Below are 56,130 nucleotides of genomic sequence, written 5' to 3'. Positions count from 1 at the left end.
ACAACCGGCGATGGTGCCGATCTTCGACGACTTGAAGACGTCGCGGATCTCCGCCTTGCCGAGCTCGACCTCTTCGTACTCCGGCTTGAGCATGCCCTTCAGGGCCTGCTCGATCTCCTCGATCGCCTGGTAGATGACCGTGTAGTACCGGACGTCGACGCCTTCGCGGGTGGCCCGCTCGGTCGCCTTGCCCTGCGCACGGACGTTGAAGCCCAGGACGATCGCGTCGGACGCGGTCGCCAGGTCGATGTCGGACTCGGTGACGCCACCGACACCGCGGTGGACGACGTTGAGTTCGACGTCGTCGCCGACCTCGAGCTGCACCAGCGAGGCTTCCAGCGCCTCGACGGTACCGGAGTTGTCACCCTTGATGATCAGGTTGAGGCTGTTCGTCTCCTTCAAGGCGGAGTCGAGGTCCTCGAGGCTGACCCGCTTGCGGCGCGACGCGTTGAGGGCGTTGCGCGTCCGGGCGGAACGGCGCTCGGCGATCTGCCGGGCGACGCGGTCCTCGTCGACCACCAGGAAGGTGTCGCCCGCGCCCGGCACCGAGGTGAACCCGATGACCTGGACGGGACGCGAAGGCAGCGCCTCGGTGACGTCGACGTTGTGCTCGTCGACCATCCGGCGGACGCGGCCGTAGGCGTCACCCGCCACGACCGAGTCGCCGACCCGCAGCGTGCCTCGCTGGACCAGCACCGTGGCCACCGGACCGCGGCCGCGGTCGAGGTGGGCCTCGATCGCGACACCCTGGGCCTCCATGTCCGGGTTGGCCCGGAGGTCCAGCGCGGCGTCGGCGGTCAGCAGGATCGCTTCGAGCAGGCCGTCGATGTTGATGTTCTGCCGCGCGGAGATCTCGACGAACATCGTGTCGCCGCCGTACTCCTCGGCGACCAGGCCGTACTCGGTCAGCTGCTGCCGGATCTTGTCCGGGTTCGAGCCTTCCTTGTCGATCTTGTTGATCGCGACCACGATCGGGGCCTTCGCGGCCTGCGCGTGGTTGATCGCCTCGACCGTCTGCGGCATCACACCGTCGTCGGCCGCCACCACGATCACCGCGATGTCGGTCGAGTTGGCACCACGGGCACGCATGGCGGTGAACGCCTCGTGACCCGGGGTGTCGATGAAGGTGATCAGACGCGGGTTGCCTTCGAGCTCGGTCTCGATCTGGTAGGCGCCGATGTGCTGGGTGATGCCACCGGCTTCACCTTCGCGCACCTTCGTCTTGCGGATCGTGTCGAGCAGGCGGGTCTTACCGTGGTCGACGTGACCCATGATGGTCACGACCGGCGGCCGGATCTGCAGATCCTCTTCCTCACCCGCGTCTTCGCCGTAGGTGATGTCGAAGGTCTCCAGCAGCTCCCGGTCCTCTTCCTCGGGACTGACGACCTGAACGTTGTAGTTCATTTCGCCGCCGAGCAGTTCCAGGATGTCGTCGGACACCGACTGCGTCGCCGTGACCATCTCACCGAGGTGGAAGAGCACCTGCACCAGCGAAGCCGGGTTGGCGTCGATCTTCTCGGCGAAGTCGGTCAGCGAGGCACCGCGCGGCAGCCGGATCGTCTCGCCCTGGCCCTTGGGCAGGCGGACGCCGCCGACGCTGGGCGCCTGCATGTTGTCCATGTACTCCTGGCGCTTCTGCCGCTTCGACTTGCGACCCTTGCGCGAGGGGCCACCGGGACGCCCGAAGGCACCCGCGGTACCGCCACGGCCACCGGGGCCGCCACGACCGCCGCCGCCACGGAAACCGCCGCCACCGGCCGGGGCACCGCCGCCGCCACCGGGGCCACCGCCACCGGGACGGAAACCGCCGCCACCGCCACCACCGGGACGGAAACCGCCACCGCCGCCACCGCCACCGGGACCGCCGCGGAAACCTCCGCCGCCGCCACCGGGACCGCCACGGGCGCCGCCACCGGGCCCACCACGGGCACCGCCGCCAGGACCACCACGGCCGCCACCGGGACCACCGGCCGGACGGGCCGGGCGGCCCGGCATCATGCCGGGGTTCGGGCGCGGGGGCATGTTGCCCGGGCTCGGGCGGTTACCGCCGGGAGCGCCGCCACCGGGACGCGGGGCCGGACGGTCGCCGCCCTGCCCGCCACCGGGACGCGGCGGACGGTTGTCGCCACCCTGCTGGTTTCCCCCGCCGGGACGGGGACCCGACGGACGCGGGGCCGGCGAACCGGAACCCACACCGAACGGGTTGTTGCCGACGCGCGGGGTGCGCGGGCCGGGCTTCGGGCCACCGGGCTTGGGGCCCTGCGGCTTCGGCGGGACGACCGAACCCTGCGACGGCGTCGAGGACGCCGGCGGGGTGGCCGGTGCTGCCGGGGTTTCCTTGGTTTCGGACTGCTTCGGCTCGGCCGGAGCGGCCTTCGCCGCCGGAGCCACCTCTTCCTTGGGCGCCGGCGGCTTGGGGCCGGGGCGCGGACCCGGGCGGACACCCGGGGTGGAGGGGCGGGGCTGCTGCGGAGCCGGGGCCGACGCGGCCGGAGCGGACGCGGCGGGAGCCTGGGTCTGAGCCGCGGGCGCGGGCTGGGCCTGCTTCGCGGCCGGAGCCGGGGCGGCGGGCTTCGCGGGAGGCGCGGGCGAAGGGCGCGGGCCGGGAACCGGCTTCTTCTTGCCGTCCTTGGACGGGTACGCGTCACGGAGACGACGGGCGACGGGCGCCTCGACGGTGGACGACGCGGACTTCACGAACTCGCCCTGTTCCTTCAACTTGGCGAGAACTTCCTTGCTGGTGATGCCGAGCTCTTTCGCGAGCTCATGTACTCGGGCCTTGCCTGGCACAGCTCTCCTCATCTGGGGAGGCCGGCGGCAGACCCGCAGACCTCGTCCTATTGTCGCGCGTTCATTGATTCAGCTTCACGGCTGACTCATGACGGGTCGACCTGCTTCCTGATTCCATCCGGCACCGGGGATGTCCCGGCGCCCTTTAGCCTTCGGCGAGAAGCTCCAGGCGTTCGTGGACACCCTGGGCGTCGAGCGACCCCGGAACACGAAGTGCTCGGGGAAATGCCCTGCGCCGCTCGGCCTTGGCCAGACAGTCCGGCGCGGGGGGCAACCAAGCACCCCGGCCCGGCAACCGCCGACGTTCGTCGACGATCAGCCGCCCATCCGCCGCGACCACTCGCAGCAACTCGCCGATCAAGGCCCGCCTACGGCAACCGACACAGGTGCGAACCGGAGTTTTCCGGTCATGCTGGAGGTCGGTTCCCGGCCGCGGGCTCTGAACCACTCGTAAGTCTAGCGCTTCGACCCTCACTCAGCCGAACCGGTTGCCGCGGCGGGCCGCTGCTGCCCGGCGTGGGCTTCGTCACCCTGCTCAGGGGCGGCGTCGCTGCGGATGTCGATCCGCCATCCGGTGAGCCGCGCGGCGAGGCGGGCGTTCTGCCCTTCCTTGCCGATCGCGAGCGAAAGCTGGAAGTCCGGGACGACGACGCGAGCGGTCTTGGCCCGCTCGTCGACGACCCGAACGGATACAACCTTCGCGGGCGACAGCGCATTCCCGACGAACTTGGCCGGGTCTTCGGAGAAGTCGATGATGTCGATCTTCTCACCCGCGAGTTCGCTCATCACGTTGCGCACGCGCGCGCCGACCGGGCCGATGCAGGCGCCCTTGGCGTTGACGCCGGGCACCGTCGAGCGGACGGCGATCTTCGTCCGGTGCCCGGGTTCGCGCGCGATGGCGGAGATCTCGACCGTGCCGTCGGCGATTTCGGGGACCTCGAGGGCGAAGAGCTTGCGCACCAGGTTCGGATGCGAACGCGACAGCGTGATCTGCGGGCCGCGGTTACCGCGCGAGACGGTGACGACGTAGGCCTTGATCCGGCTGCCGTGCTCGTAGGACTCGCCGGGCACCTGCTCGACCGACGGCAGCACGCCTTCGATGTCGCCCACCTGGATGACGACCATGCCGCGGGCGTTGGCGCGCGCGTCGCGCTGCACCACACCGGCGACGATCTCGCCCTCCTTGGCGGAGAATTCGCCGAAGGTCTTCTCGTGCTCGGCGTCGCGCAGGCGCTGCAGGATGACCTGCCGCGCGGTGGTCGCGGCGATCCGCCCGAAGCCTTCGGGGGTGTCGTCCCACTCCTCGTCGGTCTGGCCGTCCGGGGTGAGGGTGTGCGCGAGCACGCGGACCAGGCCGCTCTTGTGATCGATGTCGATCCGGGCGTGGGGCTGGTGGCCCTCGGTGTGTTTGTACGCGGTGAGCAGCGCTGTCTCGATCGCTTCGATCACCGTCTCGAAGGGGATGTCCTTGTCCCGTTCGATCGCGCGCAGCGCGGCGATGTCGACGTTCACTTCGGCTCCTCCTTCGGTTCGGTAGCGGCGGCGGACTGGGTGCCGCCGGTCAGGGCCGCGGCATCGTTTTCCAACAGTTTCAGGTCCTCGGCAGGTGGTTGCTTGAACTCGATCTCGATGACCGCCTTGGCCACCGAGGCGTATCCGACGTCCCGGATCTCGCCGTCGACGAGTACCCGCGCCGCCTTCTCCCCCGCGTGCCCGACGCGGCCGATGAACGCGGCCCCTTCGGCCGGGGTGACCTTGACCAGGCGGAACTTCGCGCGCCGCCAGTGCCTCCGCTGGGTCAGCGGCCGGTCCAGGCCCGGTGAGGTCACTTCGAGGGTGTAGGCGCTGGCGAGCACGTGCTCGTTCTCGTCGAGCGCGGCGGAGACGGCGCGGCTGACGCTCGCCACCTCGTCCAGCCCGACGCCGTCGTCCCCGTCGACCACGACCTTCACCAGCTGACGGCGGCCTGCTTGCTGGACCTCGAAGGAATCGAGGTCGAAACCCGCGGCCTGGACGGCTTCGGCCACGATGGGCTCCAGCCTGCTGGCGAGGTCGTTGGGCACGGTGGAGCGCTCCTGTTCGGCTGTGGGCGACCCGGCGGCGTGGATCCGGGTTCGGTAGTGGACCAGCTTATCTGGTGACCCCCGCGTGACGCGCGAGCGGCGGCCCCGCACGGGGTACTGGCAGGATGGGGCGGCGTGACCGGAAGATCGACCGAGCCCACCTTGCCGAGCCGTCGCGCTTTCCTGCGCGTGGGAGCGCTGGCCGCGCTGGCCGTGCCGCTGGCGGCCGCCTGCGGCCCCGGGTACGAGGAAAGCCCCGACCCGCTGGCCCCGCTGCTGCGCGCGGCGGAGACCGACGCCGCGGGCGCGAAGGCGCTGGGCGGCGCGGACGCCGAGCCGGTCGCCGCCGCGCGGGCCGCGCACGCCGCCGCGCTCAAGACCGAGGTCGACCGGCTGAACCGGCCGAAACCGGCGGAGTCCGGCCCGGGCGAGACCCCGCCGTCGTCCCTGGAGGGCCTCAAGGAACGGCTCGCCCAGGCCCGCAAGCAGGCCGAGGGCCTCGTGCCGTCGCTGCCCCGCTATCGGGCCGGGATGGTCGCCTCCATCGCGGCGGGCTGCGCGGCGCTGCAGCAGAGTTCGGACAAACTCGGCCGGGGCGACGACGCCGGGGCCGTCACAGTGCCCGCCGGGGCGCCGCTGAACCAGGAGGCGACGGAGGCCGTGCAGCAGGCGCTGGCCGCCGAGCACGCGGCGATCTGGGTGTACGGGCTGGTGAGCGCCTACCTGCCCGCCGCCTTCACCGGCGCGGTGGCGCGGGGCTCGGCCGAACACGTCAAACGGCGGGACGTCTGCGAACGGATGCTGTCCGGGGCGGGCCAGGCGCCCGCAGGCCCGGAGGCCGCCTACGTGCCGCCGAAGCCGGTGACCGAGGCGAACTCGGCGATGGAGCTGGTGGCGACGGCCGAGGCGGACGCGACGGCGGCCTGGCTCGGCGTGATCCACCGGACCGACGACGCGGCGCTGCGGACGACGGCGTTGAACGCGCTGATCGGCTCGGCGCGACGGGGCACCGCCTGGCGGGCGGAGTTCGGCGCCAAGCCGGTCGCGATCGCCATGCCGGGCCAGTCGGCGTAGGCCGCTTCGCGCGGCTTCGGGCTTACCACGCGTGCAAGGAAAGGTCCTTTCCTCGCAAATTTTGCAAGGAAAGGACCTTTCATAGCGTCTTTTCCGACCTGGTTGTGGCTCGGGGCTGAAGGGCGCTTTCCCCGCATCGCATGGGGAGAAAGCGCCCTTCGCCGCGTGAGATGAGGGGAAGGGCCCCTTCAGCCCCTCGCGCCGCACGCCAGGTCGCGAGGGAGCGGGGTCGGCCTGGTCGTGAGTGGTAATGACGGTTCTAACGAACTCTCTTGGTTACCTACTCGTGGCCTGCGGTTTTGCCACGTACTGAGGAAGGTGTGAAGGTCGAGTTTCCTCGGCTGAGCCGAGGGAAGGGGGCCTTCACGCGCTATCGCTGTGACTGGTGGTGTCACTGAGCCTGGTGGTGATGGTCCGAGCCGGGTGAGGGGAACTTTGAGGGACTCTGGGTCCCTTAAGGAGTCCTTCACGGCCAGCCGCTAACGAACCCACCCCGGTAGGAACCTAAAACACGGTTGCCTCTAACCGTCATTACCACTCACGAGGCGCAGCAGCCTCAGCGGCGCAGGTCCCCGGAAAGCCGCAGGGCGTCGGTCGCGATCCGCTCCAGTAGCGGCTTGTCCTTGTGCTTGTTGTAGAAACCGGCCAGCACGATGGCGACCTCCGGCCCGGTGACGTGGGAGTCGTAGGCCGCGTCCTGCCCCGAGATCTTGGGCGCGCCCTGCCCCTTGAAGGTGCCGTCGCGCACGAGGTCGGACACGTTGCCGGTGCCGTCCTTGTCGGTGAGCGCCTTGAGCTGGGTCGCGGTGACCTCGCCGGGCATGGTGACCAGGACGACCGACACGAGCGCCTTCTGGCCGCCGGTCTCGGTCGTGTACAGCGCCCGCGACAGCCGTGTGCACGGCGTCTGCGTGAAGAAGTCCTTGGTGTCGCCGTAGGACTTGCTCGCGCAGTCGGTGGTGACCTGCGGGCCTTCGATCAGCGTGTACTGGAACTGGCCGCTCTGCGCCGGGGTGTCCGCGACCGGGGCCTTCTCCGGTTCGTGCCGGATCAGCCACCAGAGCAGGGCCGACACGACGGCGATCGCGACCAGCGCGCCGCCTTTCAGCGCCAGGGTCTTGGTGTCCCTCGGCGGTTTCGGCGCGGGCGGCGGCCCACCCTGCCCGCCCGGCCCTGCCGGTCGCACCGGCTGAAGCCGGGCCGTTTCCGTCGCTCCCGGGGTAAATTGCGCACCAACCACGGGGTCATACGGTAGTTCACCACGATCCGGCGGTTCACCTGAACGTGCTTATCACCCGTTCGACGTCGTCAGCCGTGTTGTAGAGGTGGAAGCCGAAGCGCTGCCGTCCGGCCCGGGTACCGGCCACGATGCCCGCTTCCCTCACCCGCTCGGCGTCGAGGTCGAGCGAGACGATCGCACTCCCCTGAGCGGGTGACCCGCACGCTTCGAGGAGCGAGTCGGCGAGACCCACGCAGTGCGCGCGGACGGCTTCGAGGTCCAGGGAACCGAGGTACTCCAGCGAGACGGCGGCGCCGACGAACGAGAACCAGGCCGGGGACAGGTCGAGTGACCGGGTGCCGTCGGCGAGCCTCAGCGGGAGACCGTAGACGGCCTGCCAGCGGTCTTCCCCCGCGTACCAGTTCGCGGCGACCGGCACCGCCCGCTCCAGCGCCCGCGGATGCGCGGCCAGCCAGGCCGCCCCGCGCGGCGCGAGCAGCCATTTGTACCCGGCGGCGACCACCCAGTCGGCCCAGCCGAGGTCGAGTGGCCGCCAGCCGGCCGCCTGGGTGGCGTCGAGCAGGACCGCCGCGTCCGCCGCTTCGGCCGCGGCACGGAGCCCGTCGAGGTCGACCTGGGCGCCGTCCGCCGACTGGACGACGCTGACCGCGACGAGGTCATGCCCTTCGACGCGCTCGGTCAGCTCGGCCAACGGGACTTCGGTGACCTTCACCCCGCGATGCGCCTGGGCCGCGAACGGGAAGCTGACGCTGGTGAAGTCGTTCTCGGCGACCAGCACACTGGCGCCGTCGGGCAACCCGGCCGCCACGTTCGCGATCAGCTGCGAGACCGACGCCCCGATCGCGACCCGGTCCGCCGGGACCCCGATCAGCGCGCCGAACCCGGCCCGGGTCCGTGCGACGGGCTCGTCGAAGTCCGACGGCCGGGCCTCGCCACGCCGCCACCGCTCGACCGCTTCCGCCACCGCGTCGGCCACCGGCGCGGGCGGGACGCCGATGCTGGGCGTGTTCAGATATCCGGGCGGGGCGGCGAATTCGGCTCCGAAGCTCTGCATACCTTCGAGATTAGTGAAAATCCGGGAGCAGCCTCACGACCTCGTCGTAGGACGGCGGGGTCAGCGGGAGTTCGCCGCCGTCGCGGACGGCCTCCACGGTGCGCAGCGTGGCGGCCAGCGCCATCCGGTACGGCAGGGACCCGAGGCTGATCCGCGCGACGCCGAGTCCGGCAAGCCCCGCGACGGTGACCCGGCCGGGGAGGAACAGCAGGTTCACCGGTACCCCGGCGGCCTCGACCAGCCGCTCGACGTCCGCGGGGGCGGCGAGACCGGGCACGAACACGCCGTCGGCCCCAGCGTCCACATAGGACTGGCAGCGGCCGATCGCGGCCTCGATGTCGGGCTCCCCCAGCCAATGCGTGTCGGTACGCGCGTTGACGAACAGCCCGGGCGCACGTTCTTTCGCCGCCGCGATCTTGGCCGCGTGCCGGACGGGGTCACCCAGGGCGTCTTCGAGGTTGATGCCCGCGACGCCCGCTTCGGCGAGTTCCGCGGCGAGCGCGCCCACCTCACCGGGGTCGTCGCTGAAGCCGTCGGCGAGGTCGACGCTGATCAGCGCGTCCAGCCCGGTCAAGCGGGCGGCCAGCCGGACGGTGGCGTCCCGGGAGGACGGGGCGCCGTCCGGCTCACCCTCCGCGGCCGAGACCCCGAGGCTCGTCGTGCCGAGGGCGGGGAAGCCTTGCGCGGCCAGGAAGGCGGCCGCGCCGAACTCCCAGACGTTCGGCAGGAGCAGCGGGGAACCGGGGACGTGCAACGCGGCGAATGCGGTCATGCCCCCGACGGTAGGCGGCGGACGTTTCGGCGGCGGCCGAAACGTCAGGCCCGCTCCAGGAACGGCGTCAGCAGCTCCGGCACCGATTCCTCGGCGAACAGCAGGCCCTGCTCCTCCCCCGCGTCGTACACCGAGTACGCCCCCGCGCCGGCGGCCGTGGTCGCGACGACGGTCAGCAATCCCTTGCGCCGCTGGAAGATCGACTGCTTCACCGTCCAGCCGATCACGCCGTCCCGCTCCAGGGCGAAGGTGCTGCGCCGCACGGTCCCGTGCCGTCCGACGAGGTAGCGGCCGGTGATCCCGTGCCCGAGGTTGCGGTAGGCGTCCAGTGCCAGCAGCACCGACACCGGCAGCAGCACGACGCCGAGCGCGGCGCCGATCACCAGCAGGACGCCGGTCAGCAGGAAGCCGAGGATCGCGAAGACCGCCAGCAGCAGCACCACCGAACCGATCCACCAGCGCAGCAGCCGTCCCCGCGCGGCACGCGGATGGCCGGTGAGCCGGACGGCTTCGGTCGGCGAGACCGGCTCACGCAGCACGGCCGCGGCGATCCGGTTGGCCGTCGCGACCGGGGCGGCGGGCAGGAGCGTGTGGTAGTCGGTCTTGTCGTCGTCGTCGCTCTGCCGCATACCGGTGGCGATCGCGTCGACGCGCGCCGCGCCGGCGATCCGGTTCCCGAGCGGTTCGACGAGGTCGATGCCGCGCAGGCGGCGTTCCTCGATCGAGATGGAGCGGGTGGTGAACAGTCCGCGGCGCACCCGCAGCGTGCCGCCGGGTTCGCGGTCGAGCCGGTAGTTCCACCACATCTCGACCCACAGGCCCAGCGCGCCGACCAGGCCGGCGACCATCGCGATCGCCAGCAGGATCAGGATCACCAGCACCAGCGGGATCCCGAGGAACAGGTCGAGCACCCAGTCGATCAGGCCCTTCTGGAACCCAGCCCAGTCGGAGAGCTGCATGAGCCCGCCGCCCGCGGCGAGCCCCAGCGTCGGGGTCAGGAACGACATCGGCGCGTAGCGGATCCAGCCCGGGTCCAGCGCGGCGAGCGGCGCGTGCTCGTCGGTCTCCGCGATCTCGGTGCGGCGCAGGAGTTCCGCGCGCAGCCGTTCGGCCTCGGCGCGCGAGACGGGGTTGAGTTTGAGCCTGCCCTGTCCGCCCGATTCGTGCGAGCCGGTCCCGATGGACACCACCGCGACACCGAACAGCCGCTGCAGTGGGTTGGCCGTCAGGTCGACGTTGCGGATCCGTTCGCGCTGCAGGGATTTCCGCGAGCGGAAGACCAGGGTGAACGCCATCTCCAGCCGGTCGGAGGTGACCCGGTACCGCACCGCCTTCCAGTGGAACAGGTCCATCAGCACGCCACCGCCGACGAGCACCACCCCGCCGGCCACCACCCAGGCGAGCGCGACGCCGAACCTCGCGCCGCTGCCGACGAACGCGGCCACGGCCGGGATCGCGGCGCCGACGGCCGCGCCCGCGAGGGTCAGGGCCGTGACGGCGAGCGTCCGCTTGTCGAGCGTGTTCCAGCCTTCGAATTCGGCCGGCGTCATGTCGCGTCCCCCGGCGTCGCCTGTGTCGTCTCGGTGAGCTGCTCGGCCAGGCTCGCGGCCAGTTCGTGGTCGAGCCCCCGGATCTTGACCGCCCCCCGCGCTGACGCCGTCGTGACCGTGACGGTCGCGAGCTTGAACACCTGCTGCAGCGGGCCGCGCACGGTGTCCACGGTCTGGATCCGCGACATCGGCGCGACGCGCCACTCCTGCCAGAAGAACCCCGAACGCGTGTACACCGCTGTCTCGGTGACCTCCCAGCGGTGGACCTTGAACCACCACACCGGCATCGCGACCACCCAGACCACGCCCAGCACCGCGAACACCACCGCCGGCGTCAGCAGCCAGGTGCGCGCGGGCGTGATGAGCAGTCCGAGCAGCACCAGGACCAGCACCGGCGCGCCCCAGAACAGCGTGCCTTGCAGCCGCCACCAGCCCAGGACCCGCCGGTCCAGCGCGTTCCGTGGCGGCCTCAGGCGCACCTTCCCCCGATCGGCTTCCACCGAGTTCACCCCCGACGATCGTTTACAATGCGATCGCATTGCAATAGTTTTGGAGATTAGTGGCAATGCGATCGCATTGCAAACGGCGGAACGGACGGTGCAGGTTGCCGAAGCAGGTGGATCACGCCGCACGGCGCGCGGAGATCGCCGAGGCACTCACGCGGCTGACGGCCACGCGTGGCCTCGAAGGGGTCAGTCTCCGGCACGTCGCCGCCGAAGCGGGCATGTCGATGGGCTTGGTACAGCACTATTTCAAGACCAAGGACGAGATGCTGCTGTTCGCCGTCGAACGCCGTTCCCAGGTGTACGAAGAGCGCCTCAAGGCCCGGCTGGAAGCGGGCGAACTGCCCCCGACCCCCAAGGCCATCTTCCGCGCCATCATGGCCGAGATCCTGCCGATGGACGAGCGCCGCCGCGGCGACTGGCTGATGGGTGTCGCGTTCCTCATCCGCGCGATCTCCGATCCCTTGTTCGCGGCCGCCTACACCGAAGGCGTTCCGCAGCTGTTCGAACTGTTCGCCCTCCTGATCCGGCAAGGACAGGAGGCGGGCGATGTCGACAAGTCGGCCGACCCGGAGCACGAAGCGGCGATCCTCTGGGCGCTCGCCGATTCCCAGGGCACCAACATCGTGATGAAGCACCGGACGCCGGACGAGGCGATGTCCACTGTGGACTATTACCTCGACCGGCTGTTCGGCTCAGCTCCCGCCGGATGAGGCCGCGGCCGACGCACGCACCGCGCGCAGCTCCCGGAACAGCTTCCGCAGCGCGGGAACGGCGCCCCCGCCGCGCTCGGTCAACCCCTCGATCCGTTCCTTGTGGTGCCGCCTGTCCCGGCCGGAAACGACGTCGCGGAGTTCGACGGCGGCCACCAGCGCGGTGAGGGCGGCGTCGCCCGCGTCCACATCGGACACCGGCGATGGACCGCGCAACGCCTGGTCGACAGCGGCGCGCAACCGGTCGACGAGGGCGGGGTCCCGCACGATCGGACGGCGCGAGGGGAACAGGCCGAGTACCCGTCCGGTCTTCAGCTCGATCACGCCCGCCGCGTCGAGCTGGGACTCCACCGACTCCAGCGTGCCCCGCGTGTCCTTGCGCACCCACCATTTCCACTTGCGGGGGCTCTCCCCCGCGATCTCGGTGAGCAGTTCGTCGAGGACGAGGTCCCCGGTCGGCCCCGTGCCGGAAGCCACGGCCCGGCCGTCGGCGTCGGCCACGCGTCCGCGCACGACGAGGTCGGTCAGCGCGGCACCGCGGATCAGCAGGCCCACACGGTGCCTGTCCCGCAGCTTTCCCTTGGCGACGTCGCAAGCGAGCAGATACGCCTTGGCGGGTATGGAAAGTCCGGTCATCGTCAGTGCCTCTCCAAATGCGGCCAGATCTCGTCCCACGAACCGCGCCTGCCGTCGTAGCGCCACAGCAGTCCTTCCACCACCGGCGTCACCTCGGCGAAGTACGGCTTGAGCAGTTCCGGATCGAACCCGGCGAACAGCACGCTGTCCGCGGTCTCCGGCGGCCGGTCGAAGTACCAATAACCGCGATGACCACTGTAGACATGCTCGATGCCGTACCGCCTGCCGTAGAACTCCGTCGCGGCGGCGAACGGGTAGATCTCCGCGTAGACGGCGGTGCGCGCCTTCTTCTCCGGCGGCAGGGCAGCGTAGGTCTCGCCGATCACCTTGACCAGTTCTTGTTGCGGCAGCTCACCGCCGGCGAAGGAACTGCCCAGCGCGATCGGGCCGAAGGACGTCCGCGTCATGTTCGCCGGATAGATCGGCAGGCCCGCGACCGTGACCACCGCCGAAAGCGCCAGCACCGGCCACGCCACCCACCGCCACCGGGGAACGTGCCGCGTGAATCCCGTCGCGGCGGCGGCGAACGGCAGCGCGAAAACGCTCATCAGGTAGTAGGAACGCCCGTGCAGCAGCAAGAACGCGACGATGAGCGCGGCTATCGCTACCCCCAGGAAGCGATAGCCGCGAAGGCCCCGTGCCGAGAGCAGCCGGACGAGGCCGTAAACGAACGCGAGCACGCCCGCGCCGACGCCGGCCATCAGGAAGCCGTCACGGAGGAAGACCCAGGTGCCGGGGAATTCCGCGGCCACGACGTCGTTCATCTTCAGGTACGGCCAGCCGTTCGCCGCCTGCCAGAGCAGGGTCGGAACGGTCGCGGCGACGGCGATTCCCGCGCCCAGCCACAGTTTCGGGCGCCGCACGAGGTCCCTCGGCCCGAAGACGAGCGCGCCGAGCAGGGCGAGCACCCAGAAGGCGGGGATGAGGAACTTGGTCTGCAGCGAGATCGCGGTCACCACGCCCGCCCAGAGCAGCAGCCCGTCACGGCGGGTGCGCACCCAGCGCACCACGAGCCAGACGATCACCGTCCACAGGAACGGATCGAGGACGTAGGTGCCGATCCAGTGGCTGACGATGATCACCCCGGACGTCGCGTAGAACCCCGCCGCGAGCACCTGCGCGCCGCGGCCGCCGCCCAGCTCCCTGGCGATCAGCGCGGTGACCAGCACCCCGCCCGCCGCCGCCAGCGCCATCGGCAGGCGCAGCGCCACCAGCGACCCGGGGAACAGCGAGTCCATCGCCCCGGCCAGTGCCGGGATCAGCGGTGGCTGGTCGAAGTATCCCCACGCCAGGTGGTCACGGCCCGCCATCAGGAAGTACAGCTCGTCGAAGCCGTGCGCGTACCGGCCGCTCGTGGCCAGCAGCACGGCTCCGGCCAGCGCGGCGATGACGAGCACCGGACGGCGGGCGAAGGCCGTCTCCCGCTCCTGTCCTGTTCGGACTGTCAGGGTCGCGTCACTCATGATCTCCACTCCACCCGAGACGGCACCGTCCCCGAAACCGGGGAAGGAGGGTCGCCGGATAGACGAAAGTTGCGGTTCCCCCCGCCCTTGGTCGCCGATGCCGGGCGGCCCCGCTCCGGGCTGGCTACCGTGATCCGGTGGAGAAAAGCAGGCCGTTCCGGCCCGGTCCGGGCGACACCTGGTGGCTCACGCTGGCGGCGCTCGCGTTCATCGGCCTGGACATCGCCCTGTACGTGTTCGGGGAACCGACGACCGGCTGGGCGGGGCCCGCCGCGGGGGTCACCCTGCAGGTACTGCTCGATCTCTCGCTGCTCCTCTTGTTCCGGTTCCCCCGGCTGGTCGCCGGCCTGGTCCTGGCCGGCGCGCTGCTGATGCTCGCCTCCGACCTGCTTTCCCCCGGACTGCTGGTGCCGGAGCGGCAGTTGACGTTGATGACCGTCCCGACGATCACCCCGGTCGTGCTGAGCCAGCTGGCACGCCTGATGGACCGGCGGACGCTGCTGTGGCTGACCGCGATCCTGGTCCTCTGCGCGTCGAGGCCGTGGGACGCGCACTGGAACACCACCCCGTTCGGCCTGCTGGGCACGGCGCTGCCCACCACGATCTCGCTGTACTTCGAGGCGCGGCGCCAGTTGCTGCGGTCGCTGCGGGACCGGGCCGAACGCGCCGAACGCGAGCAGCATCTGCTCGCCGAACGCGCCCGCGCCGAGGAGCGGCGGAAACTCGCCGAGGAGATGCACGACGTCGTCACCCACCGGCTGAGCCTGATGGTGCTGCACGCCGGGGCGCTCGGCGTCGTCTCGGCCGACGAGGCGGTGCGGACCTCCGCCGAGGACATCCGGCGTGAAGGCGCGCTGGCGCTGGACGAACTGCGCGACCTCGTCGGGGTGCTGCGCGACGGCGCGAACGCCGGGCCGCGCACCCTCACCGACGGTACGGCGGGCGATCCGGCGACGCTGGTCGCGGAATCGAGCTCGGTGGGCATCCCCACCGAGCTGACCGTCCACGGTGATCCCGGGCGGATCTCCCCCACCATCGCGCGCACGGCGTACCGCGTCGTGCAGGAGGCGCTGACGAACATCCGCAAGCACGCGCCGGGTTCGACGGCGACCGTCGGGCTCCGCTATCACGCGGACGGCCTGGACATCGCCGTGGAGAACACGCGGGCGGGGGCACCGGCCGATCCCGCGCTGGCTGGCAGCGGATCCGGCGCCGGTCTGGCCGGGCTGCGGCAACGCGTGGAGCTGATCGGCGGCCGGTTCGGCGCGGGTCCGATCGCGGGCGGCGGGTACCGCGTCGATGCGATACTGCCCGCCTACGTCCCGACGGCGGAAGGAGATGCGTGATCCGGGTGGTCGTCGTCGACGACGAGCCGATGGTCTGTGCGCATCTGCGGACGATCCTCGGTTCCGCGGCCGACATCGAGGTGGTGGCGCAGGCCCAGGACGGCGCCGAGGCCGTCGAAGCCGTCGTCCGGCACCGGCCGCGGGTGGTGCTGATGGACCTGCGGATGCCCGGCGTCGACGGGCTGACCGCCATCGAGCGGATCGCGAAACTCCCGGAGCCGCCCGCCGTCGTCGCGCTGACGACGTTCGACGCGGACACCTACGTCCTCCGCGCGCTGCGGGCGGGCGCGGCCGGGTTCCTGGTGAAGTCGACGCCGCCGGAGGACCTCATCGGGCTGGTCCGCGTCGCCGCCGACGGGCACACCGTGCTGTCTCCCGTGGCCGCGCGGCGGCTGGTGGCGATGTCCGCCGACGGACGGCGTCGCGGCGACGACGCGCGCCGGAAGACCGAGGGGCTGACCGAGCGGGAAACGGACGTCCTCGCCTGCCTCGGCGAGGGACTGTCCAATGCGGACATCGCGGCGCGGCTGCACCTGGCCGAGGCGACGGTGAAGAGTTACGTGTCGCGGATGCTGGTCAAACTGGACTGCGCGAACCGGACCCAGGCGGGGCTGCTGGCGCACGAGGCCGGGCTCGTCAAGCGCTGAGCTGCCCGTCGTGGTTCTTGCGGGCGTCGAGGACCTCGCCCATGTGCACGCGGGCCCATTTGTCGAGCATGTCGAGCGGCTCGGCCAGATTGCGGCCGAGTGCGGTCAGCTCGTACTCGACGTGCGGCGGGATCTCCGGGTACGCGGTGCGGGTGAGGATGCCGTCACGGACGAGGCTGCGCAGGGTCTGGGTGAGCACCTTCTGCGAGATGCCGCGCACGCGTTTGCCGATTTCGGTGAACCGGAGCGGGCCGTCGCCGAGCACGCCGACGATCAGCACGGTCCACTGGTCGCCGATGCGGTCGAGCAGCGCACGGGTGGGGCAGTCGGGGTCGTACGGGTTTCCGAGCACGTGACCTCCTCACTCTCCCGGGGAGAGTAACATGCCTAGCGAGAGGGACTGGGCTGCATGAGCGCCTCGAACAGCAGGATGAGGTGACGGCGGCCGCGTTCCCAGCGCGCCTCGAGTTCGGCCTGGTCCCTGGTCGCCCAGCTGGCGATGAGGATGCCGCGGACGACGTCCATCGCCGTGTACACCGCGTGCAGGAACTCCGGATGCGCCGAATGATCCGGGAGCAGCGCCTTGCCGAACTCGACCAGGCTGCTCGTCGCGATCGGCTCGACCACCGCCATCTGCGCGCGCAGTTCCGGGTCGGTACGCGAGGCCACCCACAGCTCGACGGTCGCCGAGAAGACCGGGCCCTGGTGCATCTCCCACATCAGCTGCAGCGCGTCCCCGACCGGGTCGGCCGACGCCTTGAGCCGGTCGATCTCCGCCATCGCGACCTCGGTGCGTTTCGCGGCGAGATGCCGGATCGCGGAGGTGACGAGGTCGGCCTTGGTCGGGAAGTGGTGCACCTGCGCGCCGCGGGTCACCCCGGCGCGATCCGCGACGCGGGTGGTCGTGGTGCCCGCGTAGCCGTACTCGACGAGGCAGTCGATCGTGGCGTCGAGCAGCCTGACGCGCATCGCGGCGCTGCGTTCCTCCTGCGTGCGTCGTGGGGCTGCCATGCGCCTACTTTATGGGGCACCGCGCGAGGCCCGCGCCACGAGGCTGTCGACCATGCGCCCGAAGAAGCTGCCGAGGAACCGGCGGTAGAGGCCGCCGGTGCCGGGGATCTTGGCGGTGAACGACGCGTGCCAGTGGATGTCGGTGCCGCCGCGCGCGGGCGTGAGATCGACGTACGCCCGGTAGTCCCGCAGCGGCATCCCCTTGCGCAGCGTGTAGCCGAAGCGTTTGCCGGGTTCGAGCGCGATGACCTCTTCGCAGGCGTTGACGCCGTTGGTACTGAAGACGCCGACGGCGCCGAGACCGTTCTGGTCGCCCTTCTCCAGGAGACGGAATTTGCCCAGCGGGGACCAGTCGGGCCAGTGTTCACGGTCCAGGAGGAGGGCGTAGACGGCGTCAGGGCTCGCGCTCGTGTGGCCTTTCGCGGAAATGCGCTGGATCTTCGCCATGCGTTTCGTCCTCTAAACGCGGGGGGTGACGGGCACCGAGAGCGACGTCCCGGCCAGGTCGAAGGTCACCTGGGCGCCGGGCGCGGGCAGTGCCGGGTCGAACATGTCCGCGTCGGTCCCGCCCAGCACGAGCGCCAGCCGGTGCCCGGCCGGGACGACGTGGTCGAGGCTGCTCAGCCGGAACGTCATCGTGTACGCCTTCCCCGGCTCCAGCGGCTCACCCCGCCACAGCGACCGGTGGTGACCGAGGTCCGCCCAGCCGGTCGCCACGATCCGGGTGTCGGTCGTGGTCAGGTCCGCGACTGTGTCGAGGAAACATCCGGTGTCCGCGGCGGTGCCCGCGCCCCAGCAGGACCGGCTCGTCAGGTTCTTGGTGCCCAGCGCGGGGAACCGGGTGTTCCGCACGGTCGCGGGGCCGTAGTCGACCAGCACCGCCCCGAGCCGCGCGCTGGGCTTGTCGGAACGGGCGGTCACCGTCACCGTGGGGGTCCCGGCGACGCGGGTGTCCGCGCGCACGGGCTCGTCCGCGAAGACGACGCGGTCCGGGCTGGGCTCTGCCGGGTTCTCCACCCACCGGGACGCCCCGCGCGCCGGATCTTCGGTCACCGAAACCGTGCCCGGCGAAGGGTGCTTCCCCAGCCCGCCCGCCGCCGAAGGCCACAACGTGCGAGACCGCGAGACAGGCGGCCAGCGGCGTTCGTCGGTCCACCGGTCCGGGGTGTGCTCGATCCGGATCGCGGGTTCGGTCTCGACGCCGTTGCGGACCCCGAGCAGCCACCGGTCGAACCAGCGGTGCAGCGTCCGCACGAACAGCGACCGGTCGAGGTCGAACGGGTCGACGTGCGCCGCCTGGTGCAGCCACGCCTTGCGCGGCACGCCGGCGGAGTTCAGCGCCTCCCACCACGGTCCGAACTGGATCGGGTTGACGTTGAGATCGTGGAAGCCCATCGACGCGAAAACACTCGCGCGGACCTTCCCGGTCTTCGCGACGTAGTCGAGCCCGCGCCAGTATTCGTTGAAGTTCCCGTCCGTGCCCGCACGCCGCGCGTTGTCCTCCTCGAACGGCTCGCACAGCTTCGCGGCACGCTCGTTGTAGAAGCCCGGTCCGCCAGCCCAGCCGAAGTACGCGCCGTTCCCGTTGTGCACCTCGTAGTACGAACTGACCCCGGCGATCGGCACGATGGTCTTCAGGCCGTCGATCCCGGACGCCGCCATCCCGATCGCCGTCGCCCCGTCCTGCGACTTCCCGATCGCGCCGACCGACCCGCTCGCCCAGTCCGCGCGGACCCGCTCCGGCCCGAACGGCGTCCGGAACGCGCTCGCGCGCCCGTTGAGCCAGTTCACGACGGCGTTGCCGGACGCGACGTCGTCGAAACAGCCGGACGACCGGTTGGTGCCCCCGACGTCGACCAGCACGACGGCGTAGCCGCGGGGCACGAAGTAGTTGTCGTAGAAGAGCGGGAACCCCGACGGCGTGCCGTCGGGCAGATAGGTCTTGGGCTGGCGCTCGTTGCCGCGGCCGATCTTCTCGAAGTACGGGCTCACGTCCATGATCACCGGGATCCGCGCGAGGAGTTCCGACGGCCGGATGATGTCGGCGGCGACCCGGTCGGTCAGCCCGTCACGGTCGAGATCCTGGCCGGTCTCCACCCAGGCCGTCTCCCGGATGGCTTTCTCGTAGGAGAACACCGGCTCGCTGACCCCGTCCCGCAGAACGAACGCGGGTGGTGACGCGATGGCCGGTGCGGCGGTGAGCAGCAGCGCCGCCACCACGGTGGCGGTCAAGGTCTTCAGCCCCATCGGCCGAGTATCGCTTACAAAACCCGAACATGACCCCCACATTCCCCGCATCCGCCCGCGCGACGCTGTTCCCATGCTGAAACAGACCATCGCCGCCTGCCTCACCGCGGCAGGCCTCCTCGCCCTCGCCCCGGCTGCCTCGGCCCAGACGAACCCGATCACCCTGAGCCCCGAAGAGTCCCAGCAGCTCTGTACCGAATGGCTGCCCAAGCTCACCGAGCGCACCGCGAAGCTCACCGACCGCATCAACGGCGGCCCCGAGATCCGTGGTTCGGTCGCGAATCTCAAGGCCAGGGCGGAGGACCAGCGCAAGAAGGGGCACAACGACACGGCCGACAGGCTCCAGAAGCGGGCCGACAAGCGCAGCGGGCGGCTGCCCGAACTCGCCGCGGCGAAGCAGAAGCTGGACGCCTTCGCGGGCGCGCACTGCAAGGCGGGCAAGTGAACCGTCTCCTGGCCGCCACGCTGACCGCGCTGGCGCTGTTCGGCGCGGCCGCGTGCACCGACGAGAAACCGGCTTCGAGCCCGGCGCCGGGCGAACTGAGCGACGTCCAGCGCACCCTCGACGCGATCGACCAGGACATGGCCGGCGATCCGGCCCCGTGACAGGATCGGGCGGTGACGACACAACCGGGACGCGGGCTGGTACTGGTCGTCGAGGACGACCCCGCGATCGCCGAACTCGCCTCGCTGTACCTGCGGCGGGACGGGTTCGGCGTCCAGGTCGAGGCGGACGGCGGGGCGGCGCTGGCCACGATCCGGCGGCTTCGCCCGGTCGCGATCGTGCTCGACATCGGACTGTCCGGAATGGACGGTATCGAGATCTGCCGGACGCTGCGCGCGGACGGCGACTGGACGCCGGTGCTGTTCGTGACCGCCCGCGACGACGAACTGGACCGCCTGCTGGGGCTGGAGATCGGCGCGGACGACTACCTGACGAAACCGTTCAGCCCGCGTGAACTCTCCGCCAGGGTCCGGACCGTGCTGCGTCGCGCCGCCGGATCCGCGCCGCCCGCCGAGACGTACGCGGCGGGCGAGGTCCGGGTCGACGTCACCCAGCGCCGGGTCTGGGCGGCCGACACCGAAATAGCGCTGACGTCGACGGAGTTCGACCTGCTCACCCATCTGGTGCGGCGGCCCGGTCAGGTGTTCAGCCGCGAGCAGCTGCTCAGCTCCGTCTGGGGCTACGCGGCGTCGGCGGGCACGCGGACCGTCGACGTCCATATCGCCCAGCTGCGCGGGAAACTGGGCGGCCACAGTCCGATCAGGACGGTCCGCGGCATCGGCTACGCGGCGGACGCCGGATGAGGCGGACCTCGCTCGCGCTGCGGATCACCGTGGTGTGCCTGGCGATCGCCGCGGTCGCGGTGGTGGTGGCCGGGCTGGTCGCGGCCCGGCTGATCCGCACGGCCGGGACCGACGTGCTCCGGCAATCGCTTTCGGCGCAGGCCGACGTGGTCGCGAGCCAGCTCGACGACACCGGCATCGGCAACCGGCTCGGCGTGGGCAAGGTCGCGGAAGTCGTGCGGGGCCAGGGCATCGACGTCGTCGTCCGCCGTCCGAACGGGACACTCGACGGCGCCGGGACGATTGCCGCGAGCGCCGCCGCCAAGGCGGGACTCACGCGCTCGGGGTCGGACACGGTGCTCGTCGACGGACAGCAGTATCTCGTCGAAGTCCGCACGGTCGGCACGAGAGGGGCCGCGTTCGCGCTCGTCCAGTCCGCCAAGACCGGGGAGGCGCAAGGACGGCCGCTGGTGCGGAACATCGTGCTCGCCCTCGGCGCCGGGCTGGCCGTCGCCGCGATCGCGGGCCTCGTGCTGAGCCGGATGCTGTCGCGGCCACTGCGCCGGGCCGCGTCGGTGGCGAACGGGATGCGCTCCGGACGCCGTGACCTGCGCGTTCCGGTGGAAGGGCCGTCCGAGGTCGCGGACGTGGCGAAGTCGGTCAACGAACTGGCCGACGCGCTCCAGTACAGCGAGGCGCGGCAACGCGAGTTCCTGCTTTCGGTGTCGCACGAGCTGCGGACGCCGCTGACCGCCGTCACCGGATTCGCCGAGGCGATCGGCGACGGCGTGGCCGAGGGCGAGGACGCGCGCCGCGCGGGGCAGACCATCCATCGTGAGGCCGCGCGACTGGAACGCCTGGTCAGCGATCTGCTGGAGCTGGCGAGGCTCGGCGCCGACGAGTTCCGGCTCGATCCGACGAGGCTCGATCTCGCCGCGCTGGTCGAGGAATGCGCCGACGTCTGGCGGCTGCGCTGTACCCGGCAGGACGTCACGCTGCTGGTCGAACGGCCGCCGGGAGAGGTCCCGGTCATCGCCGATCCGCGGCGGCTTCGCCAGGTCGTGGACGGGCTGGCCGAGAACGCCCTGCGCGTGACCCCGGCCGGTGCTCCGATCGTGTTCTCCCTGGTCGCCGCCGAAGGCCAGGCGCGGCTGGCGGTCCGCGACGGTGGGCCGGGCCTGGGGCCGGAGGACTATCCGGTCGCGTTCGACCGCGGCGTGCTGAACAAGCGGTACCGCGACCGCCGCCCGGTCGGCTCGGGGATCGGACTCGCGCTGGCCCATGGCCTGGTCACGCGCATGGGCGGGACGCTGACCGCCGGTCCGGCGCCCGAGGGCGGAGCCGCGTTCACCGTCGCTTTCCGGCTAGACCGTGTCCTGTGAGTCTGTTCGATGGGCTTCGAGGTCCAGGTGGTTCCTGGCGGCGCGGGCGGATCGGCCTCGTACCGGGTCGTACTCGGCCGCATCCGCCCGTGCCGTCAGGGACCGCCTGGGCCCGAAGACCGCGAACAAGACTTGCAGGACACGGTCTAGGGTGAGCACGTGGAGATGTTGCACCTGCGGTATTTCGTGGCCGTCGCCGAGGAACTGAACTTCTCCCAGGCGGCCAGAAAGCTGCACATGGCCGCCTCCCCGCTGAGCCAGCGCATCAAGGACCTCGAACACGAACTCGGCCACAAACTGTTCGACCGCAGCACGCATCACGTCACGCTCACCGCGGCGGGCTCCGCGCTGCTGCCGATCGCCCGCGACGTCCTCGAACAGGTCAACGCGATTCCCTGGCGGCTACAGGAAGCGGTGAAACCGCGGCGGAGCACCGTGTTCATCGGGATACCCGGCGGCGTGCACCCGGCCCTGCGTGAACGGGTCAAACAACTCGAAGAGCGCTGCCACGACCGGTTCGAACTCAAACGCTGGCCCGGGACGACGCCCGATCTCGTCGCCGCGGTGCACGAGGGCAAACTCGCGTTGTCGCTGGTCCGGATGCCGGTGACCGATCCCGCGCTGGAGATGATCCCGGTGCAGGTCGAGCGGCTCGGCGCGGTCGTGCCCGCCGGCCGGTTCGCCGGACGGGAAACGGTGGACATCGCCGAACTGAGTGACCTGTCCTACATTCCGTCCGCGTCGGAAAGCATTCCCGCGTATTCCGAGGACATGGACCATAAATTGTCGAACGCGGGAATCAAGAAAAGGCTGAAGGTCGACGGCGCCGAATATTCGGGTATCTCCGAATTGGTGGCGAACGGTTCGTCGTTCTCGATCACGATGCTCGATCCGGCCAGCCCGATGCATCTGTTCCTCGTCGATGGCGCCACCATCCTGCCGTTCGCGGATTTCCGGCCCCAGCTGGAGACCGCCCTGGTGTGGCGCCGGGACCGCGGCGAAGAAGGCGACCTAGCCGACCTCGTCGCCGGGGTCCGCGAGATCTTCGCCGAACCGCTTTCGACATAACCCCTCAATCCGGACAAAAGAATGGTATGACCACTCCGGTCATACCATTCCGCTTTTCTTGATCATTCCCTTTGCCGCTATTCGCGCCTAACTTCGGTTGTAGAGCGAACAACGGCGAAGGGAAGCAAAATGACACAGACCGCTACCGGACCGCTGGACGGCGTTCGCGTGATCGACCTCTCGACGGTGGTCATGGGCCCGTACGCCGCGCAGATCCTCGGCGACCTCGGCGCCGACGTGATCAAGATCGAGTCCCCGGCCGACACCGTGCGGGTCGGCAAGTTCCGGACGACCCCGGGCATGACGGCGCTCAACCTGAACGTGAACCGCAACAAGCGCAGCGTCGCCCTCAACCTGAAGGACGAGGAGCAGCGCGAACAGGCGCTCAAGCTGATCGACACCGCCGACGTGCTGATCACGAACATGCGCCCGGGTGCGCTGAGCAGGCTCGGCATGAACTACGCCGACGTCGCCGCGCGGAACCCCCGCCTCGTCTACGCCCACGCGCAGGGCTTCCGCAGCGACTCCGACCGCGCGGGCAACGCCGCCTACGACGAGACCGTGCAGGCCGCGTCCGGTCTGGTCGACGTCGCGAACCGCGCGCTGGGCAAGCCGGTCTTCCTGCCGACCATCATCGGCGACAAGGTCTCCTCCCTGACCATCGCCTACACCGTCCTCGCGGCACTGGTGCACCGCGACAAGACCGGCGAGGGCCAGCGGGTCGAGATCCCGATGACCGACACGCTGATCGCGTTCAACCTCGTCGAGCACCTGGCCGGGCACTCGTTCGAGCCCGCTGAGGGCTCGACCGGTTTCGGCCCCTCGTTGAACCCCGGGCACAAGGCCGTGCACACCAAGGACGGCATGGCCTGCGTGATCCCCTACAACCCGCAGAACTTCCGCGACTTCTTCCACGCCGCCGGGCGGCCGGAACTGGCCGAGGACCCCCGGGTCAACGGCGACGCGATCGACGGCGCCGACCACGAGGCACTGGCCGAGCTGATCGCCGAGTGCGCCCCGGCGCTGACCACCGAAGAGTGGACCGAGGTCTGCGCGAAGCACAGCATCCCGATGGCCCCGGTGCTGGAACTGGACACCGCGCAGGACGACGAATACGTCCGCGACGGCCACCTGCTCGACGTCGTCGAGCACCCGAGCGAGGGCTCGATCCGCACCATCGGCATCCCGGTGAAGTTCTCCCGGACCCCCGGCTCCGTCCGGCGCCTGGCTCCCCTGCCGGGTCAGGACACCGAAGACGTCCTGCGTGAACTCACCACAGTGAACTGAGGAAAGACCATGAGCACCGACGAAGTAAGGACGGAACGGATCGGCGGCACACTGCTGATCACGATCGACCGGCCACAAGCGCGCAACGCGGTCGACGCCGCCGTCGCGGCCGGGCTCGCCGAGGCACTCGACCTCCTGGAAACCGATCCCACCCTGCGCGCCGGGGTCCTGACCGGCGCGGACGGCTCGTTCAGCGCCGGAATGGACCTCAAGGCGGCGCTGAAGGGCGAATCGCCCGAGATCCCCGGCCGCGGTTTCGGCGGGCTGACCGAGGCCGAGCTGTCGAAGCCGTTGATCGCGGCCGTCGAAGGCTGGGCCATGGGCGGTGGGTTCGAACTGGCGCTGGGCTGCGATCTGATCGTCGCCGCCGAAGACGCGAAGTTCGGATTGCCCGAGGTGAAGCGCGGGCTGATCGCCGCCGGTGGCGGGGTGATCCGGCTGCCGAAGCGGATCCCGCACCACCTGGCGATGGAGTTCCTGCTCACCGGTGAGGCGATCAGCGCGCAGCGCGCCGGACGGCTGGGCCTGGTGAACCGGGTCGTCCCGCCCGGCGAGGCCGCCGCCGTCGCGCTGCAACTGGCCGAACAGGTGGCCGCCAACGCCCCGCTGGCGCTGGCCCTGGTCAAGAAGATCGTCCGCGCCGCCGACGGCGTCCCGGACGCGCAAGCGTTTGCCACCCAGCGCGCGGAGCTGCCGGCGCTGATGAAGTCGGCCGACGTCCGCGAGGGCATGCAGGCCTTCGCCGAGCGCCGCGCTCCACAGTGGACTGGTGAGTGAGATGAAGCAACAAGAACTTCTCCAGCACGTGACGACCCCGCTCACGAATCCGGCGTACGCACCGGTGGTGCCCCGGTTCACCAACCGCGAGTACCTGAACATCGTCTACCGCACCGACGCGGACGCCCTGCGCGCCGTCGTCCCGGAGCCCTTGGAAATCGACGAGCCGCTGGTGCGGTTCGAGGTGATGAAGATGGGCGACGTCAGCGGATACGGGCCCTACACCGAGTCCGGCCAGGCGATCCCGGTGAGCTTCGAGGGCGAGCGTGGCGAGTACCTGCACGCGATGTACCTCGACAACTTCCCGGCCACCGCCTCCGGCCGCGAGATCAGCGCCTACCCGAAGACGATCGGTTCGCCGAAGCTCTTCGCCGAGGACGGCGCGCTCGTCGGGACACTCGACTACGGCAGCCAGCGGGTCGCGACCGCGACCATGGGCTACAAGCACCACCGGCTGGACGTCCGCGAGGCCGAAGCACAGATCACCGTGCCGACGTTCATGCTCAAGATCATCCCGGACTACGACGGTTCGCCGCGGGTCTTCGAACTGGTCCGCACCGAGATCACCGACGTGGTGGTCAAGGACGCGTGGACCGGCCCGGCGCGGTTGCAGCTGTTCCAGCACGTCCTGGCGCCGCTCGCCGATCTCCCGGTGCTGGAGGTCGTTTCGGCGAGCCACATCCTCACCGACCTGACGCTCGCCCCGGTCAAGCCGGTCTTCGACTACTTGAAGGGAGCACGGTCATGACTTTCCGGACAGCCGCGGTGATCGGCGCGGGCACGATCGGCCTTTCGTGGACGGCGTTGTTCGCCGCGCACGACATGGAGGTCTGGGTCTCGGACCCGCGGCCGGACCTCGCCGACGCCGTCGCCGACGCACTGGAGACGTTCGCCCCGCATCTCGGCCGGGACGCCGCGGACCTCGCCCCTCGCGTCCACCTCGCCACCGATGTCGCGGAAGCCGTCCGGCACGCGGACGTCGTGCAGGAGAACGGGCCTGAGAACGTCGAGTTCAAACAGGACCTGTTCGCGACGCTGGTCCGCGAGGCGCCGTCGCACGCGTTGCTGCTCAGCTCGTCGTCGGCGATCCCTTCGACGGCCTTCGCGGCGGACCTCGACGACGCGTCCCGTGTCCTGATCGGGCACCCGTTCAACCCGCCGCACCTGATCCCGCTGGTCGAGGTCGTCCCCGGGGAGCGCACCAGCACCGAGTCGGTGGACCGCGCCGTCGAGTTCTACCGGTTCGTCGGCCGCACCCCGGTGGTGGAGCGCAAGGAGATCCCCGGCTTCGTCGGCAACCGGCTACAGAACGCGCTGAGCCGCGAAGCGATCTACCTGGTGGAACAGGGCGTCGTGTCACCGTCCGAATTGGACACCGTGATGACGAACTCGCTCGGCATCCGCTGGTCGACCGTCGGGCCGTTCCTCGGCTCGCATCTGGGCGGCGGCCCCGGCGGTTACCGGCACATGGCCGAGCACATCGGCAAGTCGATGAAGCAGATGTGGGCGGGCCTCGGCCAGCCCTCGCAGAACCAGGAAGAACAGGAACGGCTCATCGAAGCCGTGGAATCCGCTTACGGCTCCTCCACGTACTCGGAACTCGCCGAGGCGCGCGACCGCAAGCAGCTCGCGGTGCTGTCCGCTTTGGACAGTGCCACCAGGGAGGAGAACTGAGATGGACGACCAGCTGACCGCCGACTTCTACGACTACGAAGCGCTGCTGCCGGACGAGGAGCGCAAGCTGCTGCTCAAGGCCCGCGACTTCATGCGCACCGAGGTCAAGCCGCTCGTGAACGAATACTGGGCCAAGGGCGAGTTCCCGCACGAACTCGTCGGCAAGTTCCGCGAACTCGGCCTCGCCGGGCTGCCGTACGAAGGCTACGGCGAGCACCTGCCCGCCACCAGTCACCTGCTCAGCGGCATGATGGCGATGGAGATGACCCGCACGGATCCTTCCGTGGCCACGTTCTTCGGTGTCCACAACGGACTCGCGATGTACAGCATCTACTCCGGCGGCGACCAGGAGCAGCGCGACCGCTGGCTCCCGTCGATGGCGGCGATGGACAAGATCGGCGCGTTCGCGATGACCGAGCCGCTCGGTGGTTCCGACGTCGCGGGCGGTATGCGGACCACAGCGAAGCGGGACGGCGACACCTGGATCCTGAACGGTGCCAAGAAGTGGATCGGCAACGCGACCTTCGCCGACCTGGTCATCGTGTGGGCCCGCGACGTGGACGACAACCACGTCAAGGGTTTCGTGGTCGAGAAGGACTCCCCCGGGTTCGTCCCGGTCAAGATCGAGAACAAGTTCGCGTTCCGGATCGTGGAGAACGCGGAGATCACGCTGACCGACGTCCGCGTCCCGGAGGCCAACCGGCTGCAGGGCATCAACTCCTTCCGCGACGTCGCGGAGATCCTGCGGGCGACCCGCGGCGGCGTGGCGTGGCAGGCGCTGGGCGTGATGATCGGCGCCTACGAGCTGGCGCTGGACTACGCCAAGAAGCGCGAGCAGTTCGGCCGCCCGATCGCGCGGTTCCAGCTGGTGCAGGACCTGCTGGTGAAGAGCCTCGGCAACATCACCGCGTCGTGGGGCATGCTGGTGCAGCTCGCGAGGCTGCAGGACGCCGGGATCTTCAAGGACGAGCACTCGTCACTGGCGAAGGCGTTCGTGACCTCGCGGATGCGGGAGGTCGTCGCCTGGGGCCGCGAGATCTTCGGCGGCAACGGGATCGTGCTGGACAACGACATCATGCGGTTCTTCACCGACGCCGAGGCGATCTACTCGTTCGAAGGCACGCGGGAGATGAACACGCTGATCGTCGGGAAGGCCATCACCGGCCAAAGCGCCTTCGTGTGACCTGACGCTTTGCGCGTGAAGGCCCCCTTCCCTCGGCTGAGCCGAGGGAAGGGGGCCTTCACGCGCTAGCGGTATTTCTTGCCGCAGGTCTCCTGGTCGCCGGAGGAGAAGCCGTCCCGGAAGGCGGCGACCCTGGCGAAGCCCGCCGGGACCGTCCGGCCCCGGACGTCCGCCGCGATCAGGCTGTTCCGGGTCAGCATCTCGGCGATGGCCTCGTCGAGATCGCCCGGCGCCAACGTCAGCGATCCGCGCCGACCGTCCACAATGGTCGATGCCCAGAACCCGGTGAGGCAAGCCGTGCGCTGCGCGGCCACCGGGCCGTCGAGCCGGAACCCGCCCTCCTGCTGGACGGCGAGGGTGTAGCGCGACGCGACCTCGGCGAACGCGGCGAAGTCGCCGATGCCACCTTGCCGCCCTCGACGCGGCGGAGTGCCGATCCGCACCAGGCCTTCGAGGTCGAGGTTGATCTGGTTGGACTCCGAGCAGTACGACGCGAGCGCGTCCTCCGCCGTCACGCCGCACGCGGCACCGGTGGTGAGCGTCGGCGGGGTGGCCGCGAGTCGGAATGCCTGCCGGAGACTGGTGGTGAGGTCGGCCAGTGCCGCACGGTCGTCGAGGCGGACGTTCTCCGCCGCCGCCCGCTCGTTCGCCGCGGCCGAGCCGAAACCGCCCTGGGTGCTGCGGCCTTCGATCTCCCGCTCGTCGATCTTCGCGCAGCGCGCCGGTCCGTCGGTGAAGCCGAACTGGAACGCCGAGACCCGATCGAACGCGTTGCCGTGCGCGCCGGCGTCGTCGAAGGCGACGCCGGCGGAGTCGCGGATCTGGAACAGCGCGGTGAGCACCTCGTTGAGCCCGCGCCCGGTGGACACCTGGAACATCGGCGACTTCCCCTCGGCGACCCAGCGGAGATACGCCCCGGTGTAGCAGTCCGCCTGCTGTTCCTTGACGATCGACGGGGTGGCGCCCGGAAGGCCGAGCCGGAATTGGACGGCGTGGCCGATCTCGTGCGCGAGCACGGCCATGACCGCCGCCTGGCCGATAGAGTCGTTGAGCATCGGCAGCAGTTCACCGCGGTCCCACGCGACGACGTCGTCGGTGGCGCAGTAGAACGCGTTGACCAGCCCCGCCGTGGGGGCTCCGCAGAGCACGCGGCCGCGACCGGCGGAATCGTAGGAGGCGAGGGTGGCCAGCGGCCGGAACTCGCGGTTGAAGACCGCGGGCAGCTGCTCGCGCCAGTACCGCTGGACGTCGGCGACGGCGTTGGCCGCGAGCTTGTCGATCTCGCCGCCGTCCCCGCCGTCGACCGGCAGGGCGGCGTCGAGCACCCCGGGTTTCAGCCCGCTGGGCCCGTCGGTGATCGCGAGCCCGGCGACCCGGGTGGGATCCACCGGCTGTGCCGCTCCCCGGACGGTCGTGGCGCACCCGGTGAGGCAGAGGGCCAGGCTCACCAGGATCGCCCAGCCGGATCGACGCGTCATCACATCATCGACACGGCCGGCGACGCGACGCGGTTCAGCGCATTTGGTCCTCTGAACGCGACGTCAGTTCACGCAGCCGTCCGGCGGCGTGGAAGCGGAAGACGAACTCGGCGGGGCGGACACCGACGAGGTGGCCGCCACCGGCTTGACCCCGATGCCGCTCGTCGGCTCCCCCACCGCCGCGACGCTCGTCGACGTCAGCGTGGCCTGCACGAACGCCTTAACCTCCGCCGGATCCACCTTCACCGCGTCGCCGTCGGAAGGCGTCGGCAGGGAAAGGCTCTGGACCGGGATCGTCTGGAACTTCAGCGCTCCCGCGCTCATCCCCCGCAGCTGTTGCGCGAAGCTCAGCACGTCCCAGCCGCGGTCGAGGACGACCGAGCCACCGATCGCGCCGACCAAGGCGCTCAGCCGCGTGGGGTCGGTGAACGTCCCGGCGCCCAGGACGGTCTTGGCCATACTCGAAAGGAACGCCTGCTGCCGCGCGATGCGGTCGAGGTCGCTGGGCAACCCGTGCCGCTGCCGCACGAAGGCGAGCGCCTGCGGTCCGGAGAGCGTCTGCTTCCCGGCCGGGAACGAAGCCCCGGAGAACTTGTCCTGCACCGGTTCCTTGAGGCAGACCTCGACCCCGCCGACCGCTTCGCTCAGCGACGAGAACCCGGCGAGGTTGACGGCGGCGTAGTGGTTGATGGACAGACCGGTGAACTGCTCGATCGTCTGGATGGTGAGCTTGGCGCCCGCCTCGTTGGCCTTGACCTCCAGCTGCGGGCCGCTCAGCCCCTGCGCGCGCAGGGAGTTCATCGCGGCGTTCTTGCCGCGGCTGTACGCCGAATTGATCTTGTGCTTGCCGAATCCGCCCGCGATGTCCACATAGGAATCGCGCGGGATGGAGATGGCGGTCGCCGCGGCCCCGCCCGCCGGGATGTGGACCACGATCATGGTGTCGGTGGTGTCGCCGCCGTCGTCCCCGCTTCCGGCGTGCAACGCGTCGAGTACGTTCTGCGGCAATGGGTTCCCGTTGGAGTCGGTCCGCGAGTCGATGCCGACGAGCAGGATGTTCTGCGCCACCCGCAGCGGTTCGCCCGGCGGCCCGTCGGGCACCTGGGCCGAGGGCGCGATCACGTCGGCCGTGACGATCGCGCCGTCCAGACGGCTCAACTGGGTCCACGCGTACCCCGTGACCCCCAGCACGACCGTCGACACCAGGCCCAGTGCGACGCGGCCGCCGATCCGCCGTCCTCGCGACGTGAGCAGCACGACCCTCTCCCCGCTTCCGTGAATGATCCCCCGTGCTCGAGGATCACCGCGTTAGCTGGGAAATACCTGAGAAATGTGTCATGAACGGGTCTTAAAGCCCGTTCGGACCAGCGAAAGTGATCAAGCGGACAGCCGATCGCGACGCCGTGTACCGGATCGACCGCGCTGCGCTAGAACTAGCGCGGCATGCGGCGCCAGATCGCCCGTGGCACCACGCGCATCACCGCGAACACCAGCCTCAGCAGTCCCGGCACCCACACCGTACCCCGGCGTTTGCGGAGCGCGTCGACCGTCGCGTCGGCGACCTGATCGGGAGTGCTCGAGAACGGCGCGGGGGCCATCCCTTCCGTCATCCGGCCGATCACGAAGCCGGGCCGGACGAGCAGGAGGTGCACCCCGGTGCCGTGCAACGCGTCGGCCAGGCCGCTCGCGAAACCGTCGAGGCCCGCCTTGGCCGATCCATAGACGTAGTTCGCCCGGCGGACCCGCACCCCGGCGACCGACGAGAACACCACGAGGCTTCCGCTTCCTTGCGCACGAAGCACAGTGGCCACTTGCGTCAGCACACTCACATGAGCCACATAGTCGGTGTGCACGATCGCGACGGCGTGGGCGGCGTCCGCTTCGGCGCGCGCCTGGTCGCCGAGGATCCCGAAAGCGGTGACGACGACGTCGAGCGGCCCGTGCTCCGCGACGACCTTCTCCAGGAAGGGACCGTGCCCGGCGAGGTCGTCGGCGTCGAACTCGACCGCGTCGACCGTCTCCGCCCCCGCGGCCAGCAGCCGCCCGGACTCCGCCCCGAGGTCCGCGCTCCGCCGCGCGGCCAGCACGATCTTGCGCCCGCCGCCCTTGGCGAGCCGTTCGGCGACCGCGAGGCCGATCTCGCTGCGTCCGCCCAGTACCAGCACCGTTCCGCTCACCCGCCGCAGTCTGCCAGGCGCGGCGCGGCCGTTCGCCAGTGGCACGATTCACAAACTGCAATTTTGCAGTTTCTGCATCTTTAGCCGTATCGTGGTACCCATGCCCGAACCCGTCAAAGGACTCCGCGAGCGCAAGCGGCTGGAAACCCACCGCGCGCTGGCGACCACCGCCGTCCGGCTCGTCGCCGAACGCGGTCTGGACCAGGTGACGGTCGAGGACATCAGCGCGGCGGCGGGGGTCTCACCCCGCACCTTCTTCAACTACTTCGCGTCCAAAGAGGACGCTGTCGTCATCGCGCACGCCGACAGCGCCGAGCGGACGCGGCGCACCATCGAGAAGTTCCTTGCCACGCCGAAGGAAGTCAACACTCCCCGCGCCTTGATCCAAGCGATCATGGAGGACTTCTCCCACGTCGACGAGAACCGCGAAGAGTGGCTCGGCCGGATGAAGGCCATCCAGGAGAACGCCACCCTGCATTCCCGCGCGGTGGCCATGAACCACGACACCATCGCGCCGATGGTCGAGGCGATCGCGCGCCGCACCGGCGTGGATCCCAAAGCCGATCTGTACCCGGCGCTGCTGCTGTCCGCGCTCGGCGGCGCGGTCAACGCCGTACTCATGCTCTGGTACCAGCACGACGGCCGGATCTCCGCCACCGATCTGCTGGACGACGCCGTCGAAATGCTTCTCGCCGGGCTGCCCGAGCCCGGCCGCCGCGCGCGCTGACCCGCCCGGCACCACAGGAACACGAAGGGGGACGACCATGTCCGCAGCCATGACCGAACCAGGGGAACCGGATTCACCACCGGGCTCGATGGACCGCAAGCAGGTCCTCGAAGCGATGTCGGGACTGATGATGGGCATGTTCGTCGCCATCCTCGCCTCGACGGTGGTCGCGAACGCGTTGCCGCGCATCGTTTCCGAACTGGGCGGCTCGCAGTCCTCCTACACCTGGGTGGTCACCACCGAACTGCTCGCGATGACCGCGACGGTCCCGCTCTGGGGCAAGCTTTCCGATCTGTACAACAAGAAGCTGCTGATCCAGCTCTCGCTCGGGTTGTTCGTGGTCGGTTCGCTGGTCGCCGGGTTCGCGGGCAACATCGAGCTCCTGATCGGCAGCCGGGTCGCGCAGGGCGTCGGCGCGGGCGGGCTCACCGCGCTCGCGCAGGTGATCATGGCCGCCATCGTCTCGCCGCGGGAACTCGGCAAGTACTCGGGGATCTTCGGAGCCGTGTTCGCCGTGGGGACCATCGCGGGTCCGCTGATCGGCGGCGTCCTGGTGGACACCTCGTGGCTCGGCTGGCGCTGGTGCTTCTTCCTCGGTGTCCCGTTCGCGATCGCGGCGATCCTGCTGCTGCAGCGCACCCTGAACCTGCCGACCATCCGGCGCGAGGTGAAGGTCGACTACCTCGGCGCGTTCCTGATCATGGCCGGTGTCTCGACGCTGCTTGTCTGGTCCTCGCTGGCCGGGCACCAGTTCGCGTGGGGCTCGTGGTGGACGGTCGGCCTGGTGACCGCCGGCGTGGTCATCCTCGCCCTCGCCGTCTACGTCGAGTCGAAGGTGGCCGAGCCGATCCTGCCGCTGGGGCTGTTCCGCAACCACACGGTCACCCTGACCACCCTCGCGAGCTTCCTCGTCGGCGTCGCGATGTTCGGCGGGACGGTGTTCCTGTCGCAGTACTTCCAGTTGTCGCTCGGCAAGTCGCCGACGGTGGCCGGACTGCTGAGCCTGCCGATGATCTTCGGGCTCCTCGTCTCTTCGACGGTCTCGGGCCAGCTGATCAGCCGGACCGGCAAGTGGAAGAGCCATCTGCTGCTCGGCTCGGTGCTGATGACCGCGGGCCTCGCCCTGCTGGGGACGCTCGACGCGCACACGAACCTCGTCGTGCTCAGCGCGTTCATGGTGGTACTCGGGGTCGGCGTCGGCATGCTGATGCAGAACCTCGTCCTGGTGTCGCAGAACGACGTCGACGCGCACGACCTCGGGACGGCGACCTCCACGCTGTCGTTCTTCCGGAGTCTCGGCGGCTCGATCGGCGTGAGCGCGCTGGGCGCGGTGCTCGCGAACCGGGTCACCGCGCTGATCACGGAGCAGCTCGGGCCCCTGCCCGGCGGCGGGGAAGGCGGCGCGGTGCCGAACATCGCCACGCTGCCCGAGCCGGTCGCGACCGTCGTCCGCGAGGCCTACGGCGAAGCGACCAGCGAGTTGTTCCTGATCAGCGCGCCGATCGCGCTGCTGGTCGTCGTCGCGGTCGCCTTCCTGAAGCACAAGCCGCTGAAGACCCAGTCGGGGAACGAACGGCTGGCCGAGGAGACCGCGGCCGACGCCGTCGTCTGACGTCGCCACGAGAGAGGGGCCCGGTGCACCGCACCGGGCCCCTCTTTTTCGCGCACGAAAGCCCATCGGGAAAATCGGTCGCGCTGTCGACTGGATTCAGGCCGCGCTGCGAACGCGAATCGGGCGACGCCGTTCGCTGTCCGTCAGCCCGCCGAAAACACCATGGGCGAGCCCGTTGTCCAAGGCGAAGGCCAGACAGGCCGAAGTGACCGGGCACCGCGCGCAGACGGCCTTCGCCCTGGCCACCTGCCGTGCGCCAGGACCGGTTTCGGTGACCGGAAAGAACAGTTCGGGATCCTCACCGCGGCAAGCGGCCTCGGTGAGGTCCCCCGCCATCCTCATTTCCATTTTCCTATCACCTCCTTTTCCTTCGATTTTCCCTTCCTCGTCAAACGACTTCCGTCCGAAACCGGGTATCCGCCCGGGTGGGCGGCGCAAACATCACCTTGACCGAATCGTTACACTCAGCGGCCCGCTCAGTGCACCTGTCCTTCGAGGGCATTCGCGTCCGGCGGCTGAGAGCGGTGAGTGCGGGTGATGGGACACGACGAGTTCGACGAGTTCTTCCACGCCGACTTTCCGCTGCTCACCGGCTTCCTGTGCAAGGCGGGGTTCGCACTGGACCCGGCGCGGGACGCGGCGGCGGAAGCGATGCTCAACGCCTACGAGGACTGGCGGACCATCACCCATCCGAAGTCCTGGGTGCGCCGCGTCGGTTACCGGCGGGCGAAGGAGCAGACCGCCGTCCGGGCCGACTGGGCCTTCACCGACGCAGGCCGGGAGGACAAGCTCACCGTCCTCGCCGACGAGGCATCGGCCGTCCTGACCATGCTCGGAAGGCTCCCGAAACGCCAGCAACTCGGCATGGCCTGGGCGCTGGACGGCTTCACGACGAGGGAGATCGCCGGAATGCTCGGTATCGCGGACGAAGCCGTCAGCGCGACACTGCGCCACGCGCGCGGCCGCCTGGAGGAGCACGATCCCGGGTTCGTCACCCGCCTGGACAACGCCAACGTCGCCTTCGTCGACGCGCTGCGGGTCGGCCTCGACGTCGAGGACACCCTGTCCCGGATCAAGAACCGCGCGATGATCCGGGAACTCGCCCTGGTGGAACCGGGCACCCCGGCGGAGGCCGAGCCGGAGCAGGTGACGCCGTCACACTGGTACTCCCTCGACGGGCCGGTCGAGGCCGCGGGCCGGGGCGACCCGCGCGCCCTGGACCAGCTGCTGACCACCGTCCGCCCGCTCGTGATCCGGTACTGCAGGGCGCGGATCGGCAGACAGGAACGGACGTACGCCTCCGCGGACGACGTCGCGCAGGAGGTCTGCGTGGCGATCCTGCGCGCGCTGCCCACCTACCGCGAACGAGGGCGGCCGTTCCTCGCGTTCGTCTACGGCATCGCCCAGCACAAGGTCGCCGACGCCCGCCGTGCCGCCGCCCGCAACCGCTCCGAACCGGTCGCCGAAGTCCCCGACGGCGTCTCGGATTCCGCCGGTCCGGAACAGCACGCCCTGCACAACGAATTGAGCGATCGGATGGGTGAACTGCTGCGGATCCTGCCGGACAAGCAGCGGGAGATCGTCGTCCTGCGCATCGTCGTCGGGTTGTCCGCGGAGGAGACCGCCGGCGTGGTCGGTTCGACCGCGGGCGCTGTGCGCGTGGCTCAGCACCGCGCTTTGACCCGACTTCGGAAGATCCTCACCGAAGACTCGTGAGTGCCGCTTCTCGCCTTTAGTCGACTAAGTGCGATGGCCTTTGCGACTTCTTCGGCCGCCTCTGTAGTCTGAATATGCTATAGCACAGGTGTTCGAACGTGAGTAGCCTTGGGGTCGTGGCCAGCGATAACAGACTCGAGACGGTGCGCTCCGAGTGGTGGCGTGTCGATACTGCGACGCTGCATGCCCGTAAGCAGGAATTGGAAGTGTTGAAGCGCCGGTTGGATGCGGAGCAGAATGCGATTCTGGCGGAAATCAATAACCGGGGTGTTCGTGGATGTTCGGGTCATGCGACGTTGGCGGCGATGATTTTCGGGGACTTCCTGGTCACGGACAAGGAGGCCGCTGCTCGTGCCGATCGGGTGCTGGCGTTGTATCCGGGGTGGTGGTGGGTGGTGAGGTCGTGCCGCCTCTCGCGCCCTTGACCGCCGACGCCGCGGCGGAGGGCGCGATCGGCGGTAGTCAGGTCGACGCGATCATCCGCATCCTGTCCCGGATCCCGTCCACCGTCCCTGAGGAGGAGGTGCGGGCGGGGAGAAGATCCTGGTCGACCTGGCTCGCCGGGCCGGGCCCCGGCAGATCGCCCGGGCCGGGCGACGGCTCTTGGACGAGCTGGACCCGGACGGGAAGGAGCCGCGCAACGAGGACCCGAAGGATGTGCGGCCGGAGTTGCGGTTCGTCAAGCATCGTGACGGCACCCTCGGCCTCAAAGCCACGTTGGACCTGGAAACCTACGCACGCCTGAAATCCGACCTCGACCCCATGACCAAACCCCACAAAGCGATCGACGGGGTCCGGGACTCCCGCACCCAAGACGAACGCTACGGGTACGCCTTCACCGACTACGTGCGATTGAAGGCCACCAGCCGGAACCTGCCCGGCCAGGCGGGGAAGGCCACCCACATCCTTGTCACCATGTCCTACGACGACCTGATCCGGGACATCGGCGAGGCGCACCTGGATCTGGTCGGGCCGATCAGCGCGACCGACGCTCGGATCCTCGCGTGTGATGCCCGGGTCCGGCCCGGCGTCCTCGGCACCGCGGGCGAACCCTTGGACATCGGCCGATCCAAACGCACCGTGTCCCTCGCTCAGAAATACGCGTTGACCCTTCGCGATGGCGGCTGCGCCTTCCCCGGCTGCGACATGCCGGTACCGCGCTGTACCGCACACCACATCGTTTTCTGGCGACACCACGGCGAAACGAAAATCGACAACCTCGTCCTGCTCTGCACGAAGCACCACCGGTTGATCCACCGCAGCGAATGGAAAGTCGCCATCGCCCAAGACGGACTCCCCGACTTCACCGCCCCTGCCTACCTCGACCCCACCGGACAACCGAGACGCAACACCATGCACCTCAGAACGTAGGCCGAAACCCGGATTGGTCGAGTGGCGGGAAAGGCGTTCCCTTATGGATCGAGTCAGGGACGGCAGCGTTCGGCGGTCGCGGCCGCGGTGGTCAGTTCCGGAGATCCCAGAACCGCTTTCACCGGGTCGAGGGCGCTGTGCGCGTCCTTCTGGGCCGCGATGAGCCCTTCGACCGCCCGGCCCTGCGCGGCCGTGTCGTTCTTTCCCGCCGCGTCGAGGTCGGCTTTCGCCTTCACGGCCTTGTCGTGCGCGGCGGTGTATTTCGCGAGGAAGTCCTTTTTCGCGGTCTCCCCCGCCGGGACCGGTGCGGCCGGCAAGGCGCTGAGGTCGTCGACGGTCTTGCCGAGAATGCCCGCGTAATGCCCCAACTGGTCGCTGGTGCTCTTCTTGATGGCTTCCAGGGTCTCCCCACCCGCGGCGGGCATCTTGTTGTTCCCGTCGATGAAGCCCTTGATCGCGCCACAGAACCCGTTCATCCAGGTCACCGAGGCCGCCGGGTCGGCGGCGGACGACGCGGGCGCCGGGCTCGGTGCCGCCGGAGCGGCCTGCGGTGCGGGGTCCGGGGCACAGCCGGTCAGCGCCAGCGCGGCGACGACGATCCCCGTCGTGGCCAGAAGGCGGGCCGGTGTCTTTCGGGCGGCGCACATGTCTCTTTCCCCTCTCTTCCGGCTGGTGTTCCCCGCCGGTGGAGAGGACTTTGACACGGCGGAACGGTCACGGTCTGCGTCATCTGACTCAGAACGAACGGGCCCGCGCTCGAACTCGTAACGTTCAAAGCACGGCGCCCGGGTGGCGTAACGGGGCGCGGATGGACGGCGAGTACAGCATTACCCCTGTTCGCTTCGAGGGCACCCAGCCGAAGAGGTAGCACCATGGCCATCAAGATCGTCGCATCGCGGCTCGAAGGCGGAAAATTCCACGAGAACATCACGAAACTGCGCTGGGTCAACCCCGGCAATGGTGAAACCGGCGAGAGTTTCGTTTCGGCGATCGTCGCGTGGATCGAAGACGATGACGGTAAGGCCTACGTGGACGAGGGAATCCACCGGGTGGCCGTCGAGATCATCAAGCCGACCTTCGGCCCCAAATTCCTGCGCACGCGGTCGGACGGCATCTGGAAGAACAACCTGCTGGAGCTTCCCCACTTCTGAACCGAGTCGCCCACGGATCAGGGCTGGTGCGCCGAAAGGCTGTCCAGGGAGTGGGCCGGGTCAGGCTCGAACCGACGGCCAAGGGTCTCGTAAACGCGTCGTGGTAACGGAATCCCGCGGTGCCGTTCGGCGGCTGCGGCATTTCGACGACCTCGCGGTTGTGCCACAGCACGTTCACGCGTTTGTCCGCTTTCCACACCAACCCGGCCAGATACCCGTTCGGTCCGGCGAAGGGAGGTTCGCTGATCGATGGCAGGCCGGCCCGACGCGCCTTCCGGGAGCGCCGCACACGCCATCAGAGGACTGAATGCGGCACCCCACGACCCGACGCCCTCAACGACTCAGGAAGTCGCCGCGGTAGTCCGCGGCCCACTGGGCATAGGTGCGGCCCGGTCGGCCGGTGATCGTTTCGATGGTGTCGGTGATCGGTGCCGGGCGGTCGAGGTGACGGGCCCAGTCGTCGAGCAGGACGTCGGCGGGCGCGTGCGGGCCCATGGCCGTTCGGGCTTGCTCCACGGGCAGTTCCTCGTACCGGAGCGGGCGGTCGAGCGCTTCGGCCAAGAGCGCGATCTGCTCCGCGTGGGTCAGCGATTGCGGGCCGGTGACCGGGTAGGTCCGGCCGGCGTGGGTGTCGTCGGTGAGAGCTTCCACGGCGATGGCCGCGAAGTCGGCGGGGTGGATCGGTGCGCCGGCGGCCTGGGCGTACGGGCCTCGGACGACGTCGCCTGCCCGCACCTGCCCCGGCACGTCGAACGCCCACTGGATGGGGTTGGCAGCGGACAGTTCCAGGCGCAGCATCGTCCACTCCAGACCGGACTCGCGGAGCTGCCGCTCGATGTCGTGGTGGAAGGCGGCGACGGCGTGGGGCTGCTCGGCCGCGGTGTCGTCCACCGAGCCCGAGGACTGGAAGACGATGCGCCGCACGCCCGCTTCCTTCGCGGCAGCCAAGAACGCCGGTGCGAAACCAGGTACGACGGCCAGCAGGAACACCGTCGACACACCGCGCATCGCGATCGCCAGGGACTCGGGGTCGGCCAGGTCACCGACGACGATATCGGTGGTGGCCGGGAGCCCGGTGTTCTCCGCGTCGCGGGTCAGGGCGCGCACCGGGTGGCCGGCGGCGGTGAGCTGGTCGACGATCTCACGGCCGACGGGCGCGGTGGCGGCGGTGACGAGGATCATGATGGTTCTCCTTCTGAGTGAACGGGATCGGTGAGGAAGGGGACGCGACACGTGGGCGGTCGCGTCCCCCCGGAACTCGGGTCAGAGGCTGGAAAGGTCGATGGCGTCGGCCATCGCCTGCAAGCCGGCGTCGTTGGGGTGCAGCCGGTCGCCGGCGTCGAACTCGGCCCGCAGCGCGGCCGGGTCGGCGGGGTCGGCCAGGACGGCGGCGAAGTCCACCACCGCGTCGTACTCGCCGCCCGTGCGGATCCAGTGGTTGACCTCGCCGCGGACCTGTTCGCCACGCGGGCTGTCCAGCATCGAGCCCTTCATCGGGGTGACGGTGCCGCCGATGATCCTGACGCCGCGGTCGCGGGCGGCCCGGATCAGCTTCCGGTGCGCCTGGATCAGCTCGGCGCTGGTGACCTCCGGGTTGAAGCCGATGTCGTTGAGCGCCTGGGTGACGACGACGCTGCGCACGCCCGGCTGGTCGAGGACGTCGCGGCGGAACCGCGACAGCGCGCTGTCACCGCAGCAGTCGGAATCATCGAGCACCCGGTTGCCCGCGATGCCCGCGTTGAGCACCGCCAGCGGCAAACCGGACGCGACCAGCCGTTCGGCCAACTGGTCGGGATAGCGGTTGTCGGCGTTCTTGGTGGCGCTGACGCCGTCGGTGATCGAGTCGCCGAACGTGACGACCGAGGACCGGGCCGGGCCGCCTGCGATGTCCACACCGGACAGGTAGTACCAGGAGTGGCTCTCGGCGGTGTACGCCCTTCCGGTGGCGTCGAATCGGTGGTCGCCCTTGGTGCGGTACGTCGTCGCGGTCGCCGCCTCGTGGAAGGTCGCCGGTCCGGTGGGCTCGGCGAAGTACAGCGTGACCGCCAACCGGTCCAGTGCGGACGTGGGCAGCAGCGTCGCGTCGCTGACCACCTCCGAGCCGACCGGGACCACTGTGGACTGCGAGCGGTCGAACCGCAGTGGGCGGACTGTGCTCGGCCGGATCGACGCGCCGTCGCCCGCGGTGGCGACGGTGGCGCCCGCCAGCCGCAGCGGCGAAGTTCCGTAGCGGTTGGACAACCGGATCCGCACCTGCGTGCCACCCCGGCTGATGCGTACGACCTGGCGGACCGACTCGCCGGCGAACCCGTCGAGCGACCAGTTCGCGCCCTGCCAGGTCGCGCCCATGGGGCGCTGCATCGAGGTGGTCCAGGTGCCGGTCCACCGGTTGGCGGGGGCGGCGGTGGCGGGGGGTGCGATGAGGGCGCCGGCGACACCGGCGGCTGCGAGGACGAGGCTCAGTTCCTTGGTTCCCATGCCGACAAATCTCGTTCAAGCACCCCCTCGGCCACATCGGGAGAACTGTCCTTGTCGGCCGGTCGGACTCTTTACGCGCCCGCCGCCACCTCTTTACGCCACCGCGGGTGGTGGCATCATGGCGTCAGTGAACGTGCATGGGGTCGGGTCGGTCCTCGTCGGACGCGACGCCGAACTGGCCGCGTTGGGCGAGGTCTGCGAGGTCGCTGTCGCAGAGGGGGCGGCCGTCGCGGTCGTGGCGGGCGAGGCGGGCATCGGGAAGTCCCGTCTGGTCGCCGAGTTCACCGACCGGCTCGGTACCGTCGCCCGGACGGTGCGCGGCGAGTGCCTCGAACTCGGCGCGGACAGCCTGCCGTTCGCACCGTTCACGGCGGTGGTGCGACGGCTGCGCCGCGAACTCGGCGGCGACTCGATCCGGGACCTGCTGCCCGCCGGCCGGCTGAGCCTGGCGCGCTGGTTGCCCGAACTGGGCGATCCTCCGGCCGACCAGGACGCGGCGCAGGGCCGGTCGAGGCTGTTCGACGAGATGGTGACGCTGCTGGAAGGCGCCGCGGCACGGCACCCGCTGGTGGTCGTCCTCGAAGACCTGCACTGGGCCGATTCCGGCAGCCGGGACCTGCTGGCCTATCTGGCGCGCAACCTGGAACAGCCGGGGCTGCTGCTGGTGGGAACCTACCGGTCGGGCGAGGTCGGCGGAGCTCACCCGCTGCGTCCGCTGGTGCTCGACATCGCCCGCAGGCCCCGGGGCCTGCAGTTCGAGTTGGGCCCGTTGGACCGGGCACAAGTCGGCCTGCAGCTGGCCGGGCTGCTCGGTCACGAGCCTGACCGCGCGCTGGTGGCACGCGTGCACGAGCGCAGCGACGGCAACCCGCTGTTCGTGGAGGCGCTGGCCGCCGATCCGGTGAAGGGCACCCCGTCCTCACTGCGGGATCTGTTCGCCGCGGTGACCGCGCGGCTGCCTGAGACCGGGCGGTCGGTGCTGCGTGCGGCCGCGGTCGTGGGTCACGAGGTCGGGCACGAACTGCTCGGGCTGGCCTGCCGTCTGCCGGACGAGGAGCTGGAACCCGCGCTGCGCGTGCTCGTCGACCGGCGGCTGCTGGTCGTGCGCGAGGACGGGTACGCCTTCCACCACGCGTTGCTTCGCGACGTCGTGTATGGCGACCTGCTGCCCGGCGAGCGGCGCAGACTGCATGCCCGCTGCGCCCAAGCGATCCACGACAATCCGGCGCTGGTGCCCGAGGGGCAGGGCTCTGTCGAGCTGGCCGCGCACTGGAACGCCGCGGGCGACCATGCGCGGACACTGGAAGCGTCCTGGCGGGCGGCGGCCGACGCGGGCCGCGCCTACGCCTACGAACAGCAGCTCCGGCTGCTCGACCGGGTTCTCGACCGCTGGGAAACGGTTCCCGAGCCCGCCGCCCGCCTGGGTGTGTCCCGGGCCGTCGTGCTGGACCACGCCGCGAGGGCGTGCGTCCACACCGGGGACTTCGAGCGAGGCGTCGCGCTGGCGAGCCGGGCGTTGGACGAACTCGACCCCGCGACCGACCCGCAGCGGCCTGCCCGCGTCCTGGCCATCCGCGGTCTGCTCAACCGCCGTGCCGGCCGCGACGGCGACGCCGACCTCCGCACCGCCCTCGCCACCATGCCCGCCGACGCGCCGCCCGACCTGCGCGGCCAGACGCTGGCCATGCTCGCGGTCACCGTGGGGCTGCGTGATCCCGACCAGGGCGGGCGCTACGCGCGGGAGGCACTGGAGCTGAGCCGCGATCACGGGTTGCCCGTCGTCCAGGCCACCGCGCTGATCGCGTCCGCCAGGGTCGCGGCGGTGCGGGGTGACGAGGATCGAGCGCTCGCCCTGTTCCGGGAAGCCGCCACGATCGCGGAGGCCACCTCCGACCACTACAACGTGCTCACCGCGCTGCTCGGCCAGGCGTACCTGCTCATGGGCACCGGCGACTACGGCTCAGCCGCCGCCGTCGCGGCGAAGGGCCGGGCGACGGCCCATCGTGTGGGACAGGCCCGGTCGCGAGGCGCCGACCACACAGGCGTTCTGGCACAGGCGCTCTGGCTGCTCGGCCGGTGGGCGCAGGCGCGAGAGGTCGTCGAAGACGCGTTGGCCGACGAACCGCCTGCCATGACGACCGCGGTGCTGACCACGCTCTTGGGCGAGGTGCTGTTGGCCCAGGGCGACCTGAACGCGGCGGCGGAGGTCGCGGCCGGTTCGCCCGCCGATCCGACCGGGCAGGGGATACCGGTGTTCGCCACCGCGTTCCGGTGCCGGCTCGCGGTCGCCCGGCGTGACCTCGACGCGGCTGACCGGCTCCTGGTCGACGCCCTGAACGACCCGGGCCTGCTCGGTCCTCGCGGCGACCCGTGGACGCTCCTGCGCGCGGGCACCCGAGTACGGCGAGCGCTGCTCGACGCGGCAGGCCGCGACCAGCAGCGGCGCGAACTGGTCGAGCGGCGCACTGAACAGCTCCAGGACGTGGCGACGCGGGTGACCGCTGACCGCCCGGTGCCCTCGGCGCACCGGGCGGCGTTCGACGCCGAGATCGCGCAGAACGATCCACAGCTGTGGGCCGCCGCGGTGGCGGCGTGGCGTGGCCGGTCCCAGCCCTACGAACTCGCCCAGGCGCTGTTCGGCGTCGCCGAGTCGGCGCTGTCGGCGGGCGACCGCGCCGCCGCGCAGGACCCGCTGCGGGAAGCCGCGTCTCTCGCCGACGATCTCGGCGCCGGAGGCCTCCGCCGCGAGATCGACCTGCTCGCGGCCCGCGGCCGCGTCGATCTCGCCTCGCCCGAACCCGCACCCTCGCTACCACCTGCCGATCCGTTCGGCCTGACCGCCCGGGAACTGGACGTGCTGCGTCTGCTGGCCGACGGGCTGACCAACAGCCAGATCGCCGCGTCACTGTTCATCTCCGCGAGCACAGCGGGCGTGCACGTTTCCCGGATCCTGACCAAACTCGGTGCCGGCCGCCGCACGGAGGCCGCCGCCATCGCCCATCGCGCGGGCCTGCTCCGCCACCTTGACGATTGACGACCGCGACGAACCTCTCGGCATCAACAGTGAATTCGTACTCCGCCGTTGCTCCTGAACCGAATCGGTGGGCTCAGATCACCCTGCTGGACGCTACTCCGCATGAGCGGACAGCGGCGGGAACGCACCAGCATGCCATCCCTGACTCCGGCAAGGACATCAACGACATCGTCAACCAGGGCGACGACTGATCCTTCGGAGCCGGCGGTGCGCGACACGTTCACCGACGCCCACCGCAGCCTCATACGGCTCGAGGACCTGGCCGCTTGTCCATCGTCGCGGTCGGACCGGGCTGGTGGTGACGGCTACGACATTCAGACCTACCAGCCGCTCGCCTGTTGACCGTTCCGAGTCGCCCGATCACGCAGGATTGCGGCGGCCCGCACAGACCAGTCGTGGTGTTCCTGTTCGAACCGCCGACCGCGCAAGCACGTCAGGTAGGGCCCGATCGGAGATCCGCGGCGCAGATAGGTCTCCTCGTCGAGATTCCCGCGTAACCGCCGCAGGATCTTGTCGAGGATCTCCACCTTGGCCGCGGCCGCTGCGGCTCGTTGATCCAGTTGCGCGATCACCGGTGCCGCGTCGACGTGGTCGACGGCTTGGACCTTGACCAGCAAGTCGTCGCGGATGAACGATGGCTTGCTCACGGCGGCGGCGAAGTGCGCCAGTTCGGCGAGGCCGGCGGCGGTGACCATGAACAGCCGCTTGGTGGGTCGGGCTTGCTGGGCCACCTCTCGGCCGCTGATCAACCCGTCGTTCTCGAGCTTGGACAGCTCCAGGTAGAGCTGCTGCGGTCGGGCGTACCAGAAGTTGGCGACGCCCACGTCGAACGCCTTGGCCAACTGGTAGCCGCTGTACTCGCCGGACAGCAACGCTGCGAGCACAGCATGCCGCAAGCTCATCGGCGCATCTCCTCGTCGTCGACACGGGGGCCAGCCCAGAATAGTCATGGTTATGATTAGTCAACATTATGACTAGGAGGATGGCGTGACAGTCACTGAACAGGTCCACACCGCGGTGCGAGACAGTCCGGTCGTCGGCGACGTGGTCCTGGCCAACCGATGAAGCCCCAGGAGAACGACACCCAGGAACCCGTTCGGAGCGGCAAGTACCTGCGCTACGTCGCCTTGGGTGACAGCCAAACGGAAGGCGTCGGCGACGGTGACGACATCGTTGGCCTTCGTGGATGGGCTGACCGGCTCGCCGAACACCTCACCATCGACAACCCCGATCTCCAGTACGCCAACCTCGCCGTCCGTGGCCGCCGCGCGGACGAAGTCCGGGCCGGGCAACTGGGGCCGGCTCTGGCACTGTCTCCCGACCTGGCCACCGTGGTCGCCGGAGTCAACGACCTGCTCCGGCTCCGAGTCGAGACCTCCGCGGTGGCCGATCACCTGGAAGCGATGTTCGCCGCGCTCACCGACGCCGGAGCCCGTGTGGCGACCGTGACCTTTCCCGACCTCACCCGGATCATCCCCCTCGCCCGACCGGTCCGCTCCCGCATCCTCGACATCAACGACCGGATCCGTGCCGCAGCCGCCCGGCACGGAGTCGCCGTCGCGGACATCGCTCGACACCCCTCCGTCGCCGACCGTCGGTTCTGGAGCGAGGATCGGTTGCACTGCAGCCCCCTGGGGCATCAACTGATCGCCGACGCGGTCGCGCACGCCCTGCAGCTGCCGGGCAGCAACGATTCCTGGAACGAACCTCCACCACCGTTGCCCATCCCACCGTCAACGCAATGGCGCGCCACCACTGAACTGCGTTGGGCAGCCACCTTTCTCGGCCCTTGGCTCGGCAGGCGCCTGCGCGGCCGGTCTTCCGGAGACCAGCGCACGGCCAAACACCCTCAACTCCACCGCATCGAAAGACCGCGGAGTTGAGCGTTGCCGACTCTCGACCGGCGGGCTCGACATTCTCCACGCGGACGACCAGCCGGGCGCTGACGGCCGCAACCGAAGCGGGATCGCGAGAGGCGCCGTCGACGACGACGCAAGGCAGCGGGTGCACCGCTGCACGTTCGCGCTGGTCCGGTCTGTCACGGACCGGGATGACCACCGTGATGGTGGTTTCGGCCAGAACAGCGTCATCAGGGCGCCCACACCACAAACCACGAACGAGCTGTACGAACAGCTCGACAGAACGCGGCATGATTCGACACAGGTGATGGTCGGCGATCAGCCGAAAAGGTCTTGTCCCACATCACTCGAAACACGTTCTCTTAACCAGCTGGTTGCCAGCAGTCAATTCGCAGGCGGGTGACTACCTCGAACTCGGAGATCGAGAACAGGGATCACGACCGACCTGCGACCACACCGGCTTGTCCAGCTGCGGAAGCAGAAAAGCTCCTATTCCACCAACGGCTCCGCAGAGCACTTCTCCAACTATCAGCACACCGGAGCAAACGGAGACGAAACGAAGCCCAATCGCGATTGACGCCGAGGCGGAATTGCCGCCGAAGGACCGACATCTCTGCAGAACGGCAGTCCAGGGAGTGGGCCGGGTCGGGCTCGAACCGACGGCCAAGGGATTATGAGACCGCAGCTCCGGCATGTCAGCCAGTGTCGTTGAATGCCAGATTCTGCCGGTGTGTGCAGGTCAAGTGCAATCAGGAGAATGCTGCATCCGAGCCATGTCCAATGCAGACGCCGAGCGTTTCTCGCCGCTCTGAGTTTGTCTACCGCGAGATCGAGATTTTTGGATACCTCGCGTTGTTCGTCCAGCTTCTCGCTCTTGGGACTATCGGTGTCGACGTTCGGCGAGGCCAACGACCCATTGCTCTTTTCGAGTGATTTTCCTTATTCTAGTCGGTTCCGGATGGCACGCGAATGGACACCCCCGACCTGACAAACGCCCACCATCTACGTCGTCGCTGACCAGCCCAACGCCGGCGACCGCTGACACCTCCTATCCGACATGACCATGTTCTACGAACGCCGCCCCAGCGAGTTCGAGGAAGCCTGCGTACTCACCGCTACCGTCCGGGGAAACAGGCCTGCGCGGTAGGACGAGATGTGCACCCCTTCGCCGAGGAACGCCCCGGGTAGCTCCCGAGGGCACGCAGAGAGGTCAGCTCCGCGAAGTGGGTGGTCTACGTGACCGACGACGTCTCAGCCGGTTCTACTCGGATGAGGAGGGGCTACAGCTCAACTGGGACGGCGAGGTGGACATCGCCGTCGATCTTCCAGCACCCCGAGCCGGTTGGTCCGAGCACGAGACGGAGCCAATGCACCAGCGCCGAGAACTGCTGCCGCATCGCTGTTTCATCCGCGATCCGCTGCCGGCTGACGAGAATGACCGGTACCCCTACGGCGATCGACTCAGCCTCACCTCCGCAGAGTGGCCGCTCCGTCCGGAGTCACTCGTGCACGTGTCGAGTGCCAAGTAAAGCGACCACTCTCGGCCAGGCATGCAACGACCGCTCGACCGTCCACTCGTCGGCATGACCGGATGTTGGATGCCGTCGCGCCCGTGGCCGCTCCCGCGTCGGTTCGTCGTGGAAATCCGGGCGGAGCCGCCAACCGAGCAATCCCTGAATCGGCTCATCGCGGCCGGCGGTCTCGGGGGCCGGGGTCGTGTCGGTAAGCGAGACATGGGGGAGATCGTCGAGGTGCAAAATGGGTTCATGGTCGAACTGCCAACACTCGTTCTCGTGCACAGTCCGCTGGTGGGGCCATCGACCTGGGAGTCGGCGGCGGAATGTTTCCGGCGTAAGGGCTATCCCGTTGCGGTGTCCTCGCTCGACGGAGTCGTGGACGACGGTGCCCCGTACTACCGCGGGTTCGCCGAGGCCGCGGCCCGCGCTGTTGTCGCCAACGAAGGCGACCGTCCGGCGGTGCTGGTCGGTCACAGCGGCGCCGGAGCGCTGCTGCCGTCGATCGCCGACGCAGTGGGAGACAGTGTTCACGGCGCTGTCTTCGTGGATGCGATCCTTCCGCACCCGGGCGGCAGTTGGTTCGATACCGCACCCCCGCAACTGCGCGACCACCTGGCCGGCCTGGCCCATGCTGGGTGGCTCCCTCCGTGGAACGAATGGTTTCCGGCTGAGGCGTTCGACACCTTGCTGCCCGACGAGGACATGCGAGAGCGGTTCGTCGCCGAGCTTCCGCGGCTACCGGTGACCTACTTCGAGGAGTCGGCGCCGGTCACGCACGGCTGGCCCGCGGTTCGCTGCGCCTATGTACGGCTGAGTGAGGCCTATGACCGGTCGGCGGATGAGGCAGTACGCCGAGGCTGGTGGGTGCACCGCGAGAATGCCGATCATCTGGCGATGCTCACTCAACCCGACCGAGTCACGGACGCGGTCGTCCAGGCGGTCGTCGCCGTGGCTGATATGTGACCGAGGTGCGCCTTCGCGAGGTATCCCGCCATCCACACGACACCCGGTTCGGTGTCGAGCCCGGCGATGGACCGGCCACGGACGGTCGGGCAGGTGCGCGGCCCACGCGGCGGCGACGGCCGGGACACCGTTCGTGGTCGGGATCGCGGTCACGGTCCCCATCGCACTCCTTGTTCCGGACATGAATGCTTCGAATGGTGTCCATCTACGATAATCAACGGAATCCGCAACGATGTGCACGCTTACACGAACCAGGCGGGCGAATCGTTCCCATCGCCGTCCACGCGAGAGCGACCGGACGCGACACGCTGGACTTCACGTCATGGACAGCACCAACAGATGTCCGGAAAAGCCAGGTCAGCGGCTCGTGGTGGCAATGAAGACTGCCTGGGAGGAGGTATTGATGCTCACGAAGCGCCGGAAGGGATTAGTGCCGCGAGGTGATGAAGTAGCGCGAAAGCACAACGTACACAAGGTGCGCTTTCCGGGGAACGCGAAATGTTCCACATCTATCTAATGTGCGCGTGAATTTCGAACAGGTTCTGCGGAAAGTTTCCCGAGGTGCGGCCGTGGTCGATGGGCGATCTGGAGTTCGAATTTCGCCGACGGCGGCAGTCCGGAGACCGGGGAAAGCTCATCTCGCGCAACAACCTGGCTAGCGCCTATCGGGCGGTGGGTGATCTTGCGCGGGCGATCCCGCTGTACGAAGCCACCCTCGCCGACAGCGAACGGGTGCTGGGACCCGACCACCCCACAACCCAGATCGTCCGCTCGAACCTCGACAGGCCGCGAACGACCTGAAGCTGCCACCGTGCGGTCGTTACGGAACCGGGTGACGGTGGCGCCGAAAATCCGCTCATCGGCTACTTGTTGAGTGGCGGTACGACTGATGCCGGGCCAGGCTTGGTCGAGGTGTTCGGGGGTGGCTCTCTCATCGGCTGCCCACCATGTTGTCGGGTGTGGCTCAAGAGGGGTCTTGTGCTCCCCCGCTTGGACTCGAACCAAGAACCCTCCGGTTGATTGGTCCCCGTCGATACCCGGCCTCCCCCGGCGCCGGGTCGTTCGAAGCCAAAGCGGACCACAAGTACGCCCGACGCCCCCGAACAGATCGAACTCGCCAAACACCAACGCGACGCCGAACTCAAACTTCATTGGGTACGCCACGCTCTACCGCAGGTTCATCGCCCGACGTGACCTCGTCGGTTCGGCGGCGCGCAGTGCACTGGTAGAACCGTGCACGTCACTGGCCTTCTGCTCAAGAACACGGAGCACGCCCAGCCGACCTGCGACCACACCCAGCATGTCCAGCCTTGGAAGCAAAGAACTCCAGACCTGCCGAAGCCCCCACCGCAGCGGTTGTGACGAGGAAGCAAAAGCTGCTACGCCACCAACTGGCTCTGCAGAGCACTCCTCCACCTATGAACACACCGGAGCAAACGGAGACATAACGGAGCCCAGTCGCGATCAACGCCGAGGCGAAATTGCCGCCGAAGGACCAACATTTCTGCAGGTCAGAGGCGATGTTGATGTTGTGGGCCGGGTCGGGCTCGAACCGACGGCCAAGGGATTATGAGTCCTCGACGCTCTAGCGATGTGCGGACCTGCGGAAACGCTGGTCAGTCAGGAGCGTTACTTCCATAATCCCTTGCTGTTCACCGGCACCCCCAGGGACCGAAAATTCGGACCCGAGGGAACCCAGCATGACCCAGATCACCGCGCCGGCCAAACCGGCAACGAGACCTCGCACCGCCTACCGCACCCCGCACACCGCCCGCCGCGTCCAGGCCGCCCGCTACCCCGGCGACCCCGAACGCTGGCGCGTGAGCTGGCTGCCCGACCAGCTCGTCACAGCGGCCGACGCGCGGCTCGCGCTCGGCCTCGCCGAGCTGCTCTTCGACGGGCCGCCCCCGCTCGGTACCGGACGCCGACATCGCATCGAGGTCCTTGCATCCGGCCTAGACCTCACCGTCGATCAGGCTGCCGACCTCGTCGCCCGGCCGCCGCACGTCCTCGACCGTCGGTTCCACACGATGTCGACCGCGTGCTGGTGCAGGCCGCGGCTCAGCTTCGACCGCACCGTCCACATCGACCCGGTCGGCGAGCCGGTGTTCGCCGCCACCGACCAGGACCCTATCGACGCTGACGGCCACGCGCTCGAGGACCACCGGTGACCCGCCGGCGCACGCCTGCGCGGCAGCTCGCCGTCTACCGGATCTGGCTCATGGTGTGCACCGCGCTGACCGTCTCGCTCATCGCGTTCGCGGTGCCGACCTTCACCGCTGATCCTCACGACCCGGCGGTGGTGCTGCCGTCCGTCGGGCTCTTGCTCGCCTGGTGGGGTTCCTTCATCCGCGCATGGGTCTCGAGCGGAAGCGCGCCGCGGTGCAGCGTCCACACGATGGCCGGCGCGGTCCTGGCCGATAAGGCGGGGCCGGCGCCGAAGGTGGGTCCGCAGACGATGGTGACGGGCGGAGGTCCGGCGGACGAGGTGAACGCGCCGAGCATGGAGTCGGTGACGTGCGAGGTATACCTGACGAAGTGAGTTGCTGCACGCGGAAAGGCCGCCCCGGCACCGTAACGGTGTGCCGGGGCGGCCTTTCGTCCTACTTTTCGATGACCGTCTTCAGGAACTGTGTCCATGCGGCAGCTGGCAAACTGAGTTCGCCGCCTGCCCGGTCCTTTGTGTCGCGGATTCGTGTTACCGGGCCGAGCGCGACCTCGACGCAGTTCTCGCCCTCCTTGCTGTAGGTGGAGATACGCCAGTCATCGGCGTCTTCCCGTATCCTCATTCCACCTGGATCCACCGGTGGATGCGGGTGTTGATCTCGCCAATGTTGTCGATCTTGTGTTTTCGCTGGTGGCAGGGTGGGGTGCCGGACGTCTCATCCGGTGTGTCCACTGTGGTCCTGGTTGTTGGGGTGGGGGTCAGAGTCTTTGGTGTGTTGCGGTGAAGAGTGCTTGGTAGTGGTGTTGCCAGGGCCAGTTGGCTGGTAGTCGCAGGGTGATGCGGCGGGCGGTGCGGGTGATGCGGGCGGGGATGGTGATGAGATGTCGGCGGAGGGTTGCGGTGCGGGCTTTGGCGTGAAACATGCTGGTGAGGCTGCCGGTGGCGCGGAGCAGGTTGTGGGTGAGGCAGGCCAGGGTGAGCCAGGCCTGGTTGGCGGCGAAGCGGCCGGAGGGGAAGTGGGCGAGGGCGGCGTCGTTGAGGTCGGCGAAGACCTGTTCGATGATCGCGTGTTTGCGGTGGTACTCGTCGGCGGTGTGCAGGTCGAAGCCGGTGTCGGTGAACACGGCGTGGTAGTTCCAGGTGCGGAACAGCTCGCCTTGCTCGGTGGTGGTGAATCTCGGGGTGCGGCGCACGATCAGCCGCGCGGTGGTGATCTGGCCCGGGTTGGTGGTGGCATTGGTGAACGCGGTGTGGACTGTTTCGGCGATCTCCGCGTGCGTGATCCACTCACCGGTCTCGGGGTCGGGGATCGGGTGCCGGTAAGCGACCTGGCCCCAGTCGTCGTCGCCGATAGCGTTGATCGTGGCCATCACCGCCGCGTTTTTCTGGGCGGTGACCGAGAATGAGGCGCCCGTCCGGCGGATCGCGGTGATGATCGGGCCGGTGCAGAACGCTGAATCCGCGCGGACCACGAGCGTCCCGGTCGCGCCGGACCGGCGGGCGAGACCGATCGCCTCGGTGATCATCGACGCCGCTCCGCGGCGGGAATCAGCGTTCCCGCCGCGCAGCCGGGCGGTCAGGATCACCGGCGCGCAGACCGGGGACGACAGGGTGGCGATCAGGTGGTTCAGGCCGCGGATCCCGTTATAGGCGAACCCGCTGCCCTGTTTGCCGTGACCGTAGGTTTCCTTGATCTTGGAATCGATATCGATGAACGCCAGCTGCTCGACGCCGGCCAGCAGCGACGGCACCCGCCCGGCCAGCCGGATCAGAGCCTCGGAGGCGGCCGAGGTGAGCTGACGGACGTGGCCGTGGGTGAACCCGCGCAGCCACGACCCACACGTCGAGGGCGCGCGGAGACCGGTGAACAACCGGCGCATCCCGCCATGCCGGATCACGTCCAGGTCCTCGATTGAGTCCGCGCCGGCGACCATGCCCGCCACGACCGAGAGTGCTTTCGCGTCCGTGTTCGCACCGACCGGGATCCCCAGGTCAACCCGCTGTTCGATCAGGCCGCCCAGGCCGATGTCCTCGGCCAGCCGCAGCACCGGGACCAGCCCCGCGCACGACACGAGACCCGCATCATCGAACCTCACCGACACCGATCCGGCGGTATGAGAAGATCGCATCCAGCAGATGCCCTCTCGCTAGGTGGATTTGTTTCGTCGCAAGAACAATCATCCCAAGCCAGAGGGCATTTGCGCGCCCACGACACGTCAACCCCGCCAACAACACCGGTGGATCCAGGTTCCATGTCCTCATTCCCGTGATGACATCGGCGATGAGTCCCGCTGACGCTTCGGGGCTCATCGCCACTTTGGCGACTTCCTCAATGTCACGGCGGAAGTCGGCCACATCCTCCTCATCCTGCATCAGCAGGCCGGAGCGCTGATTCTCAGCGTTGACGACGGAGCCAAGGCCGTGCTCCGGACGGAGGTCGAACACGGTGAAATGGCCCGCCAGACCAGGGTGATAACCGGCGTCAAATGGCACGACCCGGAATTCGACGTTGTCGCGCTGTATTTCCTGCTGAAGATGTTCCAACTGGTGCAGCATTACTTCGCGGTTGCCGATGATGTGGCGGAGCGCGGCCTCGCCGACGTAGGCGATGAACCTCGCAGGATCCCGGCGGGTGATCGCGTCACGTCGACCGATGCGAAGCGTGACGCGCGTGGCGATCTCGCTCGCTGGCAAGCTCTTCATCATCGCTCGGATGTAGCCGCCGTCCTGGAGCAAGCCGGGGATCAGGACCGGCGAGACGCTCGTGATGGTCTCGGCGTTCTGTTCGAGGTTGATCAGTGCCGCGAGGTGTTGCTCACGCTCGGCCGTGGTCGGCAGCCAGCGACCGGACTCGGCGCCTGCGGTGAGAGCGATGATCTGCTCGTGGCGTTCCCCGGTGACTCCGAGATGGGTGAGGATCTGGGCCACGACGGTGTCCTTCGGGATCTCTTCTCCTCGCTCGTACTTGCCGAGTCGGCTGTAGTCGAGTTCGAGTTCGCTGCCGAGTTTGCGCAGGCTGAGGCCTGACGCGACGCGCGCTTCACGGAGTGCCTCGCCTAGCGCTCGCGCTTTCGAGGTGACCTTGTGGCCTGCCATGCCACACAGCATATGGCACATGAACGTCTCGTCCTGGGTCACCCGATTAGGCCATTGCGGTACTTTGTGGTGCCCGTGGAAACTGTGGACACCACAGACCACCACAGTCGGACACAGGGGCAGCGATGGCAGCGAGGCGCGGGTGCTGGATCGAGCGGCAGGGGCAGAACACGACCGACACGAACGGCGCGCCCATCCTGCTCGCCGTCGGGCTTCTCCGTGACCAACGCGGGAGGGTGCAGCGCGCAATCGGGATCGGCGACGGCCCCACCGCTCTGCTCACCGACGCTCAGGTGGATGAGCTGATCGGCCTTCTCGAGCAGTCGGCTAAGGACAAGGAACGCGCCGAGGGTGGCCGCTGATGACGAGCGACAGTTGGCGTAACGAGCACACGCTGACCGGGGTCGGCATCCATGGGCACCCGGTCGAGGTCGCCGCTGGCGTGGTCGACACCCCGAACGGTCCGGCCGCCGCGCTCCGTGTCGGAATCTGTTTCATCCTGCTCGACGAAACGCTCGGCGCGGGACTCGTCACCAACATCCGGCGCGCCGTCGACGATTCGCTTTTGCCACGAAGGCCACGGCCATGAGCAAGTCCCATGACGCTGACTACACCGCGCGGTACGACGCCGAGAGCGGCCGGATCCACGACTTCCTCAAACGGACCCTGGCCGACCCCGCCGTGCAGTTTCTCGTCCCCCGCTGTCAGGAGAACGAGGTTTACCCGGCACGTCACGACAAGCTCGACCTCCGGGAGCAGATCCCCCAGCAGCGCGGCCGGTATCGGATGTGCCGCGGCTGTCTCGGCTGCCGAGACCGGCGTAAGCAGCGGGGCGACGCGGCACCTTCGGTCAGGCCGAGGACTGCCGTCACCGCATTCGTGGAGGTGCGTCGATGAGCGGGCTCAATTTCGTCGCGGACCATCACGAAGTCGCGGGCAAGCTCCTGAACGGCTGGTTCGTGATCCTGCCGTGGGAGCGTGCGGACGATCCCGGAATCTGGTGTGAAGAACTCGTCGCCGTGGCCGACGATCTGGGCGTCGGCGTCTGCGTGCAGCCGATTTCCAACCACAGCGTCACGCTGATCTACAACATGGACGCGATTCCGTCCTACGAACGGGCCCGGGACGCGATCGCGCTGATCGAGCACGACCGGTTCATGACGCGTGATTCCCGCAGGCTTCTCGTCACCGGGTATCGGGCGTCATGACGAAGCACGAACTGGGGAGCTACGCCCACTTCCTCGAAGAGGTCGCCGAGGGGCGTGTCTGGCTGATTGGCATGGCTGCAGGTGTCGGGTCGGCCGAGATCCTGATCGGTTCGGGCGGCATCAACGCTCCCGAGTTCACCAAGCACAGATACATCTACCGCGCGCTCGACAACGAAGACGTGCGTCTCCACAACGGGAAAGTGGTCTTGTGTCGCCCCTCGGCACAGGAGCGGCCGCGGTGAAGGCGCCTCCCTGAGTGCCTGACCGGCGCGACGGCCCCCGCCACGGCGCGCCGGTCAGGCCCACCAAGCTCCGCCCGCCCTAGTCCCCCTCGGTCTTCGGCGGGTGGACCAGACCGTGCCTGTTGCGTAACGGCGGGCACGGAGGCAGGGCCCCGGCGTCACGTCGCCGGGGCCCTCGCCCTCAGTCTCCGGCCGATGTGTCCGACCCTCCCCCTCGCGGGCATGTCGGCCTGACTTCAGCCCCCTGCCACCCTGTCGGGGGTATCGGCGGGGGTGCCGGGCGCCGCGGGTGTGGCGGCCGCGTCCGGCTGCACGAGCGCGCGGGCCCGGACCGGGTGGCTCCCTCCGGGCCCGCGCGTCTCCACTCACGAGAGAGGAACGGGAATGCCGGGCGTTGACGACCTCGCCAGGACGCTGGTCACCGCATACGAGGCAGGCGCCACGATCGAAGCCCTCGCGGAGGTTCACGACGTCACCTACCGGGCCGTTCGGGACAGGCTGCTCGCGGCTGGCGTGACACTCCGGCCGGCGAAGATCCTCATACCGCCGTGCCCAGAGGGCATGGTCAACCTGTACGAGCACGGCGCGTCGATCCGGCAGGTCGGCGCCAAGTTCGGGCACAGCTACAACCAGACGCGCCGCATGCTGCTCGCCGCGGGAGTGACGCTACGTCCCCATGGCCGCGTCAACTACGTGATCGGCAAGCAGCGTTCGCCCGGCACCCAAGCATGAACCAACCTGCCCGACTCCCCCGACAAGCGAGGCCGGGCTACACCCGGAACCGCGCATAGGAAACGGGAAAACCATTCCCCCCGGCCCTGAGCCAACGAGATGCTGACTCCAGACCGAAAACAGTTGCTGCGTAAGGAAAATCTCATGAGAGCGGAAGTCATTCCCGGCCTGATCATCACCGCTTCCCGGTTCGAAATCGTCGCGGCTGGTGTGGCCGAGCACGCGCCGCACGTCGGCCCCCTGACCTGGGAGGAGTTCACCACCCCGGCGCGATGGGCGGCCATCCCAGACTTAGAGGGCAAGGTCAGCAAGTTCGAATGCACATTGGTGACGTCCGAAAAGGTCACCGTGAAGGTCAACGACTGGTATCGGCCGGACACTCGCGGCGGGGAGGAGGAACAGATCCCGCATAACCACCGGTGGGACAGCTTCACGGGGCATCTGCTGGGGGACGCGGGAACGGGCGGTTACACCGAACTCCGGTTCTACCGCACCAATGTGGACCCCGAGACCGGCCGCGCCGACGTGGAGATGGAGCGCGTGACACATGGCAGCCCGACCGCGAACGTACTGGAACACGGGGTATACCACGAAATTCCGGAAATCCTTGAACCCGGAACCCTGTCCTTGATGGTCTGCGGATACGGGGAGTACGGCAACTGGGGACACCTCGACATTCACACCGGCCGCGTCTTCCGGGATCAGCCGGTCGCCGGGTTCAAGGCGATGTTCGCGAAGCTGAACCCGCACCTCCGCCCGCAGTAGGCCGCGGCTCCACGAGCAGTGCCTCCCACCGACGGATCCGGCAAACTCGTGGCCACGAGCGTCCCGTCCG

At 69.2% G+C, this 56,130-nt stretch carries 56 protein-coding genes and 2 pseudogenes (1 of these 58 cut by a window edge); 32 read left to right on the top strand and 26 right to left on the bottom strand.

The features are described from left to right. The 4 genes from infB to rimP all read right to left on the bottom strand — a co-directional run. A protein-coding gene (infB, locus tag SD37_RS12095) for a translation initiation factor IF-2 (protein ID WP_044854121.1) crosses the window boundary here: on the bottom strand, positions 1-2,790 show its 5' portion. The gene continues 225 nt to the left of window position 1, outside the view; the window shows 2,790 of its 3,015 coding nt (coding positions 1-2,790); it begins with the start codon at positions 2,788-2,790; its stop codon lies off the left edge, out of view. 145 nt (positions 2,791-2,935) lie between these two features. Next, positions 2,936-3,130, bottom strand: coding sequence for a YlxR family protein (locus SD37_RS43725; RefSeq protein WP_236725458.1), 195 nt, complete (start codon positions 3,128-3,130; stop codon positions 2,936-2,938). A gap of 131 nt (positions 3,131-3,261) precedes the next feature. Beyond that, positions 3,262-4,302, bottom strand: a complete 1,041-nt coding sequence (nusA, locus tag SD37_RS12090; RefSeq protein ID WP_044854120.1) for a transcription termination factor NusA — start codon at positions 4,300-4,302, stop codon at positions 3,262-3,264. Beyond that, entirely contained in the window at positions 4,299-4,853 is a 555-nt protein-coding gene (gene rimP / locus SD37_RS12085) for a ribosome maturation factor RimP (protein WP_044854119.1), read from the bottom strand. The genes nusA and rimP overlap by 4 nt, the downstream gene beginning before the upstream one ends. Positions 4,854-4,988: 135 nt before the next feature. On the opposite strand from rimP, the gene SD37_RS12080 reads away from it, so the two are divergent. Then, on the top strand, positions 4,989-5,927 hold the full coding sequence (locus SD37_RS12080) for a ferritin-like domain-containing protein (protein WP_044854118.1): 939 nt from the start codon (positions 4,989-4,991) through the stop codon (positions 5,925-5,927). A gap of 556 nt (positions 5,928-6,483) precedes the next feature. On the opposite strand, the gene SD37_RS12075 is transcribed toward SD37_RS12080, so the two are convergent. From SD37_RS12075 to SD37_RS12055, 5 genes are all read right to left on the bottom strand, one after another. Beyond that, entirely contained in the window at positions 6,484-7,113 is a 630-nt protein-coding gene (locus SD37_RS12075) for a hypothetical protein (RefSeq protein ID WP_044854117.1), read from the bottom strand. A gap of 88 nt (positions 7,114-7,201) precedes the next feature. Continuing rightward, positions 7,202-8,221, bottom strand: a complete 1,020-nt coding sequence (locus SD37_RS12070) for an aminotransferase class V-fold PLP-dependent enzyme (protein WP_044854116.1) — start codon at positions 8,219-8,221, stop codon at positions 7,202-7,204. 10 nt (positions 8,222-8,231) lie between these two features. Then, positions 8,232-8,993 carry an isocitrate lyase/PEP mutase family protein gene (locus SD37_RS12065; protein WP_044854115.1) on the bottom strand — a complete coding sequence of 254 codons (762 nt, stop codon included), beginning with the start codon at positions 8,991-8,993 and terminating at the stop codon, positions 8,232-8,234. A 44-nt stretch (positions 8,994-9,037) separates the two neighbouring features. After that, the gene (locus SD37_RS12060) at positions 9,038-10,543 is read right to left on the bottom strand and encodes a PH domain-containing protein (RefSeq protein WP_044854114.1); all 1,506 of its coding nucleotides are present in this window, start codon (positions 10,541-10,543) and stop codon (positions 9,038-9,040) included. After that, the gene (locus SD37_RS12055) at positions 10,540-11,082 is read right to left on the bottom strand and encodes a PH domain-containing protein (RefSeq protein WP_044854113.1); all 543 of its coding nucleotides are present in this window, start codon (positions 11,080-11,082) and stop codon (positions 10,540-10,542) included. Before SD37_RS12055 ends, SD37_RS12060 begins: the two co-directional genes overlap by 4 nt. Before the next feature lie 26 nt (positions 11,083-11,108). Here SD37_RS12055 and SD37_RS12050 point away from each other — a divergent pair, with 26 nt between their 5' ends. Next, positions 11,109-11,759 carry a TetR/AcrR family transcriptional regulator gene (locus SD37_RS12050; RefSeq protein ID WP_044854112.1) on the top strand — a complete coding sequence of 217 codons (651 nt, stop codon included), beginning with the start codon at positions 11,109-11,111 and terminating at the stop codon, positions 11,757-11,759. Here the strand turns inward: SD37_RS12050 and SD37_RS12045 are convergent. Continuing rightward, positions 11,742-12,395 carry a GOLPH3/VPS74 family protein gene (locus tag SD37_RS12045; protein ID WP_044854111.1) on the bottom strand — a complete coding sequence of 218 codons (654 nt, stop codon included), beginning with the start codon at positions 12,393-12,395 and terminating at the stop codon, positions 11,742-11,744. The genes SD37_RS12050 and SD37_RS12045 overlap by 18 nt on opposite strands. A 2-nt stretch (positions 12,396-12,397) precedes the next feature. Further along, complete coding sequence (locus SD37_RS12040) at positions 12,398-13,858, bottom strand: ArnT family glycosyltransferase (RefSeq protein ID WP_044854418.1); 1,461 nt, start codon at positions 13,856-13,858, stop codon at positions 12,398-12,400. 137 nt (positions 13,859-13,995) lie between these two features. Here SD37_RS12040 and SD37_RS12035 point away from each other — a divergent pair. Together SD37_RS12035 and SD37_RS12030 are read left to right on the top strand one after the other, a co-directional pair. Then, positions 13,996-15,198 (top strand): annotated as a pseudogene (locus tag SD37_RS12035) (sensor histidine kinase); the annotation flags it as partial. A gap of 2 nt (positions 15,199-15,200) precedes the next feature. Continuing rightward, positions 15,201-15,851, top strand: coding sequence for a response regulator transcription factor (locus SD37_RS12030; protein ID WP_037304383.1), 651 nt, complete (start codon positions 15,201-15,203; stop codon positions 15,849-15,851). Here SD37_RS12030 and SD37_RS12025 read toward each other — a convergent pair. Genes SD37_RS12025 through SD37_RS12010 form a run of 4 tightly spaced genes read right to left on the bottom strand, consistent with a single transcriptional unit; the run spans position 15,841 to position 19,109 of the window. Then, the gene (locus SD37_RS12025; protein ID WP_044854109.1) at positions 15,841-16,203 is read right to left on the bottom strand and encodes a winged helix-turn-helix transcriptional regulator; all 363 of its coding nucleotides are present in this window, start codon (positions 16,201-16,203) and stop codon (positions 15,841-15,843) included. The two genes, SD37_RS12030 and SD37_RS12025, sit on opposite strands and share 11 nt — an antisense overlap. 35 nt (positions 16,204-16,238) lie before the next feature. Continuing rightward, a complete protein-coding gene (locus SD37_RS12020; protein ID WP_044854108.1) occupies positions 16,239-16,820 on the bottom strand; it encodes a TetR/AcrR family transcriptional regulator in 582 nt (193 codons plus the stop codon). Positions 16,821-16,871: 51 nt separating this feature from the next. Continuing rightward, positions 16,872-17,309, bottom strand: coding sequence for an SRPBCC family protein (locus SD37_RS12015; protein WP_044854107.1), 438 nt, complete (start codon positions 17,307-17,309; stop codon positions 16,872-16,874). 12 nt (positions 17,310-17,321) lie between these two features. Then, entirely contained in the window at positions 17,322-19,109 is a 1,788-nt protein-coding gene (locus SD37_RS12010; RefSeq protein WP_052675067.1) for a CocE/NonD family hydrolase, read from the bottom strand. Positions 19,110-19,182: 73 nt separating this feature from the next. Here SD37_RS12010 and SD37_RS12005 point away from each other — a divergent pair, with 73 nt between their 5' ends. The 10 genes from SD37_RS12005 to SD37_RS11965 all read left to right on the top strand — a co-directional run bounded on the left by SD37_RS12005 (position 19,183) and on the right by SD37_RS11965 (position 27,767). Then, a complete protein-coding gene (locus SD37_RS12005) occupies positions 19,183-19,554 on the top strand; it encodes a hypothetical protein (RefSeq protein WP_044854106.1) in 372 nt (123 codons plus the stop codon). Further along, a complete protein-coding gene (locus tag SD37_RS43090; RefSeq protein WP_167369636.1) occupies positions 19,551-19,715 on the top strand; it encodes a hypothetical protein in 165 nt (54 codons plus the stop codon). The genes SD37_RS12005 and SD37_RS43090 overlap by 4 nt, the downstream gene beginning before the upstream one ends. 12 nt (positions 19,716-19,727) lie before the next feature. Then, a complete protein-coding gene (locus SD37_RS12000; RefSeq protein ID WP_044854105.1) occupies positions 19,728-20,417 on the top strand; it encodes a response regulator transcription factor in 690 nt (229 codons plus the stop codon). Next, entirely contained in the window at positions 20,414-21,778 is a 1,365-nt protein-coding gene (locus SD37_RS11995) for a HAMP domain-containing sensor histidine kinase (protein WP_044854104.1), read from the top strand. Before SD37_RS12000 ends, SD37_RS11995 begins: the two co-directional genes overlap by 4 nt. 159 nt (positions 21,779-21,937) lie before the next feature. Next, the gene (locus tag SD37_RS11990) at positions 21,938-22,846 is read left to right on the top strand and encodes a LysR family transcriptional regulator (RefSeq protein ID WP_044854103.1); all 909 of its coding nucleotides are present in this window, start codon (positions 21,938-21,940) and stop codon (positions 22,844-22,846) included. Positions 22,847-22,975: 129 nt separating this feature from the next. Then, positions 22,976-24,133, top strand: coding sequence for a CaiB/BaiF CoA transferase family protein (locus SD37_RS11985; protein ID WP_044854102.1), 1,158 nt, complete (start codon positions 22,976-22,978; stop codon positions 24,131-24,133). Positions 24,134-24,142: 9 nt separating this feature from the next. Further along, a complete protein-coding gene (locus tag SD37_RS11980; RefSeq protein ID WP_044854101.1) occupies positions 24,143-24,910 on the top strand; it encodes a crotonase/enoyl-CoA hydratase family protein in 768 nt (255 codons plus the stop codon). Between the two features lies 1 nt (position 24,911). Next, positions 24,912-25,658, top strand: coding sequence for an acetoacetate decarboxylase (locus SD37_RS11975; RefSeq protein ID WP_044854100.1), 747 nt, complete (start codon positions 24,912-24,914; stop codon positions 25,656-25,658). Further along, positions 25,655-26,584 carry a 3-hydroxyacyl-CoA dehydrogenase NAD-binding domain-containing protein gene (locus SD37_RS11970; RefSeq protein WP_044854099.1) on the top strand — a complete coding sequence of 310 codons (930 nt, stop codon included), beginning with the start codon at positions 25,655-25,657 and terminating at the stop codon, positions 26,582-26,584. The genes SD37_RS11975 and SD37_RS11970 overlap by 4 nt, the downstream gene beginning before the upstream one ends. 1 nt (position 26,585) lies before the next feature. Beyond that, positions 26,586-27,767 (top strand): acyl-CoA dehydrogenase family protein, encoded by a 1,182-nt coding sequence (locus tag SD37_RS11965; protein WP_044854098.1) that lies wholly within the window; start codon positions 26,586-26,588, stop codon positions 27,765-27,767. Positions 27,768-27,832: 65 nt separating this feature from the next. Here SD37_RS11965 and SD37_RS11960 read toward each other — a convergent pair whose 3' ends face one another. The 3 genes from SD37_RS11960 to SD37_RS11950 form a co-directional block, all read right to left on the bottom strand. After that, positions 27,833-29,245 (bottom strand): neutral zinc metallopeptidase, encoded by a 1,413-nt coding sequence (locus tag SD37_RS11960; protein WP_044854097.1) that lies wholly within the window; start codon positions 29,243-29,245, stop codon positions 27,833-27,835. A 63-nt stretch (positions 29,246-29,308) separates the two neighbouring features. Next, complete coding sequence (locus SD37_RS11955) at positions 29,309-30,502, bottom strand: LCP family protein (RefSeq protein WP_044854096.1); 1,194 nt, start codon at positions 30,500-30,502, stop codon at positions 29,309-29,311. A 176-nt stretch (positions 30,503-30,678) separates the two neighbouring features. Next, positions 30,679-31,422 (bottom strand): SDR family NAD(P)-dependent oxidoreductase, encoded by a 744-nt coding sequence (locus tag SD37_RS11950; protein WP_044854095.1) that lies wholly within the window; start codon positions 31,420-31,422, stop codon positions 30,679-30,681. A gap of 100 nt (positions 31,423-31,522) precedes the next feature. Here SD37_RS11950 and SD37_RS11945 point away from each other — a divergent pair, with 100 nt between their 5' ends. Next, positions 31,523-32,149 (top strand): TetR/AcrR family transcriptional regulator, encoded by a 627-nt coding sequence (locus tag SD37_RS11945; RefSeq protein ID WP_044854094.1) that lies wholly within the window; start codon positions 31,523-31,525, stop codon positions 32,147-32,149. Between the two features lie 88 nt (positions 32,150-32,237). Further along, positions 32,238-33,761 carry an MDR family MFS transporter gene (locus SD37_RS11940; protein WP_201788903.1) on the top strand — a complete coding sequence of 508 codons (1,524 nt, stop codon included), beginning with the start codon at positions 32,238-32,240 and terminating at the stop codon, positions 33,759-33,761. Between the two features lie 96 nt (positions 33,762-33,857). On the opposite strand, the gene SD37_RS11935 is transcribed toward SD37_RS11940, so the two are convergent. Continuing rightward, a complete protein-coding gene (locus tag SD37_RS11935) occupies positions 33,858-34,109 on the bottom strand; it encodes a WhiB family transcriptional regulator (protein ID WP_044854092.1) in 252 nt (83 codons plus the stop codon). 189 nt (positions 34,110-34,298) lie between these two features. Between SD37_RS11935 and shbA the strand changes: the two genes are divergently transcribed. Together shbA and SD37_RS44220 are read left to right on the top strand one after the other, a co-directional pair. Next, positions 34,299-35,477 carry an RNA polymerase sigma factor ShbA gene (gene shbA, locus SD37_RS44185; protein ID WP_174567832.1) on the top strand — a complete coding sequence of 393 codons (1,179 nt, stop codon included), beginning with the start codon at positions 34,299-34,301 and terminating at the stop codon, positions 35,475-35,477. Between the two features lie 116 nt (positions 35,478-35,593). Continuing rightward, positions 35,594-36,848, top strand: a pseudogene (locus SD37_RS44220) (HNH endonuclease signature motif containing protein). Positions 36,849-36,901: 53 nt separating this feature from the next. Here SD37_RS44220 and SD37_RS11920 read toward each other — a convergent pair. Then, positions 36,902-37,495, bottom strand: coding sequence for a hypothetical protein (locus SD37_RS11920; RefSeq protein WP_044854091.1), 594 nt, complete (start codon positions 37,493-37,495; stop codon positions 36,902-36,904). Between the two features lie 225 nt (positions 37,496-37,720). Here SD37_RS11920 and SD37_RS11915 point away from each other — a divergent pair, with 225 nt between their 5' ends. Continuing rightward, positions 37,721-37,999, top strand: coding sequence for a DUF3892 domain-containing protein (locus SD37_RS11915; protein ID WP_044854090.1), 279 nt, complete (start codon positions 37,721-37,723; stop codon positions 37,997-37,999). Between the two features lie 333 nt (positions 38,000-38,332). On the opposite strand, the gene SD37_RS11910 is transcribed toward SD37_RS11915, so the two are convergent. Together SD37_RS11910 and SD37_RS11905 are read right to left on the bottom strand one after the other, a co-directional pair. Then, positions 38,333-39,181 carry an NAD(P)H-binding protein gene (locus tag SD37_RS11910; RefSeq protein WP_044854089.1) on the bottom strand — a complete coding sequence of 283 codons (849 nt, stop codon included), beginning with the start codon at positions 39,179-39,181 and terminating at the stop codon, positions 38,333-38,335. 81 nt (positions 39,182-39,262) lie between these two features. Then, entirely contained in the window at positions 39,263-40,477 is a 1,215-nt protein-coding gene (locus SD37_RS11905) for an SGNH/GDSL hydrolase family protein (RefSeq protein ID WP_044854088.1), read from the bottom strand. Between the two features lie 118 nt (positions 40,478-40,595). Between SD37_RS11905 and SD37_RS11900 the strand changes: the two genes are divergently transcribed. Continuing rightward, positions 40,596-43,511, top strand: coding sequence for an ATP-binding protein (locus SD37_RS11900; RefSeq protein WP_044854087.1), 2,916 nt, complete (start codon positions 40,596-40,598; stop codon positions 43,509-43,511). Positions 43,512-43,831: 320 nt separating this feature from the next. Here SD37_RS11900 and SD37_RS11895 read toward each other — a convergent pair whose 3' ends face one another. Next, complete coding sequence (locus SD37_RS11895; RefSeq protein ID WP_044854086.1) at positions 43,832-44,413, bottom strand: PadR family transcriptional regulator; 582 nt, start codon at positions 44,411-44,413, stop codon at positions 43,832-43,834. A gap of 159 nt (positions 44,414-44,572) precedes the next feature. Here SD37_RS11895 and SD37_RS11890 point away from each other — a divergent pair, with 159 nt between their 5' ends. The 5 genes from SD37_RS11890 (at position 44,573) to SD37_RS11870 (ending at position 50,392) form a co-directional block, all read left to right on the top strand. Next, positions 44,573-45,394, top strand: coding sequence for an SGNH/GDSL hydrolase family protein (locus SD37_RS11890; RefSeq protein ID WP_044854085.1), 822 nt, complete (start codon positions 44,573-44,575; stop codon positions 45,392-45,394). A 1,709-nt stretch (positions 45,395-47,103) separates the two neighbouring features. Then, positions 47,104-47,850 (top strand): alpha/beta hydrolase, encoded by a 747-nt coding sequence (locus tag SD37_RS11885; protein ID WP_236725348.1) that lies wholly within the window; start codon positions 47,104-47,106, stop codon positions 47,848-47,850. A 576-nt stretch (positions 47,851-48,426) separates the two neighbouring features. Further along, on the top strand, positions 48,427-48,651 hold the full coding sequence (locus SD37_RS11880; RefSeq protein WP_044854084.1) for a tetratricopeptide repeat protein: 225 nt from the start codon (positions 48,427-48,429) through the stop codon (positions 48,649-48,651). Positions 48,652-49,550: 899 nt separating this feature from the next. Next, positions 49,551-50,021 (top strand): hypothetical protein, encoded by a 471-nt coding sequence (locus tag SD37_RS11875; RefSeq protein WP_044854083.1) that lies wholly within the window; start codon positions 49,551-49,553, stop codon positions 50,019-50,021. Beyond that, positions 50,018-50,392 carry a hypothetical protein gene (locus SD37_RS11870; RefSeq protein ID WP_044854082.1) on the top strand — a complete coding sequence of 125 codons (375 nt, stop codon included), beginning with the start codon at positions 50,018-50,020 and terminating at the stop codon, positions 50,390-50,392. The genes SD37_RS11875 and SD37_RS11870 overlap by 4 nt, the downstream gene beginning before the upstream one ends. 61 nt (positions 50,393-50,453) lie before the next feature. Here SD37_RS11870 and SD37_RS11865 read toward each other — a convergent pair whose 3' ends face one another. The 3 genes from SD37_RS11865 to SD37_RS41930 form a co-directional block, all read right to left on the bottom strand. Then, positions 50,454-50,639: a DUF397 domain-containing protein gene (locus SD37_RS11865; RefSeq protein ID WP_044854081.1), complete on the bottom strand. Its 186-nt coding sequence runs from the start codon at positions 50,637-50,639 to the stop codon at positions 50,454-50,456. Positions 50,640-50,775: 136 nt separating this feature from the next. Continuing rightward, a complete protein-coding gene (locus SD37_RS11860; protein WP_236725074.1) occupies positions 50,776-52,113 on the bottom strand; it encodes an IS1380 family transposase in 1,338 nt (445 codons plus the stop codon). Beyond that, positions 52,100-53,155 (bottom strand): helix-turn-helix domain-containing protein, encoded by a 1,056-nt coding sequence (locus tag SD37_RS41930; RefSeq protein ID WP_145926616.1) that lies wholly within the window; start codon positions 53,153-53,155, stop codon positions 52,100-52,102. The genes SD37_RS11860 and SD37_RS41930 overlap by 14 nt, the downstream gene beginning before the upstream one ends. Before the next feature lie 83 nt (positions 53,156-53,238). Here SD37_RS41930 and SD37_RS11850 point away from each other — a divergent pair, with 83 nt between their 5' ends. The 7 genes from SD37_RS11850 to SD37_RS11820 all read left to right on the top strand — a co-directional run bounded on the left by SD37_RS11850 (position 53,239) and on the right by SD37_RS11820 (position 56,060). Beyond that, entirely contained in the window at positions 53,239-53,475 is a 237-nt protein-coding gene (locus SD37_RS11850; protein ID WP_065912810.1) for a hypothetical protein, read from the top strand. After that, positions 53,475-53,702, top strand: coding sequence for a hypothetical protein (locus SD37_RS11845; RefSeq protein WP_044851539.1), 228 nt, complete (start codon positions 53,475-53,477; stop codon positions 53,700-53,702). Before SD37_RS11850 ends, SD37_RS11845 begins: the two co-directional genes overlap by 1 nt. Continuing rightward, positions 53,699-54,010, top strand: coding sequence for a hypothetical protein (locus SD37_RS11840; RefSeq protein WP_044851540.1), 312 nt, complete (start codon positions 53,699-53,701; stop codon positions 54,008-54,010). Before SD37_RS11845 ends, SD37_RS11840 begins: the two co-directional genes overlap by 4 nt. Beyond that, entirely contained in the window at positions 54,007-54,321 is a 315-nt protein-coding gene (locus SD37_RS11835) for a hypothetical protein (RefSeq protein WP_044851541.1), read from the top strand. The genes SD37_RS11840 and SD37_RS11835 overlap by 4 nt, the downstream gene beginning before the upstream one ends. Next, positions 54,318-54,563, top strand: coding sequence for a hypothetical protein (locus SD37_RS11830; protein WP_044851542.1), 246 nt, complete (start codon positions 54,318-54,320; stop codon positions 54,561-54,563). The genes SD37_RS11835 and SD37_RS11830 overlap by 4 nt, the downstream gene beginning before the upstream one ends. A 384-nt stretch (positions 54,564-54,947) precedes the next feature. Beyond that, positions 54,948-55,295: a helix-turn-helix domain-containing protein gene (locus SD37_RS11825; RefSeq protein ID WP_044851543.1), complete on the top strand. Its 348-nt coding sequence runs from the start codon at positions 54,948-54,950 to the stop codon at positions 55,293-55,295. A gap of 99 nt (positions 55,296-55,394) precedes the next feature. Continuing rightward, positions 55,395-56,060, top strand: coding sequence for a hypothetical protein (locus SD37_RS11820; protein WP_145926615.1), 666 nt, complete (start codon positions 55,395-55,397; stop codon positions 56,058-56,060). Positions 56,061-56,130 lie beyond the last annotated feature (70 nt).

This window comes from Amycolatopsis orientalis (genome assembly GCF_000943515.2).
GTDB lineage: Bacteria > Actinomycetota > Actinomycetes > Mycobacteriales > Pseudonocardiaceae > Amycolatopsis > Amycolatopsis orientalis.
Note: the sequence above shows the minus strand (reverse complement) of the source record. Positions and strands in the feature narration are given on the sequence as shown.

Coding starts and splice junctions, on each gene's coding strand:
- SD37_RS12070 (WP_044854116.1), bottom strand. CDS start 8,221: ATGCAGAGCTTCGGAGCCGAATTCGCCGCCCCGCCCGGATATCTGAAC.
- SD37_RS12065 (WP_044854115.1), bottom strand. CDS start 8,993: ATGACCGCATTCGCCGCGTTGCACGTCCCCGGTTCCCCGCTGCTCCTG.
- SD37_RS12060 (WP_044854114.1), bottom strand. CDS start 10,543: ATGACGCCGGCCGAATTCGAAGGCTGGAACACGCTCGACAAGCGGACG.
- SD37_RS12055 (WP_044854113.1), bottom strand. CDS start 11,082: ATGCGATCGCATTGTAAACGATCGTCGGGGGTGAACTCGGTGGAAGCC.
- SD37_RS12050 (WP_044854112.1), top strand. CDS start 11,109: ATGCGATCGCATTGCAAACGGCGGAACGGACGGTGCAGGTTGCCGAAG.
- SD37_RS12045 (WP_044854111.1), bottom strand. CDS start 12,395: ATGACCGGACTTTCCATACCCGCCAAGGCGTATCTGCTCGCTTGCGAC.
- SD37_RS12040 (WP_044854418.1), bottom strand. CDS start 13,858: ATGAGTGACGCGACCCTGACAGTCCGAACAGGACAGGAGCGGGAGACG.
- SD37_RS12020 (WP_044854108.1), bottom strand. CDS start 16,820: ATGCGCGTCAGGCTGCTCGACGCCACGATCGACTGCCTCGTCGAGTAC.
- SD37_RS12015 (WP_044854107.1), bottom strand. CDS start 17,309: ATGGCGAAGATCCAGCGCATTTCCGCGAAAGGCCACACGAGCGCGAGC.
- SD37_RS12010 (WP_052675067.1), bottom strand. CDS start 19,109: ATGGGGCTGAAGACCTTGACCGCCACCGTGGTGGCGGCGCTGCTGCTC.
- SD37_RS12005 (WP_044854106.1), top strand. CDS start 19,183: ATGCTGAAACAGACCATCGCCGCCTGCCTCACCGCGGCAGGCCTCCTC.
- SD37_RS11995 (WP_044854104.1), top strand. CDS start 20,414: ATGAGGCGGACCTCGCTCGCGCTGCGGATCACCGTGGTGTGCCTGGCG.
- SD37_RS11985 (WP_044854102.1), top strand. CDS start 22,976: ATGACACAGACCGCTACCGGACCGCTGGACGGCGTTCGCGTGATCGAC.
- SD37_RS11980 (WP_044854101.1), top strand. CDS start 24,143: ATGAGCACCGACGAAGTAAGGACGGAACGGATCGGCGGCACACTGCTG.
- SD37_RS11975 (WP_044854100.1), top strand. CDS start 24,912: ATGAAGCAACAAGAACTTCTCCAGCACGTGACGACCCCGCTCACGAAT.
- SD37_RS11970 (WP_044854099.1), top strand. CDS start 25,655: ATGACTTTCCGGACAGCCGCGGTGATCGGCGCGGGCACGATCGGCCTT.
- SD37_RS11965 (WP_044854098.1), top strand. CDS start 26,586: ATGGACGACCAGCTGACCGCCGACTTCTACGACTACGAAGCGCTGCTG.
- SD37_RS11960 (WP_044854097.1), bottom strand. CDS start 29,245: ATGACGCGTCGATCCGGCTGGGCGATCCTGGTGAGCCTGGCCCTCTGC.
- SD37_RS11945 (WP_044854094.1), top strand. CDS start 31,523: ATGCCCGAACCCGTCAAAGGACTCCGCGAGCGCAAGCGGCTGGAAACC.
- SD37_RS11940 (WP_201788903.1), top strand. CDS start 32,238: ATGGACCGCAAGCAGGTCCTCGAAGCGATGTCGGGACTGATGATGGGC.
- SD37_RS11935 (WP_044854092.1), bottom strand. CDS start 34,109: ATGGAAATGAGGATGGCGGGGGACCTCACCGAGGCCGCTTGCCGCGGT.
- shbA (WP_174567832.1), top strand. CDS start 34,299: ATGGGACACGACGAGTTCGACGAGTTCTTCCACGCCGACTTTCCGCTG.
- SD37_RS11920 (WP_044854091.1), bottom strand. CDS start 37,495: ATGTGCGCCGCCCGAAAGACACCGGCCCGCCTTCTGGCCACGACGGGG.
- SD37_RS11915 (WP_044854090.1), top strand. CDS start 37,721: ATGGCCATCAAGATCGTCGCATCGCGGCTCGAAGGCGGAAAATTCCAC.
- SD37_RS11910 (WP_044854089.1), bottom strand. CDS start 39,181: ATGATCCTCGTCACCGCCGCCACCGCGCCCGTCGGCCGTGAGATCGTC.
- SD37_RS11905 (WP_044854088.1), bottom strand. CDS start 40,477: ATGGGAACCAAGGAACTGAGCCTCGTCCTCGCAGCCGCCGGTGTCGCC.
- SD37_RS11900 (WP_044854087.1), top strand. CDS start 40,596: ATGGCGTCAGTGAACGTGCATGGGGTCGGGTCGGTCCTCGTCGGACGC.
- SD37_RS11895 (WP_044854086.1), bottom strand. CDS start 44,413: ATGAGCTTGCGGCATGCTGTGCTCGCAGCGTTGCTGTCCGGCGAGTAC.
- SD37_RS11890 (WP_044854085.1), top strand. CDS start 44,573: ATGAAGCCCCAGGAGAACGACACCCAGGAACCCGTTCGGAGCGGCAAG.
- SD37_RS11885 (WP_236725348.1), top strand. CDS start 47,104: ATGGGGGAGATCGTCGAGGTGCAAAATGGGTTCATGGTCGAACTGCCA.
- SD37_RS11880 (WP_044854084.1), top strand. CDS start 48,427: ATGGGCGATCTGGAGTTCGAATTTCGCCGACGGCGGCAGTCCGGAGAC.
- SD37_RS11875 (WP_044854083.1), top strand. CDS start 49,551: ATGACCCAGATCACCGCGCCGGCCAAACCGGCAACGAGACCTCGCACC.
- SD37_RS11865 (WP_044854081.1), bottom strand. CDS start 50,639: ATGAGGATACGGGAAGACGCCGATGACTGGCGTATCTCCACCTACAGC.
- SD37_RS11850 (WP_065912810.1), top strand. CDS start 53,239: ATGGCAGCGAGGCGCGGGTGCTGGATCGAGCGGCAGGGGCAGAACACG.
- SD37_RS11845 (WP_044851539.1), top strand. CDS start 53,475: ATGACGAGCGACAGTTGGCGTAACGAGCACACGCTGACCGGGGTCGGC.
- SD37_RS11840 (WP_044851540.1), top strand. CDS start 53,699: ATGAGCAAGTCCCATGACGCTGACTACACCGCGCGGTACGACGCCGAG.
- SD37_RS11835 (WP_044851541.1), top strand. CDS start 54,007: ATGAGCGGGCTCAATTTCGTCGCGGACCATCACGAAGTCGCGGGCAAG.
- SD37_RS11830 (WP_044851542.1), top strand. CDS start 54,318: ATGACGAAGCACGAACTGGGGAGCTACGCCCACTTCCTCGAAGAGGTC.
- SD37_RS11825 (WP_044851543.1), top strand. CDS start 54,948: ATGCCGGGCGTTGACGACCTCGCCAGGACGCTGGTCACCGCATACGAG.
- SD37_RS11820 (WP_145926615.1), top strand. CDS start 55,395: ATGCTGACTCCAGACCGAAAACAGTTGCTGCGTAAGGAAAATCTCATG.